Below are 47,999 nucleotides of genomic sequence, written 5' to 3'. Positions count from 1 at the left end.
CCGAGCTCCTCGCGATGGATATGGCAACCGCCGAAGGACTACTTGAGAAACGCTACGTCGGCCTCGATCTGCTGGAGAACAGCGACCACAAAGCCGCGACGGGTGGCGTCACACCCGTTGTGGTGGAATCATCGCCCTAACCCTGTGACACACACCGAATAGGACGAGCATCGGCACTGACCCGACGCTGTTGGACGCGGTGGCACGTGCCCTGCCGCCGCTGACGCCGCTGTCTGCCAGCTGCAGGAACCGGAAGCGATCCCCTGTTTCTAGGAGTGTAGTGAGTGGTCGTAACACGAACGGAGCGACCAGAGCAGTTCAGTCGTTCACAACGGGTGTGACGGCAAGTTTCAGCCATTCGTCTTTGGTGGGGTTCGTATCTTCGAAAGCCTCGACCAGCAATTGGGTGAGAGCTGATATATTTTCGAGTGAAACTACGGTTCCGCGTAGCTAACCAACACAACCGACAAGTTCCCGGGGAGTGTTGGTTAGTACATGTCTAACCACTCTCACGCCAGAACCGCACTCGAAGAACTCCAGGCCATCGACCGAGACACACTCCCAGCAGAACTGACTGAGGTATACGAGCGAGCACTCGAAGATATCGAGGCGCTCTGTACGAATCTCGAGACAGCGGCCGAACCTGACGACCAACCTACAGAGCAACCTGACACTCCAGAGGAGTGGGACGAAGACGAGTGGGACGACAAGCTCGATGCGGCTCGCGAGAAAGCAGCGATCCCGCCAACAAAGGGAACTCTCACGACCAAAACCATCGATGGACGTGACTACTACTACCTCCAGTGGCGAGAAGGCGACACGGTCACGAGCCAATATGTAGGACCCGTTGATCCAGCCTGACCCACGATTGGGACCACACACACCCCCCGTTTCGAGTGTTTTTCTCCGAGCGACCGTCTCCCCGGCAGAAGAGCGGTTCCATCCGAGTTACATATAAAGCCAGTCCGAATCACCCCCCGTTTCGGGTGTTTATCCTAGGAGTTAGCAGCTTACTACTACTACTAACGTTACCTAGTAGAAAAGAATATATATAACGTTTAAATCAGCTGCACTAGTCCACCCCCATTTCCAGATCGGTCAGATCTATGTTTCCCCTTCAGCAGGCTGCTATCGGTGGAACTAACGCCCTCTGATTCAGCGGGTTCTGTGGAAACGGGTGAGTCCGGCAGAACACTCGAAACGGGGGGTGTGTGTGGAACCGATTGTCTGACCACTGGAACGTGTCACAGAACCACTCTCACGAAATCTGTTTCATAGAAAAACGACTGTATCACTCGGTCAGTAAGTGTGCAAATCTAACATCTCAGTTAGTTCTGAAGAATCGCGCTGCAGTACAACAGGAGATTATCCCACAGGACAACAGGCTACTCTGTATCTGCAAAAATCGGCATACTATTTCGGGCAGCTGCAGAACTTTGGTACAGTTCGTCCGGAGTAGTCTTCTGAGGGATATCATCTCGGTCGCTGACACCTGCATAATTATCAGATATTGGGGCCATACCGGATGCAACTCCTACTAATACACTACTTCCGCCTTTCTTGGGATCAAATCCTTTCATTTCGGAGATGACTTCCAGCTCTGTAGCCTCCTTCGCCGCACTATCCAGATCCTGCAGAAAAGTTTCTACATCAGGATCATCTCTATTTTCAATATTATACTTATATGAGAGTTCGATATCTATAATCACCTGAACTGCCCGATCAATATATTGAATTTCGTCTTCAGATAGATCCTTTTCTTCTTGCAGTCGCTCTATCGCTTCAGAGAATAATAGAGAGGTTCCCTTACTTGATACACTGCTTAAAATCGCCTTGATTAGCACTGATTCGACACCAGACATGTCTGTCACCTCGTAACGGTCCTTTTATATTATTTGTGTGTCCTGAGCAGCATCGGTAGATACCCTCTCTGTCTGGTTCCTCGACATAGAACACTCACAGATGACCGGTAGGAGGCTGGGAAAATTCCGACGATACACTGTAATTCCCACCCGGTCTGAACGCTGAGTTTCGCTGGAGAATCCTGCCGCTCAGTGATGTCCCACTCAACCCCTCAGGGACAATCCGAAGCGCCACTGTAGACTCACCAGCACCGCCCACTCGGCCAAAACCGAAAGAACACTCGAAATGGGGGGTGGCGAACATTCATTGTCTCAACACAAACAGACAACCGCCCATAACACCCGATACAGCCCCTCTATATGATGGTTACACTCGAAACAGGGGGTGGAACGGCGCACGACCCACTGGAACAGGAGAAACACTCGAAACACTCGAACTAGGGATTTATTATCGATTGGTCTGAGAATACATCCAGCATGGATTCCCCGTTCGACGAGCCTGGGAAAATCTTCGCCGACAAGCGGCCCCTCGACGAAGACTACACTCCCGAGACGATTCTGTGCCGGGAGGACGAAGTCAGTCGCTATTCTGAAGCCCTGCAGGACGTCATCGAAGGGTTCGGACCGAACAACGTCTTCATTTACGGGCAGACGGGCAACGGCAAGACTGTCGTCACGAAGAAAATGATGGAGTTCCTCCGTGCCGAAGCCGCCCAGCACGATGTCCCGGTCACGATACTCGAAATCAACTGCAACAAGGACGACAGTATCTTCAACGTCCTCATCTCGCTCGTTAACCAACTCCGTCCCCCGGACGATCAGGTCCCTGAACAGGGGCCCACGAAGGGCTTCCTCTGGTCGACACTGTACGACGAGCTCGACGACCTCGAGGGCGACGTCGTTGTTGTCCTGGACGAGATCGATATGCTCGGCGCGGACAACGACAAACTCCTGTATGAATTCCCCCGGGCCCGCAAGATGGGCTCACTGGAGGACACCCGCGTCGGCGTCATCGGCATCTCGAACAACCACATGTTCAAAGACTCGCTGGACCCGCGGGTCAAGAGCACGCTCTGTGAGTACGAGATTTTCTTTTCACCGTATGATGCCACAGAACTCTCCGATATCCTCCAGCACTACGCCGATCTCGTGTTCCGGGATGGGATTATCGACGAGGGCGTGATCCAACTGTGCGCTGCCCGGGCCGCCCAGGAACAGGGCGACGCTCGCGAGGCGCTTGACCTGCTCGAAACGGCTGGGAATATCGCACGCAAACAGGATGCTGAGCAGGTCACCAAAGCTCACGTCGAAGAGGCTGGCAGCCGCGTCGAGGAACAGCGCGTCCTCACTATCGTTCGCGAACAGCTCACCTCGCAGATGAAACTCGCGTTGCTCGCGACGGCCTTCCTCAACATCGACGACGAAGCTTCCCCCCGTGCGAAGAACATCTACCAGGTCTACGAAAACATCTGTCAGGTGTGTGGCTACGAACCCCGCTCGAAGCGGCGGGTCAACGACTTCCTTGACTCGATTCGCCTCTATGGCTTGCTCGAACGCGATGAGCGGAACCTCGGTCGGGCTGGCGGCCGGTCGTACATCCATACGCTGGAGGTTTCACCGGAACTTGTTTTTGAGGGGCTCAAAGAGGACCAGGACGGGTCTGAATCGACACTGGAGCGCTACGACCTCGTTCCCGATCCCGATGAGGCTCAGCAGGCCCGCCTGATGTCCTACGTCTGAAATCCTTCTGCTAAGGACCTTCTAAACTCGTGACAGGCTTCAGCAACTCCGGTCAATACAGAGCACATAGCTCACGCGGCATTCCAGAGTCAACTGGGGATTATTGGCTCTGTTGAAACCCTCAGAGACTGATAGGTACTGGTTGCTGAATATAGAGTGTCCATTCATCAGCCTCTTTGATAGCTATCAGAAAAGTTGCAGAGAGTTGGAAGAAAGTTTGGACGAACTCTGGAGGAATCTCGAAAAATCGTCTTAGTACCCCTCTTCGTGGTAAATTCTGGAGGCCGAGAACGCCTTCGAACCACAATGACCGAACGCGAAAAACCCACACGGCGACAAGTTCTTCGAACAGGAGCAGCCATCGGCGTTGCAGGTGTTGGGCTGTCTCTAACCGGATCAACGGCAGCGAACCCAGGCAAAGGAGATGAAAACGGGGAGGGGAAAGAGTTCGGACGCGTCTACGCGAACGACGAGCTCTGGCGGACGAACGTCGTGAAAGTCCTCGACGACCGTCCCGACCCCGAGGACAAAATCTACTTCTTGCATGATGGGAGCGGGCCGATTGTGGCTAACGACGATGCGAGCGAGGACCAACTCTCACCGTTCGTCTCCGAGTCAGCACCCGGTGACCGAGACTGGAACGGTGGTCAATGGACGCACTTTTCGGCAGAAGTGACCGATATTGAAGCGTTCAACGACGACGCACCGCTGCGGACCGACGGCGAGATCTTAGATAAGGACTACATTGCTGTCAGTCTCGGTCGCCCTAGCTTCGGCCCACCCAACTACTTCATCTGCCCGCTGAACGGTCGCGCATAGCGACTCTCCGCGTAGTCGCTATCTCTGACTACGCGCGTTGTATCTTGCGCTCCCTGAATTAATCTATCCAGTAACTGCCAGATCCGGCGTGCGAGATACAGAGCGTGTATGCAGCATCATGAACCCGTGTAGGTAGACACGACGTTCAGATCCATCCGGTAAGAGCCTCCTGTGAATCCGAGAGCACTCGCCGAAAGCATATACACCGACACACGAAGCTGAATATATGCCCTCCCGCCGCAGCTATCTCACTGGACTCGCCACCGCTGGTGTAGTGGGTTTTGCCGGCTGTTCCGACGGATCCGACCGGGTGACGGGGACCGTATTCAGGAAAAGCGTTCACGCCGCCCATTCCACCCAACAGGAGGACACTGATTGGACGCTGATTGCGTTCATGGCCGGTGGTGTCCACGACCAAACGGTACTGATCAAGTACGACCCGACGTATCTGACCGTCGACACAGACGCCGTCGAGATGACGCTCACGGACGAACAGCAGAAGCTGTTGGAACGCGATTTCGGTGGCGTCGAGCTTTCGTTCGCTGTCGTTCCGGAAGGTGCCGATGGGGGACCGGTTCGCCAGGCACGTCGACCCGCTTTCAACGAAGTGCGTGTCGGTGGTGAGGCCACGGTGAGCGCGTTCACCGGTGACGACGGAGCGCGGTATCACCGACTCCACGAAACCGGTCCACGGCCGGCGGAGCTTTCGATTTCGCAACTCACTCGGATCCGGACCGACGAGGCTTCACAGTAGACCACGCTCTACTGCGTTCACGTCGCTCGGGCGCCACGTGACAAACGACAATCGACCGACTCGCGCCCTGTATTCAGCACGACTGCTGAAACCTATCATCTGCTGAGGGTTTCAACAGAGCCGGATTATTCTTTCTCGAGGGGAAGTGTCTCCTGCCCGGCTACCCGAACTGTCTCGCCGAGGAAACCAGGACGGGACGCTTGGACTGTAAACGCGCAATGCAACCGCTCAGGAAGCTGTGCTGCTCCCGGGTCAAATACGGCGGGAATTTGAATCGTCCCCTGTGTGTGGACGTTTCGGAGTTCGACGGTGGTCTGGCGGACAGAGCTTTGTATCTCGTAGTAGGTGGAGAACTCTTCCCATTGACCCGGTGGTGCAACCCGCATTTCGTGATTGATACGCCCTTCATATGCCGTCGGTGGCCAAATACGAAATCGGAACCAATCGGGTTGGTACCCGTCATACGGTGGACTGGACGCGATGCCACCGATAGTTGAGTTGAATGTGAGGTGCATCTGGGGACGCTGGCCGTCGCTCTGTATGATCCGGTCAACCTCAACCGCTGCGTATCCGATCCCATCCTCGTCATCTTCTCTCGGTGGATACTCCCACAAAACACGCGGGTCGGCGTCAGTCTCGACTGTCGTTTCAGCATCAAGCTGTGTTGGCGTGGTCCCGGGAAGCTGTCCGCTACAACCACTGAGGGCGCTGGTGGCTATTGTCCCAAAGCTTGCAAGGGTCTGCCGTCGAGTGGGATAGCTGCCGGTATCGAAGAATGTGGAGGGCATCGGGCCTCGCTACTGCCGCAACGGTCAAACATCCTCTGCTATTGAACAGGTTTTCACCCATGAACAGACAAACGGAGACGCCGCCTCAGCCACCGTCTAGGAGGCTGCTGACGAAGAAACGACAAGAGATAGGTGACGGTTTCGTCGCACATCTAGAGCCGTGGTGGGCGTCGACGTCACCAGTGAACAAGCCATATCACGAGGACACTCCGTACTCTAGGGCACCGGCCGGCCATCCATCACACGTCCTGCTGGGTTCAGTCTATGACTCCGGGCTGCTGGATATCCCGCCGGACGAATACGCCGAACTCGGATATCTCGACTACCAGGAGGTCCTCGACGAGCTGGGGCTCTCGCGATGGCGGCCCATCCTCGAGGCGTTCTGTAGCGATTGCCACGAGGGAACTACCCCATCGCATGTTACCGACTCTGGTCTGTCTTACTCGGACCACTCAGGGGTTCGCATCGGGCCGCCATCGGCGAATCACGACACCGCTCAGGCCTCGATCACCTAGACTGTCACCGACGACTAAACGGCCGCTTCCCGCAAAAGGGGCTGGGTAGCTCTGGTGAATTACTCAAACAGTGATACATCTCAGTAGCGATGCTGAATACAGGGCGCGAATCGGTCACGGCCTCAATAGTCCGATTCCTCCAAAACTACTTTTCAACAGGAAAGAACAATCGAATATGGTTCCCATGAAGACGGCGGTGAGTCTCTGATGGATTTGCTGACCGCGTACAATGACCACCTCATCCGCGCTGGGCTCTACTTGCTCATTTTCTGGCCCACCGTCGGGTACTATGTCTACTCAGATGCAGAGAAACGAGGGCTCAAGAATCCGCAACTACGCGGTATCTTGCTGGGATTCTTGGGCATATTGGGACTCCTGATCCACTTAGGAATGATTCAGAAGCAGGACTGACCAGTACGTCGCCCGCAGAAAATCGTCCGCTGAACTCATCCTCTATATCCAGCACGTACTTTTTATCACAGTCTGAAGGGTTCAACAGAACCTAACTGCCTGATATCCTCTCTTTCAGGCGACTCCGAAGTGGTTTCATTGGTTCCTTGACCTGCTCTTCAACCGCATCAGCCTGCTTTGCCTGTCCTTTCCACCAGTGCTTCTTTCCAACTATGACACACTCTCCTGTTCCCATCCGTGTCAGCTCACCGGCGGTGATCGGACGGCGATCTTCGGTCCGTATGGTGTGACTCTGTGTCGTCTGGTATGATCCGCTGCTCTTGTTTTTCGACCGCGAGCGTGACTGCGATACTGTCTGTTCTCGCTCTTTCCCGATTTCTGATTGGATGTACCGCGTCGTCTGGTCATCACCCGGTTGGAAGTACAGGCCCTGTGGGCAGTTTCCTAACACTCCTGCCGACTCCTTCCCATAGACGGACTCGAACTGGCCGACTGTCTGTGCCCCGATCATGACTCGTGCATCCTCACTTCGCCCCCGGGCTGCAAGGCCTGGTAACCCTTCTATCGGTGGAAGAGAGTCGATCTCGTCCAAGATGAAGTTCGTTGGTGTTGCCGAGGACCGCGCAATCCGAATCGTCCAATCCAGCATCACTTGATACATCGGAGCCGCTTTCCTCGCCATCGGTCCAGAGCGAATCAACAACACTCGGCCGTTGGGATTTTCGACATACTCTCGAATCGAAAAATCACCGTCAGTCTTGAATTGACCAGTAAATACATCCTCGACATTTTGTGTGAGTTCTGTATAGACGCTCTCTGGGCCGCCGTCATCTCCTGGCCTAATTTTCTGCGCTTCAGTCCCCAGGTCATCGTACTTATTCAGCAGTCTATGTATCTCGTCTTTGGGCTCGTGGACCAGATCGTAGATATCATCATGGCCGAGTTGGTCAATCGCATCTTGCCTTTCAGCTTCGCGATGGAGATATTTCAGACAGGCAGTAAACACGCTCTTTGCCTTGCGATGGAACGGATTCCTGCCATCAGGCTCTCCGAACACAGAGTTGGCTACCTCTTGATAATCCTCCTCTTTTTCAACATCTTGAAAGAGGCTCCAGCGGACATCCGTCTCTTCCACCCCGACTCGGAGCACCTCAAATCCACGTTCTCGATAGAATTGTTCGAAGTCCGTGCCGGATTCGTGTACGATGACTGCCGTCTCTTCATCGTGGGGATATTGTTGTGCAAGGAGTTGCATCCCGGTTGTCTTGCCACTCCCGGTCTCACCGAGGACCGCTGTCGAAATATCTTGCCGAAGTCTTGGTAGTATTGAGATATCGTCTCTGTCTGTATATTCATCTGACGTGGTCGTTATCTCTTCCATTGGAACGACAAACTCGTCGGACTCTCTGATGTACTTGGGTTCTTTCAGATCAAAGATGTTGTCGCCCCAGCGTCGGGTGAGTGGTAGGGCCGCTATCGCAACGCTGAATGCAGCATATGTCCCCAAAAAGAGGAAATCAGGAATGCCCGCGAAACCGACGCCAGAGATGGACGCCCCGGCAACCTCGCCAAGGAATACCAGCGGGGCCATCACGTGTGCAAATAGCATCACAAGGATCGGCCAGACTTCTCCTTGCAATAACGCACCGGCGAAGACGACACTCCCTAGCAGCGCATAACAGGGGTAGACCCACCACCAGAGCCGGAACCGGCGTAATTTCGGCTGGTCCCATTCGACATACCACCATGGAATCAGCAACCGTGGCAGCACCTTTGTAAACAGAACATCGATAGCTATCTCCCCAGGACTCTCCTGCCGTTTGCTAGTCCCAGTCCCAGTCCTAGTCTCAGATGTCATCGTAGTCCTCCTGCGCTCGAGTCACTTCGCGCTCTTCCTCCGCTGTTATACTCCGTTCTTGAACGCGTTCCCTGCTTCTGAGCCGTGTGCGTTCCCGAAACTGCTCTCGTGCCCGTTCTCGAAGGGCGGTTAGGTCGTCTGTCTCCATGTGTAGATCTCGCTTTTTGCCGATTGCTGCAGCGTGGGCGTGTGACTTCCCTGATTCTGGACGAGCGTGGACTCCATAGACGTACTCGACAGAGGGTTTCTCTGTTTTCCACTCGTTCAGTGTCGACCGAGTACACTGGTCAATTTCTGCTGCAGTGTAGCCCGCATCCGGATCAGGCGCAATGATGAACTGGCGCTGCATATCCGCCGTCTCGGACCGGCCGACGAACGCTTCAATTTCTTTTTCGCTCAGCTTGCGGCCAGTCGAATCTCGAATCTCGACTGTCCGCTCTGCATCTTCACTGATGTAGGTGATGAGATTGCCGGCGCTCCCTGTCTGGAAGTCCGATTTTACGATCATTCGAAATCCCAATCCCGGTCATCAGATTCTGCTGCAGCACTGTCAGTAGTCTCAGATGACGTGGTACTCTGTGTCCGGGCGCTCTCGATATCTCCGTCAAGTGCATCCATGTCTTCTCGGAGCCGTTCAGTGCCAACATCGAGGGCGTGCTGTCGGCGCGGGTCGTCATACTCGTCTTTGACGAGTTCCCAGACCGCTATCGAGTAGACGCCTGATTTTGCGACGAGGTCTTCAAGCCCCTCTGTCGCGTCACTGACCTCATCACGTGCCTCGGCGACGAGTTCCTGAATGCGTTGTTCAGCCCGGTGTTCACGAGCCTGTTCTTCGACAGCTTCGCCGTGGATGTGTTGATCGAGAACCTGTGCGATGTAGGTTGATGCAGAGACATCTTCAGCCTCGGCTCGCCGCTCGATTTCACGCGCCACCTCGGCGTCAACGTAGGTGGTGAGCTGCTCATTTCGTCCCATCGCGTTACCAGTTCCTGTCCTCTCGGAGGCTGTGGGTTTGACCGATGGGCAAGTTAAAGGTCTGCTGCACACCTCTTCTATTCGCTCTTAGTCTGGCGATTTTGCGTGCAGTAGAAAGGGGTAGTGCTGCAGATCGTGCAGTACGAGAATACAGTCCTTGGAGGGTTGTAATCCGTGGTCGATTCCACCGCATAATCCCGACTTTTGACCCTGATATAAAAAGCGTAATTAGACCACGGTGAAAGTGAACGACTCCTCGAGTGCGATGACTACTTACCCTCGGCTTCCGCCACCGGCACCGACCTGGACACCGGTCTCGGGCGTGTCGCCAGTGTACCAGGAATCGTCGACACAGGAGTCATCGAGCACAGAGATCCGCCACTCGCCGGGTCGCTCCATCTTGATGAGGAACTGAACCTCCGTATCTGGGTCGCCGTCCTCGTCCAGGAGGCCACACATCTCGAGTTCGTCTTTTGGAAGCGTTACCAGTCCAGAGCCGCTGCGGACAGAGAGCTTGTTAATGCTTGGCATTGTAGTTCACGGCCATCGCCAGTGGATAGCCACACTCCTGCTGTTCGGTGGAGACTAGGGTAAAAACCACTCCCATTTTGACACCAATTCGTTGACACCTGTCAAAATGGGCTGGTGCTTTACTAGCCGTGCCAGCCGATACCGTGCTATGGTGACATCCGTCTCCTGCCTGAATTGTGGCGAACCGGTCGATGCACAGTATGCACGCGTGTTTGGGAACGATGACGACGAGGTCCATGCCTGTCGGAACTGTGCGACACAGGGCGCTATCGCGAACGGCGCCGCCGTCGACGCCGATCGAGACGGAACGCCGCTGGTGCACCGTCCCGACGTCGACGAGCCCGTCGAAGCTATCTTCCACGAGACAGAATCCGAGGAAGACACCGAGGACCACGTCACGCTCGAGGAACTCCGCGAGCAGTCGGCCACCACACAGACGAGCTCACGCACCGACCATCACGACGACGAGGCGTTTGCTGCCTTGATCGCCGAATAGTCTTCAACTCGCTTCCCGGCCCTTCGACAGATTCTGGGCCACTGTCGCATCGTTTCAGTGATGAGAGATGCGTGCAGCGACGATGATCTCGCCCGCTGCCCGCTCAAAGAGGAGTTCATACCCCTCAGCCGTCTCTCGCAGCGGGCTGTCTGGGAACGATCCGTCCGGATATGGGCTCGACAGCGACTCGACAATCTCCGGTTCATCGCCACCGATATCGATGACCCCACTTCCGGGTGCGAGAACACGCAGTTCATGGACGGCGCCGTCGACTGCGGTATACTCTTCGACGATCGTGGGCTCCCCGGCCTCATCGGTCGCGACCTGGACGGCATCATCGCTCTCGTCGTCAGCAGCGGACTCGGGAACACTCAGCCGGAACTGGAACTCCGGTGTCTCGTGTGGATAGCCCAGGTCAGTGAACTGGAACTCGGAAAACCGACTTTCGGTGTAGCAGAGGCCATAGCCCGGTGGCCGGGACGCGAAGAGATTCTGATCTTGCTCGAGGCCTCGGAACGGCTTGGGTGTCTCTGCCTTCGTCGTTCGATTCGGGCGCTCGCGATTACTCAGCTCGACCCAGTAATCAAATTCTTTGAGCCAGTGATTGTGGACGTCTTCTTCGTGATGGACTGCGCCGACGAGCGACACCCCGGCCGACCGCATTTCCTTCGCGGTGTCAGACATGATCTCGACACATTCGTAGGTCCAATGGCCTGCCTCGCCACCACTCGTGGATTCGGGGGCGAGCATTCCGAATTCATCGAGATAGACGGTCATCCAATTCCGGTCACCATCGCTGTCAACCCGCGTTCCGCGGAAGGTCCGGGCGGCAAGGAACCCAAACCACCAGTGTACAACCGGCGTCGGCTTGTCTTCGCCCTGCGGCGTGAACTTCGGCTGTTCGGTCGTTGTATCCGGAATGGCCATTGCTCTTTCACAGCCCCGGAACAACGGGTCGGGATAGACCACATTGAACGTTCCTTTCGGATGGTCCTGGAGCTGCTCGATGAGATCGAACACGTCAGTGTAGTAGCGCACCGCCCGGACCAGCTCCGCTGGAGTGGGCGCGTCGCGGTCGACAGCCTCCATCCAGCGGCCGTCGACATCGACCCCTTCTGGTAACCAGAGCGTTGTCCAGTCGCGGAGTCGACGCCAGTCTGAACTTTGCTGACGACCGTTGCGGACGATTCGCTCGCCGTTGTGTTCCATCTGGTACGTGGCAAACTGGTCGATAGCAGTGGACTTTCCGGAGCCTTTCGGGGCCTCAATAAGCGTGAGACTGGCTTTCGGGCTGGTGACGGTATCTGGCCCATCAGCTGCATCTTCGATATGGATGAGCATGTCCGGATAGACACCAGAAAGGGCTGCCCCCGTTCGTCGATAGAAGGCGTCGGGATCGAAGGCGGGAATATTGAAGCGCTGTCGGATTTCGTGGGCATCAGATGGGTATTGACTCGGCGCTGGTCGACCGATGACGATGGGCTGGCCTTGTTGTGTTCGAACAGTGTAGCCGTCGCCGTCAGGGTCTTCGCCTATCAACATCAGTGGGTGTGCAGCTGTGGCTGGCTGGTACCGAAAGTTGCCTCGTGGCATTCTATTGCGGGCCCTCTCTCATCGGCGAGTGCCTTGCAGTAGTGCTCGAAGTTGGCTGCCGGCTCGTTCTTGTGGGCAGAGGCCGCAGTGCTGAGAGCCACAGTGGTCATCGCAGAATAGTTAACAGGCGACTAGAATAAATCCGTGGGCTCTCGTGCACGCGCTCGTCTGTGTGACGAACGTCGAGCGCGTACGCCGTGGACTTCACCGACATACCTTCGGTAGCAACTCGCGCGGATCTGCCCGCTGCCACAGCCCGTTGACCCGACTGTGAGCAGTAGTCAGAACCGGATATATACGAACCCTGTCAGGTACGGTCGATGGTGGCAGAAAGGGGAGATATTGGCTGGGTAGTGACATTGACGACACTGTTGTGACGTTTTTGCGGTGAGCGGTACGCGCGCGTTTCCGGAACTGGAACGGAAGGGGGGACCCCCCAACCGACAGTCTGTGTCTGTTGACTGACCTGCCGCGTCCCCTCACAGTACCCGTCGTGAGTACTACATATCAGAACGAGAGTATAGTTCTACCTGGGATGGTCTCAGCCCCAGTCATGCGGTGCCGGAATCTACTAGGATGTTCAACCGCTATCGTCTGGTACTGATGTTCATGTCGAGCCACCACTCTGCAGACCACTCACAATGCTGGGAACGCACGCGTCGCAATCGCATTGGAGAGAGTATTGATGAGTGAGTCACGACTAAGCGATGGCGAGGGCGCTGGGGCGCTGGAGGAGTGGGTTGAACTGACGGCAACTGAGCGACGCATCCTCGTCGAGATCAGTAAGATGGAACAGGAGGACTGGGCGATGTGGGGTGGAGCAGTGATTGATGCGGTGGGCGAACAGCACCTTTCGGTGTCAGACAAACAGGTGTATCGCGTCCTTAGCAAGCTGGTTGACCGGGGGTGGCTGGTCGATTTGATACCGGACAAGCGGACGAGCCGATACGCACTCACGCCAGCTGGGCGGGACGTGCTTGAGACAGGCCATGCAGAGCTGACGGCAGCTGTCGACGAACTCCCGGATGAACTGCTGAGTGAGCGTCGGAAGTAGCCTTTACCGACCACGCTTGCGTCACCCGTTCCTCCTGGACCTTCGAACCTGCAACTACTATCTGATGAGAGGTCTCACCGCTATCGGCTTGTCGTAGCACCCAAATGCTGATTTTGACAGACTGACAACGCTGGCAACAAGGATGTCACGTCAAGTCCGGCTCGAGGACGATGTCTACGAACGGATCAAGGCACACAAGCGTGACGACGAGTCGTTCAGTGACGCCGTGGCGCGGCTCATCGGTGGCCGGTCGCTCAGTGATCTACGCGGCGTGTTCGACGAGGAGCAGGTAGCTGAGATACAGGACGCCATCGAGCAGGCTGATCAGGACGACCGCGATGAGGTCCGGGATATCGCGGAACGATTCGACTGATGAGTTTGTTCTTGCAGATGACCATCACTTTCGGACCATCCGGTGTTACTCACGAACGCTATCGGTAGTGTGGGCTCTGCCAGCTGTGAAGTGGGTACTTGCAGTCGCCCGTTCACGCACTGGCCGGTGTGGTATCGACGTCGTCGACGAGCGGGTAATCGATGTGCATCTCGATTCGGTCGAATGGAACGACTGGCTGCATCGCGCCACCGGGGCCACCCTCTTCGAGTTCGAGTATTCCGAGGACCTCCAGATGTTTGAGATCAGAATGGACATCGGAGACGTCGCGATCAACGAGACGGGCGGCCTCGCGCATGCTCTGGGGGTTGTTCTCGGCGATGGCCTGGATAACCTCCAAGCGAAGGGGGGTGAGGCTGTCGACGAGGTCGTCGTAACTCCCGAACTGAATGACTGTCTTTTCATCATGCTCGCTGTGCTCGCCTGTCTCTGCCTCGTGAACGAATTGCAGTGCGTCTTCACGGAGCTGTTCTCGGTCGCCGACGGTGATGTGGAGTGTCGTCATGAGTGTCTGATGGGTCGTTGTGGTCAGTAGGGCCGATCCGGGCCGCCGTCGACGGCATCCCAGTACTCGTCTGCATTCGTCCAGAATTCGATGAGGCGTTCTTCCATTCCGGGGAACGCAACGTCATCGACATCGCCGGCTGCGGTATGATGTTCGTGCCCTTTGGTGTCTTCGTGTGCGTTGTCGTACCGGATGAGCGTCAGGTCTTCCAGTGTGCCCAGATGGAGCGTGTACTTCCAGCCCGAGGGGTACGTCTCGGTGTCGTCAGTCCGCCGGATGACGACGTTCTCGACGAGCCCGGCTTCGACATGGGTATACTGGAAGGTCTGCTCTGTGGGCATCCGCTACCTGTTGGTCTGTCGCCCAACACTGTAAGTGTGTTGGGCAGCGATCCAACATCACTGGTGACCGACTCAAGGTGTCAGAGGAAACATATGTTAATTGTACAGCCGAAAGTGGTTATTATCGCGAATCGGTCTCTGTCGACGCGTGACTTCTCGTGATCGTGTTCAAATGCCCCACCAGGATCCTTGTTGAATATCGAATCCTGTGGTTATTTTGTGACCTATGTCAGTCTGCCAACGGCCCTTACCACCGTTGAAACGTACGCTGTCACTCCGAAGACTGGTGGCAAGACCAACATCAGGGTTCCCAATAGAGAGAGTCCCAGCACGATGTACCCTACATAAAAGAAAACAAAGATCGACACGAGCCCCATATCGAGTACATACATAATATACGGAACACTGCAGAGACACACTGCGATGGCGCCGACCGTCGGCAGGAATGTTATTTTCTGCAAGAGTGGATATCGGATCTCGTCTGTTTCTCCGTATTGCCGAAGAGCAATGACTACGACGGCAGACCATTCAAATATCGAATTGAAACCTGTCTCTTTTCGTACCTTCCTGAGGGTCGACAGCACTCCAGTGCTGATGTCGATACTCGAGCCAACAGCGACCACACACATGGCCGCTACTACCCATCTCTGTGTGAACATCATCCGAAGTGCATTGAACATCATCTCGAGACTTAGTCCACCGGATTGCATCATCGATATCTCCCTCCCGGTGACTGACTACTCTTGAGAACCCACAGCGCTGCCGCGCCGATGTAGCCCGCAGTCATGACGATTCCACCCGCAGCAAGGAGGATGAGCTGGTCAGGGACCAGCTGAAAGCCATAGATGCCCGAGCCACCGACTAGGATTACCAGACCAGCAGTCATTCCGAGGGGCATCTCAGATGGGACTGAGCGGAGTCGCCACGCAATTCCTATCGTTCCGGTCAGGAGGAATACTACAGTCCACACAATCGTAACTTCGGTCTGGACTGACGACTCAACCGGTCCGAACAGCAGCAGCAACAGCGACGCTGTAGCCCCCATCACCATGATCAAACCCAGTAAGAGTCGGAGAGCCACTTTTTTGAGAAATCTCCCACCGCTCGGCAACTCTCGATTTCGAAGTTGGTTGATTGTCGAACGAAGGCGGAGGTACAGTGTCACGGTCCCGACCCCTTGAAACCACTTTCCGACAAGGAAGATAGCACCTACAAGATAGTCAGTCTGTGAGACGGCCCACGGATATGCTAATGCTGCATAGGCTCCAGCAAAGAACCACCAACCAAATAGACTCGTGAACTGTTGACTCCGGAACGAACGGGCGTAACTGAACGCGAACAGTACAGCACCACAGCCCATTACTGCTAAAGGAAGCCACTGTGGCCGCGGATTCAGGAACCACGGTAGCTGGAGAGGTACCTCAAGCATAATCTCCAACCAGTACGTGTGTGGCAGCAGCAGTCATCAGCCCAATACCCAGTAAGAACATTCCGATCCCAGCCGGGCCCAACAGCACTACGAACGGATACGCCAGTCCACCGGCTTCTTCGATGATTTCCGTTTGTCGAGTCGCAGTCCTGGTAAAATACCATCCGATACCACCTATCCCACCCAACAGTACGATGAGGCCGAGTGGGTTTGGCGGGTTCTCATCCTCTGGAACCATGAGCGTCCCGAGAATCCCAGAAAGAATCGTGAATACCGCGAATGTCACCGCACTTGCAACCTCACAAGTTGGGTCTGGCCATGGAAGGCACATCTGGATGTGGCAATGGAACAATCTAACATTATTATGGTGATTTCGCTCTACTGTTGTATACGAATCCAGAGGTTTGGTCTCCTATGGATTCTTTCTAATGGCCTGTGAGTTCGGTTGGCGATGCACCTTACCGGGCAGGCCTCATCTGTTCGTCGACGATGTGGTTAGAAAGGCGTTGCGCGGCGACGCAACATCTCGCGCAACACGGTGGTCGACAGAAACCGGACTCCGCTGAAAGGCGGACAAGCGATGCGTGGTGACGCAACACGATCGGCAATATGGCGGGGGCCGACGCAACGCGACGTAACACGTTCGCGCAACACGGCAGTCTGAAGGAAATGCCTCCTCCCGAAAACGAGGTCTGGTGTTGCGTGGCGACGCAACATGTCGGTTCCTACCAACCGGGGGCCGGTCGGTATCAGAAGTCGATGCTGACGGGGATCTGATCAATGTCGTCTTCAGTCATAGAGACTCGATCTCCTGGAAGGCCTCGTCGATGACGTCCTCGCTGGGAGCGTTCAGATACGGTTCAATCGCGGCGAAGGAGTCCCAGCCACCGACGGCCATCACCACTCGCGGATTCATCTGTTCGTCGACGAGGAGTCGCTGGGCGAACCGGCGGCGGAGGTCGTGCGTACTCACCTTCTCGAAGTCCTCGTCGCCAGTCGCCTCGGCAGCTCGTGCAGCTGTCCGTCGAACCACAGCACGGACGCCGGGCTGGGTCAGATCAATAAAGGAGTCCTTGGGTGCGATGTTGTGCTCGTTCTGGAAGCGCTGGAGGTCACGCTCGACGTCGGCGGGGAGGAAGGCATCGCGAGGCTTCCCGCCGTTGCCGCTGGTGTCTTTCCCGGCCTGGACGCGAAGTCGGTACTGACCGCTCTGAGTCTGCTTGATGTCAACGGGTCGGACCTGTGGAATCTCAAAGGCACGCAGGCCAACGAACGCACCGAGCTGAATGATGAGGTCGTCGCGCTGACTGGTGGTGGCTCGCCGGAGGTCCTCAATCTCCGCGTCTGTGAGCCAGACTTTGTGCTCGTTTCCGTCGGTCGCTTCAATGCGCATTACGATTACTTTAGTTTCCGTCACTAAAGAGGGTACTGGTCGGTCGGAGACACCATGGTTTCCGCTGTTATTCGGCGAATCTGTTACGACTAATATGACAAGTCGTTACTACCACGACTGTTAGCTTAGACCCTAACGTTCTTACTGTTAGGATACAAACTAACAATTATCGATGGGCGATGACGTTGTGGTGCTAGAAGACGAGATTCAAGCCTACGATGACGGGACTGTCGCTCGAGTACGCGTCCTCGAGGTCCCCGAGTCTGACCAGTACCCGGATGGCGTCAAGTACGCATTCCACTACGGAGAGGCTGGTGCTGCGGACCCCATCATCCGGTTCGACAACCACCACGGACCACACGAACTGCACATCGCGGGACAAGTCTTCGAACTCGAGTTCGATGGACTCCAGCCACTGTACCAAGCGTGGCGTGCTGCGCTCCCGCCCGAGAAACGCATCGACTGGTAGTACCCCTCACTCACACACGAACCCATGACCCGAACACTCCACATCACGATTGGGACGCGACCCGACCGTAGCGGCCTCGAAGATACCCTTGCAGCAATCGACGAGGGCGAAGATGTCGAAGCAAACCCGTCTCGACTGAGCATCGAAAGCCTCGCGACGTTTGGCCGCCTCTTCCGACCGACGAATCTGACACTCTTAGAGGCGATCGTCGACCACGAACCGGACAGCATCCGCGAACTCGCACGCATCGTGGACCGCCACCCGCCCGAAGTGACTGAGAATGTCCATGAACTTGCTGACTACGGGCTGATCGAGCTCAAGGACGAAGGCCGAGCGAAACGGCCCACCGTCTGGTACGACGAATTCGAGTTCTCTGGGGATGTCCCACTGCAGGGACTGGATACCGGCAATGATACCCCCGTTGCGCCGTAACCCCTACTCTTGCACTTGACCTAGCTTATCTCAGTAGTCGAATATATGGCCGGTCTCAGAATCGGTCGGTAGCGGCTTCGAACTGCTGACTCCCAATTGCGCCCCCTGCACGCGCGGGTATTAATTAAGGGGGGGGAGGGGATGGATGACTGCATTTCTTGCCGCTATTTTGCTGGTGCTCATTCAACCCGGCTTCGCCGAAACACTCTAGGAAATCCGGCTAGTCAACTTGACATATACGGCTATGACGACCCCCGATTCACAGCCCACGATGCACGACCGCCAGGCCGCCCTCGTCGCCGCACTCGACTTGGATGAATTCTCGCCAGATGCCTACACGTCGGCACCGTATCTCGAAGCGGCCCTCGAGGCTGGCTTCACCGTGGTCGACCTCGCCACCGCACACGACGTCTCGAAACGCTCCATCTACCGGGTGCTGGACCGCCACGACATCGACTACGAAACGCCACCGAAGAACGGCCCCGCCCGCCGGCTCTGGAACGCCCATCCCGACACGGTGCCCGGTGATGACTGATGGGCGCGACTGACGCAACTGCGCCCGTCGACGCTGGCGTGGACCCGGCGCTTGTGGACACACTCCAGCGCATCGAGGAAGGTGATGTCCTCGTCGTCAACGGTGACTCCCGAACCTGGGATGTCACGGATGTCGTCGACCGGTCCATCGACGACACGAGCGACGCTCGTGAGTCCAAGCGCGTGTGCCGACTGTCCTGTGGCGCGTCGGTGTTCGGCCTGGAACTCGTCGCGTATCCGGACCGCTACACAGCGTCGCTGCATGTGCTTGCGACGGAGGACTGGACCGAGGACGGCCAGGTGTTCGACGTTCACGACGTCGAGATACTCACACAGGACATCCCGTGGGTGGTCGTGACTGGTGGCGCAGACCGCTACCATTTCCCGGACCCACAGGCAGCTGCCTTCGGCGAAGCGCGGCCGGCCTGTGGCGGCGGCAACTGTGGGACTTCGTATCGGATTGTCCGCTCCAACACTGTCCGGCCCACATACTCGGGCTGCAAGGACTGTCTCCGCTACGAGAAACCCGTTGCGCTCGAGTCGGTCACGTGCCCGTCGTGTTCCAAAGCGATCTGTCACGGAACTGTCCAGGGCGCTTCGGTGGGTGCCGTCGACGGGCTGTCGATCACATGTCCACGGTGTGGCTTCGACGGTGTTGTGGAAGCCACTCTCGAACGCTGCCCCTGACAGACGGACCCCCGACCGAGTCGTGAGTGGGGTGCCCGAACCAGATTCCAGAGACGGTCCGGAAATCCTCAATGAGTGGCGTCAGTGAACGCTGGTCGTACAGTGGCGTCGAGTCGTAGGCCGGCCAGTCAAGATACTGTGTTGTCGCTATAGAACGGAAGATCTCCCGCCGAGAGACGGTAATCGGTGCCATCCGGGACATGTCTGCCGTTCTGGGCTTATTCTCTGAGGTTCTCTCCGACGCTCACGAGCGGGACTCAGGTCTCCTCAGCTTCGGGATCGTTTACAGACAGCAATCCCGTTGCCATCAGCCGTCGCGTGATTGCGACCAGCCCGTTGTCGAATCCGCGGCCGAAGACGCCTTGTTCGTGCTCACGGCTGTCTGCCCCCGTTTCGGTGAACGAACTCACCAGAATCGCCTCGCGGTCGGCCAGTAACAGGCGACTGATTTCGGTATCGTCACCTGGAAGGGGTGATCGGCTCAACCAATCCAATTCCGAGACGAACACTTTGACACTAGAGAGGGCATCTTGAACCGTGGCCTGGAGCTCTTCATCGACCGTCCCGATGATGACGTTCACACCTCGTTCCTGAGCCGACTGTAGTTGTTCGGCCAGCTGGTCGGTGAAAATACTCTTGTGGCCGACCACGAGGAGCAACTCCTCTGTCGCTCCCTCGATCAACTGCCGTGTCCGGCTCGTAATGCCCCGGTTCCCCGAGATAGACCACACCTCGTGGGTAGCCTCTGTCGAGTCTCCCTCGTCAGCTGGGTCGAGTCCGCTCAGGGCGCTCCGGAGTGACTCGGTCCGCTCGGCGTACTTCGACTGGAGAGTGTTGACAGCCTCGTCGATGGAGACCGCTCGAAACACCTGCGGGTTCGAGTGCTGGGTCTCGACTAGTCCCTTCGATTCCAGGACGCGAATCGCGTCGTAGACGCGGGTCCGGGGCACCTCGGAGGTCTCGCTGATGTCCTTGGCCGTCCCACGCTGGCGACGTGCGAGCGCCACGAACGACTTGGCCTCGTACTCTTTGAGCCCGAGTTGCTGGAGCAATTCGATCGCTTGGTCTTGGTTTGAAACATCGTCCATTGGTCCCAACCTCGATTGCTACCTTCTGGTTCGTGCCCTGGGTGTTTAGTACGTCGCACGAGAGATACCGATGTCACTCAGATCCTCACAGAGTACCCTCGTCTTTGAATGTTTTGAGCGTCTCAGAACCGGTACTATTCAGACATTCACTCAGTTAATCACAGTACTTCTTTGTGCGGGTAGCACGAGAGGTAGAGTGGCGTGTAGGCACAGATTTGGTCCCAACCTCTCTGTCGCTACACGTCAGAAACCACCATACCCGGTGGTTTTCACGTGATTGGTGACGAGCTAATGTCCGGCGACCCATCCGACCACGCACGATCCACGGCCGTCAAGCAGCTCAAAGCGCTTGGCCTCAGTACCTACGCCGCCCGGACATTCGTCGCCCTGGTCAGTCTGGGCGAAGGGACTGCACAGGACGTGAGCGACGTCGCTGACGTCCCCCGAACACGTGTCTACGACGCAGCTGACGAGCTTCATGACCGCGGTCTCGTCGACGTGAAACAGTCGAGTCCCAAGCGATATTGGGCCATTTCGACGGAGACGGCCGGCCGTCACTTCGAACAGGAATACGACCATCGAGTGATGGTCCTGACAGACGCGCTCGACCAGCTTGCATCAGCGAATCACAGCACTGAACAGCAGGGTGTCTGGACGGTAACCGGCCGGGATACCGTGACCGAACGCATCCTGGATTTCATCTCGTCCGCTGATGATGAGGTCGTGTATATGACTGCCGAGGAGCTACTGACCGACGAAATCACTGAGTGCCTCTCGACCGCCAGCGACCGTGAGGTCTCGATTCGGCTCGCAGAGATGTCACAATCCGTCGAATCCCGACTCGAAGGGAACGTACCTGACGCGCAACTGTTCGAATCGGTGTGGAACTGGTCGGATACGCCTGCTGGTCGCCTCCTCATGGTGGACCAGGAAAAGACGCTCGTAAGTGTGCTCGTCGACGGTAACGGTGAACACCCACCCGAACCGCGTGACGAAACTGCTATCTGGGGCGCAGGTCAGACGAATAGCCTCGTCATCGTGCTGAAGGCACTGTTCACCTGGCAACTCGACGACGACCGCGGGGCGGCCAATAGATAGTCACTCAGATTCTCACACCAATGTTATACGGACCCAGATAGTAGGGATGTAAACGGACGCCATAGCGGTTTCTCCGCTAATACTTCGTCCGACGACGACCGGTGACGGAAAATGCACGACAATACAGACGAGGGAGGTGACTCGGATCCGACCAACCACCCCGAAAGCACAGATACAAGCCCCACTACGGTTCGTCATAACTGGAGGAAATCGGGCTGCCCCAGTGTGGCGATTGTTGAAGCAGTTGCGGCGGCCACCAACCAGGAAACGACTGACCTGCCACCGTTACAGGAGGCGATCGAAGCCGATGCACTCGATACGCTGCTCGATGGCCGGTCGTCGTCGGTCGCAACCTCATTCCAGTACGCCGATACTGACGTCTCTGTGACCGGGGACGGCAGCATCGAAGTCCGAGTTGATGGACTCCCTCGGGAATCGGAGTGATACCCACAACTACCGAGTGATCGATTGGTGTGGTAATTTTGTAGAAACTACATTACATTAACTCGGCTATGATATCAAAACACCCACAACCCTATTCCTCTGGGGACCCTATCCATAGTACGGAACACAACATACACTGTGCGTTTAGCCCACTGTGAGGGCTACTTGAAACGGGAGTACCCGTCCACAGTTATCCATTTCTCTTCGCGGATCGGTTGCGCGGAACGCATCACCAAGTGAGGCGTTTCGCAACGAGAGCTATCAGTAAATGTCGAGCAAAAAAGAAGAGTCTGGCGGCACACTGAATGAACTGTTCGAAATACTCAGCCACGAGTACCGGCGTCGCATTCTCTTGGCCGTTGCCCAACAGAACCCGCGGGACGAGGACGACATCACATCGGAGACAGTCGCGGGAGAGCACGATGGCGACGCGCTCGAACATGTAAAGACGGGACTTCGATGGTCCCGACCAGCAACTCAAGAACACTCGAAATGGGGGGTGACACCTCGTCACCGAGGGCACTGACGAGCGACTGGAGGGCTTCGATGTCTGTTCTTGGCCGATGTCCATGCCGAGTTCGTCGATGAAGGCTATGTCGGTGCTGTGCTGTCGGTCTCGCTGTCGTCGGTGGGGTTCTCGTGGCATCGTGACTATAGCGTCTGTCCCCGGAATCGAGCCGGGCAGTGCTGACCACAGCACGGGCTATCGGCGACGTAATGAGAGCTATCTGGACGCGGTAGGTGGCTCGTGGCAACTCCGGGCCGTCCGGTGGCTTTGCCCCGTGGCAACAGACTGTATGGGACCATCAGCACTCTTCGGACACTGCTCCCGGGACCAGCGTGGTCAGGCTCTCACGGAGGCATCCTGTCCCAACCGACTGTCAGCTTCGCAGTCCTCCGGATTGACGCCGTAGGGGGTGCGTGGCCGGTCATCCTTTGACCACCGCTCGACGTTCGATGACAACGTCATGCGCGTAGTCACCGCGGCGGTACTGGTCGTAGTAGCTCTCGATGGTGGGGAACTCTGCCGTCCACTCGGTGTAATTCGTGGCAGTGAGAGACCAGCAACAGCGATTCGCTGTCGGTGGTCGTGATGGCGACGATCTCGCCGACTGCCGGGTGGGTAGTCATTGGTCCGCCTCCCTGCCAAACGGGCAATCGATGGAATGTTGATATTTACTTGGTAGTGTATCACCAGATAAATGACGGACAAAACGACTTTTACGGATACTTACCAATGGCTGTGATGAGTTCCAGAGGCCGGAGTGACTATCAGTGAGCCTACTCAGGGGCAGTAGTTGATCCGGACCCGGAACTCGATTTGAGATTGCCGATATCGGATGGTGGCGGAAGCGCTAACTGCAGCACGGCTGTCCCCCGGCTGGCCACCATTCTGTTGCCGGGCCGCCTGTGGCTGTGTCGTACCCGATGAGGGAACAAACCATGAGTCTAAGTCACAACTGTTTTTGATACTAAGTGTATACCGTTCGGTTGGGTTCTGGTCCCCGCTCCATCTCCCCCCAATCCACTCCGGATTCATCGATTGGTCTGGGTCCAGAACCCGTCGTCGTGGATGACGACTTCGGGTGGTGCGTTGCACACCACTTCCTACACCCCCAGCAGCCCACCACCTTTATACACCGACTCACACCCCCGGCGAGTCGGCTGTCTACGTGGCACTGAGACCGGTCGCTGTTGTTCTTGGGACTGGTCGAAGCACGATTCCAGCGCTTGCTTGCGGTTCGACGGAAACCGCAACCGATTTTATTCAGACTCCTGCTATCTTCAGCTGGGTTCTGGTCCCCGCTCAGCACCCCCATAGGACCGATCTGATTCAGCGAGTAGTTCGGGTCCAGAACCCGTCGTTGATTCAGTCGACGCTGGATGGGCTATGATACGTCGTTTCTCCGAGACCGTCCCTCATCTGTTCTCTGCGCTGACTGGGGTCTGTGTGTAGTCTGGGTCTCATCTGCAGAACTACGTCTGTGAGTGCGGTCATCGCTGGCGTCTGAGCGGGCAGCGAACCCGGTCGCTGGAGGCCTGAAACTGGATGACAGGGGCGAATGAAAATTAATTAGAGGGAATGCATAGCGTAGCCACGGGTTCTGATCCCCGCTACAGACTGGCGTCTAGGATGGTTTCGGTTGAGCCGTGCCGTGTGCGGGGTTCAGAACCCGCCCGTGCCTCTGACAGAGGAGTGGCAAGTTCTGTGCCCGTTGCCACCGACCTCCGCTTTCTGGCAAGCGGTCAAAAACCGCGTGGTATCTTGCTGACTTTGGGTGTCTGTAACGGCTGTCAGTGCCGTTGCCCTCCAGCAACGCGACGGTGGATTACACAGGCATGGGTCTGGCACCTTTCCCCAGCCTCTCCGTTGTTTCAGTCCTAGAGTCCGTTTTCTGAGGCACTTCGTGATATATTCTGCTTCTAACGTGAGTCGCAAATTACATTTACAATTACTGCATACAGAGTGAACGCCAGCACGAAGCAAACCGCTTTGTACTGGATACTTGTCAGAGGCACGAGAACTGGTCCGTCGTCGCATCCGGCGACGGGCCGTCTCGCGGCTCGGATGCCGGAATACCCTCGAACAGTAATGATTATTTATTGGGTCTACATATATTCCGATAGGGTACCAGTCGGTCATCACCTGCCCAGTGATCACGTGCCTCTGACTACACCGGCCGACTGGGTCCCCACTTCTGACCGCTGTTCGCCGTCGCTATGTGGGTTATAGGGGCATTATTGTGGACCCCCATCAGCACAGGTTGCGGTAGATCACACAGGCCTCTGAGCGTTCGGCCTGCCGTTGGAGGAGGTGTCTACCGGCGTCAGTTAGTGTATGCACGTTAATACGGGCGTCGATGGCTCGCTTGACGACATCTGTATATCCCAGGTTCGGGAGTCGCCGTTGACGACGAGGACGTCACCCACCTCGATGCGCTGGATCGTGTCGACAAGCGGTGGGTCAACGCCAGTGTCGACAGTCATCACAGCATTTCAGGGTGATATAACCAGCGCCACCAACGTTGCGCACCGGGCTGACCCGTGGGGAGAGAGCATGCCACTGAAACCGGCAGGCAATGACTCGCCCGGGATGGGAGAGCCTGTGACAGCACCACGACCTCGTGTGAGATGGCGGAGCCGTCTCGTGATCACGAGAGACGCGGCGCGTCTTTCGAACGACACCGTGAGACGAGCGAGAAACACTCGCAAATGACTCTTTCGGCGTTCCACGGGTCGGAACCCTCTACCAGCGATAGCCGCACTTAGCTGGTATTCCCCATGCGTGGGAAGCCGCGCCGTTCACGGCGCGGAGCATATCACTCGAGCGAAAGGTCCTTTGCCTGCCACCCTTCGACACAGGTGAAATCGTCCGTTATCTCGCCAGCAGGGAGTGCCAGCAACTCGTCCTGTGTGAACTGTACCGCTTCGGCGACGGCACCGGTAACCTCGAGTCGCCATCTCTCTGGATCAACGGTGTTTGGAACCGCATGCGATTCGAGTATGTCCATTGTTAGTAAGTCCCCGCTAGTACTTACTTAGCGGAGGGGAGACACGCCCAGCACTAAGCTTCTGTTGGGAACAGATTCGGCTCGGTAGCCCAAGTTCCCCGAACGCCTTCGACATAAGTCCCATCCGTCCAGTCAGGGACCATCAAGTATGGTGACGGAAACGGAACTCGACTTGCGGGCTTTGGCCGGAGACAGACTCCATGAGCACCTATTTGAGGCCCTAAACGATGCAGCAGCCGGTGACAAACTCGGTATCGTCACGGATCGAGATATCGATCCCGAGTTAGTTCGCTACCAGATTGCACAGGAACGGGTAATCGATTGGGAGTACGCGGATCCCGATGCAGTCCCCCGAGAGTTGACCCTGACTGTTGGTGGCCGATTCGACGATGAGGACTCCGCGACCATTGATGTGCGTGATTTGAAACCACAGCGCCGTCACGAGGTACTACTAACGATCTTCGAGGAATTGGACGCGGATGAAGGGTTCGTACTCGTAAACGACCACGATCCAAAGCCGCTGTATCACGAGCTACGATCGATGCACGGCGACATAATCGAATGGGAGTACGTGAGTCGCGGCGACGACGGGTGGCGCGTCGAGATTTACAAGACTGCGGACTCCGAGACCGTCGACGATGCCATCGTTACCCGGTACGATGTTCGCGAAATCCCGAAACAGGAACGCCACCCTACCATCCACCACCGCTACGGAATGATTCCCGACGGGGGAACGATGGAAATCATGCTCCCCACGAGCCTCAGCCGCTGCACCAGGAGTTCCGCCAGGAATATCGTGACTCCTTCGAATGGGAGGTTGTTGAATCAGCACCCGGGCGCTGTCGCGTGCACATTACGAAAGGCGGTAGCCACGACGGTGCAAAAGACGTGGGCCAGTCTGACGATGTGCAGGAGAATGCGACGTCGACGACAGTTGCTGAAGACAGAGAGATTACGCGAGAACTCGACGTTCGAGATTTGCCTCCTGCCCAGCGCCACGAGCAAATCTTCGAAGCCTACGCCAAACTCGACACTGGGGAAGCATTCATGCTCGTGAACGACCACGACCCCAAGCCGCTGTACCACCAGTTCGACGCTGAGGCGGGATCGGAGTTCCGCTGGGAGTACCGCCAGAAGGAGCCCGGCGAGTTCCGGGTACTGATCGGTAAGTCCGAGGCTGGCGACTCCAGCTTGGTTGTCGGACAGGGAGCCCCCGATGAGACGCCCGACGCGCCGTTCTGACTGACCCAGAGAGGCCATCGACTCCAACGTATGACTGACACTGATCCCGACCGAACACTTGCATCGCTCGTTGAGGAGGTGCCCACCTACGCCCGGGTGTTCGAGTCCCTCGGGCTGGACTACTGTTGTGACGGCGACCGGACGCTGGCGACGACTACGACTGGAGTGGACTTGCGGACCTAGCTGACCACGTCGTTGAGACCCACCACGACTATCTCCGTGAGGAATTGCCCGCGCTTGGGACCCTCGTAGCGAAGGTGAACCGGGTCCACGGGGAGAACCACCCCGAGCTGGCGGCGGTCGAATCGACGTTCCCCGACCTCGCGGCGGAGATGCACGAGCACACCGAAGAAGAGAAAGACGAGTTGTTCCCTGTCGTTGGGAAACTTGATCGCTCGGAGTCGCTTTCCGACGACGAAGCAGCCCGGCTCCGCGAAGCGATCCGGGGCTTCGAGGACGACCTCGCCGGAACGGCCGACCGCCTCGACCGGATCGCCGAGCTGACCGGCGGCTACGACGTTCCCGAAGACGCCTGTGCGAGCTACCGGAGCATCAAGCGATTCATAGCAGCGACAACATCGAAGAATTTGCTCCTTCGGTTCTTTTAGTTCGCATTCGCCCGTCTGCTGTACTCGATTTGGCGGGTCGATCTCTTAGTCTAGGTCGAGTTGACGGGTAAGTACGGGCATTCCCCGATCGTGACTGCGGATACTACGCTCACATTGTTGAAGAAGGAGACTGGGATCGGGTAGTCACGGTCCAAGACGACAGAGGTAGAGTGGTGGTGAGCGGCAGCACTGGCCTGATTTCTTTAAATACACAAATCGAGTTGGGTTCCTAACTTGAAGCGGTGTCCTGACCCGAGTGTGTCGAGTTCGGTGGTTCAGCTGATATCGTGCATCCTGGCGGTGCTATAGTCCTGTAGTTCATCTTCTGGGGACAAATTTAGTATAGCTATATGCAGTTTATATTATTTCCGTCTCCAGATCCCGGTATCTGTCTTGTTATGGGTTTCTCATGCAGAAAACAACACAAGACAAATTATTAGTACTGCGACTGAAATACGATACATACGAAATTCCGGCGGCTCAGAGTACCCAGTAGGGACAGCACACTGCCCACCCACTCAGACCAATGACCGAAGTTCGCTATTCAACGATGGACTTGGCCGATTGCAAATCATTCTATCGTGAGGCCGTTGTGCCGGCGATGAAAGAGGATGGCTTCAATCCAACAGCTGAAACCCCCACATACGCATGGCTAAACCGACAGTTTCCGGGATTCGTCAAGCACCTCCAGCGCCGGTTTGACCTATCTCCGGGGCAGTTCTACGATGAAATTGGGGTGCCGGAAGCACCGATTGAATCGGGGTCATTCGAGTTCCTGGCTGACAATACACAGCGAGCCGTCGAGGAATACCTCGCTGAACTTTCGACTCGACGAGGGCGCGCTGATGCGACAATCGAGACACGTCGGTCGATTTTGCGACGCTACATGAAAGTATATACCAATATCCACGATACAAAAGATCTGCTCGCACCGCTGGAGAATCCCGATGAACGTGTTGCAGAAATGGATAGGGTTGCAGCGACGTTTGACGCACTTGACCAACTGGATGAGGCTCTGACGACGCTCGCATCACGCCGTAAATACGTTCAGGACACACGGCAGTTCTACAAGCACCTGGTGATGTTCGGCACTGCCGCGTACAACCCGCTCGCTGACCTCGAAATCCGGTTTGGGTGGGATACGACTCCATCATGGGATAACCAAGCACTCGATAGAGATGCTGTCCAGCGCCTATATACAGCGGCGTCTGAGTTACGCGACCGATTCATTGTGGTTGCATGTTGCGGATGGGGGCTGCGGCCGAGTGAAGTCGCATCGCTCCACATCCGACAGCTCAACCTCGATCCGGATGATGACTCCCATCCGTACATAGAGTTCGGTGATGGCGAGCGGAAAAACGGCCCCGGGACGGTGGCTCTGCTGGCCGGTCTGGAGACCGTAGAGCGACGTATAGAGGCGCTTGCTGATCCAGAGTGGTCTGGATATCTTCTGCCCTCTCCATCCGCGGCTAGTGGTCATTTAACTGCTGAAACCGTCCGTCGTCGGTTCAAGTCAGTGGCTGAGGCCGCAGACATCACCGTTGATGGCGCCACGCCGACGCCGAAAACGGGTCGTCGATTCTGGTATACCACATACGGTGCTGCTGTCAGACGAGTTGCGGATCGGTTCGAAGATGTTGCGGCTGAGCAGGGGTCGGCATCCGCACAGGTCGTCCTTGATAACTATCTTTCCGAGTCTGAGGCCCGATCTCACCGGCGGGCAGAGATGCACGAGACACTCGCAGGGTTATTTACTGAGTAACCGCTCGCGGGAACGGAACAGTTGTGTGGAAGCGGAAAGGTACCTTCAGTAGCTATACCATATAGCTATACCGTCTGACTAATCTTTATATCTGTGCGGCGAATCCGATATAGTATGCTGACCTACACCGTGTACAGCGAGGCCGGCGGTGTCGGCAAGACAACGATGGCGGCGAACCTCGCTGTCGCCGACGCTCGCGCTGGTCACGACGTACTGGCAATAGATATGGATCCACAGGAGGGGAGCCTTTCATTCCTGTTCGATGTCGCGGACCGCCGAACGGACTCAGAGGCCGACAGTTTAGTTCGACACCTCGTCGAACGGCCACGGGGGCCGTTCGCTGATCTCATTGAAAGTTCCGAGGGCGTCGACGTCCTCCCTGCACACAACTCCCTGGAGGTCCTCTCAAAACATCTGCGGCGGCGCGAAGAAGAGGCAGCGGATTTCGGCGAAAACTGGAACCCGAACGTCCAACTGCTTCGTGTGCTAAAAGACGCGGGCGTTCCGTCCGAGTATGATACTGTTATTATCGACCCGCCTGCGACTGCGGATGTGAAACTGTACAACGCGTTGCACGCCACGCGGAATCTGGTCATCCCGTTCGAACCGAGCGGGAAGGGCCAGCAGTCTGTCGAGGGCCTTGCAGACCTCGTTACTGGACTCGAAGACACGTTAGATATCAACGTGGGCGTGCTAGCTGCTGTGCCAAATCGATTCAAAGGTACGAACGATCAGGAAGAGATGCTCAAACGGCTCCGGGCTGAGTCGTATGACATTCCGGTCGTGTTCCGCGAGCGGACGTCCCTGCTTGAGGGATGTTGGCGAAAACAGTGTTCGGCGTTCAAATACATCGAAGAACACCGGAGCCGGGAACGTGACTATGAAATCGAAACGTTAGAGCAGTTCGAAAAGCTGGCTGCACGCCTCCGACAGACCCGAGAGCAGGAGGCAACAGCATGAAATCCGGCTCAGGTGACGATCCGTTCGCAGAGGCGGACACAGATACAGAGCCGGAAGCGGATGACCAGCAGGATGAGGTGCCAGCTACCGAAACCGAATCTCCTGCCGTCGAAACTACGACCCAGCCAGACATCCCATACAAATTCCGGCGTGATTCAGTCAAGCAAGACCGCAAGCAACGGCCGATTTTTATTCGGCCTGAGGTCGAGGAGCGGGAGTCCACCTTCCTCCGGAATCTAGAAGATGCAGTCGGCGAGGATGTATACAAGACTGACGCGCTGGAGGCTGCCCTTGTCGTCGCTATGGACAATCCGGACCTTGTCGCGGAAAAGCTCCGCGAGTGGGGGTACGACTGGGAGCAGTCAGCCCCCTCTCGCTAATGTCTTATCCGTTCTTCTATACTGAGTAGAACTACGACCGCTCTTTGCCCTCTACAGGTGACCTGTTTGCTGTACTTGACTCTATCTCTGCGTGGGCAAACTATCGCACAGGGCCAGCACTAGTAGCTGCATCTACTGGCTATTCTTCCCCGCTGACTTATCCGAACTTCTTTGCTAGCTACAATTTCTAGCTATACTACTTAGATATGCTGTATAGCTGTTCCAACTGGATACATTACTTGACTATAAAAGGTAGCTATATTTAATAGATATGGTGTCGGATTAGCCTTCATAGCTGGTGTGGCGAGCTGGGACGGACTATCTCTATCTGTGCTACGCTGACTGCTCAGGCAGTCGCCGCTGATCAGTCGTGAGACAGATTATCACTCCTCAGACAGACAAGAGCAGAGTATCGGTAGCGAATAAGACTTACCTATAAATTAAGCGACGCTATGTACCAAGTCTCTACGCCTCCCGACCGAACACCGCTCTCTGGCCGACTGCGTGTCTAACAGTGATTGGTGGCTCTATATGAAGGTTCGAACAGCGCCCAGAATATCTGCTGGCTGCTGCGGTTCAAAGCTCTCCTGATACTCGATGTCCGACTTTGCCAACCGAGCTATTCCGTCTAACCCGATGGTGTGATGGATGGGTGAAGCCACACCAGTAACTGCTTTCGTCCAGAAGTTCTGGCACAACAACCTGCGTTTATACGAATTCCCTTGCACGAAGGACCGCACAGCAGCTCGGCCGGACTGTGCCGCATGTATCATTCCGAAGCCCGTCAGGCGGTTTGCCAATCCGATGGCGTCACCCGCGATATGCACTGTGCAGTCGTTGAGCTCGTACGAACAGTGTGAGAGACTCCGCAACCCGTTTGAGACATCAGTGCCGCCGTACAGGGCCTCACGCTCTGGGGGCTCGATTTCGATTTCTGCAAGCAACTGTCGCATATCTTCGTACAGTTCGGCAGGGGGCTTGTCCTCTCGACAGCCGAGGCCGACAGTTGCCTCCTCCGGTGACTGTGGCACGATCCAGAGGAAGTAATTCTCGTACGCAAGTGCTCTTGGCTCAGGATACAGATGGGAGAAGTCAGCCTCTATCCTCCCGCTCAGCGTCGGACACGCTACGTCATACGACAGGGACGTAAACCGGCGTGAGATCGGGAACTGACCAGTGGCATCAATCAGTAAATCCGACTCCGCAGATAGCCTCCGAAACTCTGCTTCGTCGACTTCTGCGTTCTCTACAATCTCTGTCCGTTCGAGCGTGCCTGCCCAGTGTTTCTCTAACTCTCCTCTGTTCAAAATAACGCCATCAGGAACAGTTACAGCTGTTTTCCCACTGGAACCGACAAATATCCCGGTATTAGCCTCTCTAACGTACCCTGGCACATGTCGATCTAGAGGGAGCCGCGAGTAGTCCCAGACCATCTCCCCCCAAGCCCCTCTTCGATCACCGCTGTATGCGCCCTTATCGTAGAGCTGTACGTCCGACGTAACCCCTTCAGCCAGTTGCGCTGCTGCCAGCCCTGCGAATCCCCCTCCGACGATAGAAATCCTCATACCGTACCCTTTGACGGTAACCATTTCAAATATACCCTATTGCTCGCCTGTGTTTGACGCGGCTCTGCGGTGGCTGTTCCAACCGAAGGAAAGTACCCATGTCACTGCTCTGTGGCTGGCAGGCAGACACCTGTAGCGCGTTCTCTGAGGAAAAGCGTATGAGATAGATCGAAAGAACATTCGAGCGGGCGAAACTGGTCGTAGCTTTTGCAGCCCCGCTCACAAACGTTACAGGTCACTGACTCAGTTGCCGCTGCCACCGATCAGACCACGACAACACGGTCGGTTTGCCAGCACCCTCGGAACTCACCGACGGACTGCACTGACAGACCGAACTCGTAGGTGGTTGTCCGTCCATCCGGTCCCGTAATCGTCACCCGCTGCTCAGCGTAGTTCTCGTCTTGCTCGATGGGGCCTCGCACGGCCTCCTCGAAGTCGATCATCGGGCGGTACTGCGGTGACTGGACCATGGCTATGAACCGGTCGAGGGGACCAGTCGAGCGGCGGTTAGCCGGGGAGGCGAAATTGTACGCCGTCATGATCCCCGCGTTGTCACATGGCTCGTCGTTCGTTTCCAGCGCATCGAGTTGGAGGGCAACAGCATCGCTGGGGCCGTATGTCTCGCTGGGTGTCGGGAGGCCGACCACCGGGTACTCGCGTTCAGACATTGTAGAGGCAAGCGCGTATCTGTAACAGGTGCTGCATCAGCATGAATGGCAGGTCCGAGCAGCCATTGGCAGGATACCGACGGGAGTTTGTGCCCCCGAAAGCTAGAACTGGCAACTGCGAACATGGCCCCAGTCAGGGACGCACTTATCGAAACCATGCTGCTCGACGAGGAGCAGTTTCGCCGGCGGCTTCCGGACCTTGTCGAAACACACCAGCTCCGGACTGTCGGTCCGGACCACGCCGAGGACTCGCCGGCAGACATCATTCGGTCCCTCGATGGGTTCGAGACTAGCTCTGTGACGTCTTTCGAGCGAGAATACATCGCGAAAATGGTTCGACTCGGGACGGGTCCTCTTGGGCTGACGCTCACTGGCCCGGCGTATCAGGACAATCCAGTCCGATATGCGACACAGACGTTCCAGGAGATGACCGGGTACTCGCTGGCAACGCTTCGCGGCGAGAACCTTCGATTGCTGCAGGGACCAGCGACGGATCCCGAGGCGGTCGCAACGCTTCAGGAGGGGGTCGACATCTGGGAACGGCGAACCGTCGAACTATGGAACTATCGCGCGGACGGCACACGCTTCAGAAACCGGGTGACGATAGTGCCACTCAGTGGTCCCGACGGCTCTATCACGAACTGGCTCGGTGTGCAGAAAGCCATTGACACAGCAGATGGCTCATTGCTGGTGGCACAATCGGCCGATACGTCCTAGGCCGGGACTCGGTTAGCTTGCAGTAAAGAGTATATATGCCAGTGTCGCCGCCATCCCGACAGCAACCAGCACTGCCCATCCAGTCAGCCGGATACGCTGTCCGTACTCGCTCAAACCGCCGTCTTCGGTTCCGAGTATCGTGACGAGCCGACTCGGATGCCTGAACGGACGTGGCGGCTTCGGGTTCGGGAGTCGCCGCCGGAGCTGCTGGTACTCGGTGAACGACCAGACGGCGTACAGACACAGTGAGAGGATCATTCCGATCCAGAAGCAGACCCCTGCGATCATCGGGAGGCCGACCGGACCCAGAAGGTCTACCTGCACCTCCTGTGGCGGCCCTCCAAATTCACCGGGGGTGTTGAGAAGGCCGAACACCAGCGTGACCATCGAGAGCCAGAACCCGACGAAGCAGGCCCCGAGAAGCTGTTTCGATAGCCGGTGGAGAGCCTTGCCGTGGCGGACAACCCATGACTCGCGAGGCGCTGGCTGGCTCTCACTCGCCGGACGTAGCTCCTGTTGACCCGGGTTCTTGGCTCCCAGTCCGGACAGCACGCCGATGGCAGCGAGAACGCCGCCTGCAGCGATGGCTCGCAGTGGGAACGGCGTCCGCTCTCGAATGAGGAACGCGCCGTCTGGATCGGCCGGTGACACGTACGCGCGGGTGGTTGTACCCGGCTCGTATGAGTCGACCACCGACTCCGCCCTCGATCGGTCGGAGTACGTCCGTACGCCCGTACTCGGGAACACCTGCTCGCTGGTGTATGTCTCGCCCTGATACTGGTACGTGTAGTGAATCTCCGGCTCGTAGTCGATTCCTCGTCCGCCGTCCATTCGATCGACACGAGCGTCGGTGATGGTCGCCTGGACGGCTACAGCGTTGCCGACCGCCTGTGACTGCTGGACGTAGTCGTACCCGCCGAACCCGAGAAGGCCGGTGGCAAGGAGCAACAGAAGCGCACTCCTCTGTGAGAGGTGGAGGGTCGTGATTCCGACCGGGACCTTCATTTCAGTACACAGTATCGTGTTGCCCTCGTATGAGAGTCACGCTCGAAACAAAACGCTTCGTGGCTCGGTCGCACTTTATCTGGGACAACTGAACCCGCACGTCACCGGTCGGCTACCTTTCCATCGCGTCGGTCACGTTCCCTGGCTTCCGGGTCACGCTCTGCTGGGTTGCCGTGTCCGCCGCCGCCGGGTGTTCTGACGGAGATGGTCGACCCGGCCTCGACATCAACGGACGCCTTCGCGGGCACTGGCTCGCCGTCGACAAGATTCTCTCCTGTCGCGCCGTCTTTGCCGCCGTCGATTCCATCGGGGGCCGTTCGTCGGCGCTCAGTCAGCAGTGACACGGTTGCGTCGGTCTCGACGGTGACCGTGCGTTCGAGGCCCAGTCCGCCACGGTATCGGCCGTCGCCGCCACTCGACGGACGCAGCGCGTACCGCTCGACCCGGAGCGGATACTCGGTCTCCATCGCTTCGACAGGCGTGTTGAGCGTGTTCGTCATACCGACCTGCACGCCGTCCATCCCGTCCTTTTCGGGCCGGGCACCGAACCCGCCGCCGATCGTCTCGTAATACGTGAAATCGCCGGTTCGGTCGCCGATGATGAGGTTGTTCATCGTCCCCTGTCCACCGGCGGGAACCCTGTCGGGGACGGCCGTGGCGAGCGCCGCCAGCGTGACATCCATGACGCGCTGGCTCGTCTCGACGTTGCCGCCGACGACCGCTGCTGGCGCGTCCGGGTTGAGCACTGACCCTTCGGGTGCGGACACGGACACCGGCTCGTAACAGCCGTGGTTCGGGGGAATCTCCGGGTCGGTTATGGCCCGGACGACGAAGTAAACCGCACTCTTTGCGACCGAGAGTGGCGCGTTCAGGTTGCCCGCCACCTGCTCGGCAGTCCCGGCGAAGTCGACGGAAATCGAGGCCTCATCGATCGTGACGGCCACCTCGACCGGGATGTCATCGTCGGTCACGCCGTCGCCTTCGAGGATATCCTGCGCTCGATACGTCCCGTCCGGGAGCGCGTCGAGTTCCGCCTCGACCCGCTCTCGGGAGTACTCGATGACGGCATCGAACGCATCAAGCAGGATCGACCCGTGTTCTTCGAGAAGTTCACCGATGCGCTCCTCGGCTCGTTCGTTCGCAGCGCGCTGAGCACGGAGGTCCGCCTCGCGCTCGTCAGGCGTTCGGACGTTGGCACGGATGAGGTCGTGAACCGCCGCGTTGGGTTCGCCGCCGTCGACGAGTCGGACGGCAGGCAGGCGGAGCCCTTCCTCGTAAATCTCCTGTGCGCCCGGCGGCATGCTCCCCGGCGAACTCCCGCCAACGTCGGCGTGATGGGCTCGCGAGACGGCATACCCGATCACCTCGTCGTTGGGTGCTATCGTCGAGACGAGCGTGATATCCGGCAGGTGTGTCCCGCCGGCGAACGGGTCGTTGACGATGAACACGTCACCCGGCTTCGGGTCCTTCTGGAGGACAACATCCACCGCATCGGGCATTGCGCCGAGATGTACCGGGATGTGTTCCGCCTGTGCGACCATCCGACCCGACGCGTCGAAAAGCGCCGTCGAGCAGTCCTGGCGCTCCTTGATGTTCGGCGAGTACGCACCGCGGATGAGCACGTGACCCATCTCGGTTGCAACACTCTCAAGCTGGTTCCTGAGTATTTCCAGCGTTACAGGGTCGATTGCTTCCTGTTCGTCACTCGGTGTTGTGGCTTCGTCGTTCATGTGTCGCTCACCGCCGCAATCAGCGTCCCGTCATCGCGGACCCGGACGTTCCAGGCCGGCGGGACGACAATTGTACTCTCATCGCCCTCGATAATCGCGGGACCGTCGATTCTATCCTGAGGTGGCAGTTGCGCCCGCCCGTAGACCGGCGTTTCGCGGACCTCGTCGGCGAACACCGCCTCTCGGGACCCCTTCTGTGGGTCGCCCTCGGCGGCGTACTCGACCGGCGGCGCGCTTCGTTCGACGGTCGTCGTCACGCGACAGTTCACCAGTTCGACCGACTCGTCCGCTCGATACCCGTACGCGGACTCGTGGGCTGTGCCGAACCGCTCGCGTGCGTCCGCGGTGGCGAACGGCCGGTCGACATCCACGGTCAGTTCGAAACTCTGGCCGGCGTATCGGAGGTCGGCGGAGTAACGCACTGTCGCCGCCTCGCGGTCGCTGACCTCGGCTAACAGTTCTTCGGCCAGCGCCTCGTAGACTGCATCGACATCGTCGGGGTCGACAGCGTCGAGCGAGCGCTGATACGTCCGTACGGCGTCGCGCTTCTCGTCGGCGGCGAGCAGGCCGTACGCTGATAGCACGCCGGAGGCGCGTGGAATCACCACCCGATCCATATCGAGGCTAGCTGCGATGGAGGCCGCGTGCATCGGCCCAGCACCTCCGAACGCAGCCAGCCCGAACTTCCGCGGGTCGTACCCGCGCTCGACGGTCACGGAGCGAATGGCTCTGGTCATGTTCGCATTGGCAACGCGATAGACGCCACGAGCGGCGTCGAGGGGACCGTCGAGGCCCGCTTCGTCGGCGAGGTCGGTAAGCGCGTCATGGGCGGCATCGGCATCGAGTGATAGTTCGCCACCCAGACTAGTGCTTTCGCCGATGTAGCCCAGCACGAGGTTCGCGTCGGTGACGGTCGGCTCAGTCCCGCCCTTCCCGTAGCAGGCGGGGCCGGGGTCTGCCCCAGCGGAACGTGGTCCAATCCGGAGTGCCCCCCCGGCGTCAACCCAGGCAATGGACCCGCCGCCGGCTCCGACTGTTTCGACGTCGACCATTGGCGTCTTGATCGGCCGCTCGTTGATGACGCCCTCCGTCGTCCGTTCCGCTTCGCCATCACGGACGAGACTCACGTCGCTAGAGGTCCCACCCATATCGAACGTGACCAGCCCGTCCTGTTCGTCGGCCGCCATCGAACCTGCCCCTACGACGCCGGCGGCAGGGCCCGAGAGAACAGTCGTCACAGCGTTCCGCCGGACGGTATCAGCGTCGGTGATGCCGCCGTTGGCCTGCATGATCCGTGGCTGTGGGACCCCGAGGTCCCGAGCACGGTCGGTGAGGTGACTGACGTAGTGGTCAATCGCCGGTCGTACGTACGCGTCGACGGCCGTCGTCGAGGTGCGTTCGTACTCGCGGAACTCGGCGAGGACTTCGTGTGAGGCTGAGACGGGCACGTCGAGCTCATCCCGCAGGATGTCTGCGACGCGCGTTTCGTTTTCGGGATGCGCGTACGCGTGCAGCAGTGAGACGGCAACGGACTCGACAGCCATCTCGCGCAACTGCTCGGCGATTGCCCGCACTTCGCTCTCGTCGACGGGCTGTTCGATACCGTCGGTGGTCGTTCGTTCGGCCACTTCGAAGCGTCGGCGTCTGGGAACCAGCGGTGTCGGCTTTTCGGCGGACAGGTCGTACAGCGACGGGCGATCCTGGCGGCCGATTTCCAGAACGTCTCGGAACCCGTCGGTCGTGACGAGCGCGGTCTTTGCGCCGTCCTCTTCGAGCAGCGCGTTGACCGAGACGGTCATCGCATGAGAGAACTCGCTTACGGTCTCAGGGTCGATTGCAGCCGCTTCGCAGGCCTTCTCGATCCCGGCGATGACGCCCTCGCTCTGGTCTTCGGTACTCGGGACTTTTGCGGTCACGAGTTCGCCGTCGAGCGACAGCGTCACGTCAGTGAAAGTGCCACCGACGTCGACACCGATCCGCCGGCCGCCCATCTACAGCACCCCCGCGACGCTGAGCAGCGTCCGAACCCCGAGCCACACGACGATGAGCGTCACAATCGCGCCGAGGGCGTTCGCTATCGACCCGTTCGTGTACTCGCCGAGGAGGTCCCGCTGGTTCATCGCGTATATCAAGAACACCGCGACAATGGGCAATAAAATCCCGTTAACAACCTGTGCGAACACGATAATCTGGACGGGACTGCCACCCAGCAACACCGAAAGCACCCCGACACTGAGGATGGTCCCCCAGACAGCGCGGAACTGTGTGCTCTGCATGTCTGAATCCCAGCCGAGTGCACCTGTGGTCGCCCACGCACCCGCAAGCGGCGCTGTCGTCGCGCTCGTGAATCCGGCGGCGAAGATGCCGATGCTGAAGAACAGTTCGGCGTACGGTCCCGCGATGGGTCGCAGTTGTTCGGCCATCTGACCGATATCGCTGATCTGGGTGCCGGGCTCGAATGCTGCGGCCGCGGTCACCATGATCGTAATCGTGATCACGCCGCCCGCAACGATTGACAGCACTGTGTCGATGCGCGAGTGACCGATATCGTCGGGACCGCTCCACCGCTCCTGGACGTTACTCGCGTGCAGGAACAGGTTGTACCCGACGATGGTTGTTCCGATGAGGCCGGTGATGAGATACAGCGACCCCGAGGGGATACCGGGGACGAACCCCATCGCAATCGCACCCGGGTCAGGACCAATAAGGATGGCCGATGCTACGAACGAGAACGCCATCACGGCGACCAGCCCGATGAGCGCTCGCTCGATCAGTTTGTAGCGCCCAGTGTAGAGCAGGAGTCCGGCCACGAGTCCCATCACGACTCCCCACACTGTCGAGTCGATACCTGTGATCGTCGCGAGCCCTGCGGCACCGCCGAGGATATTCCCGGCCTCGTAGGCGGCGGTTCCGACGCCGATGGCGCCGACAACGAGGAATATACTCACGTACTCGACGATTTGATTGTCGAACCGCTCTCGAAGTGCTTCGCCGAGCCCCTCCCCCGAGACAAGGCCCAGCCGCGCGCTCATTTCCTGGAGAACAATCGTTGCAGCGATTGAGAAGACCATTGTCCACAGGAGCGCGTAGCCAAACTCTGCCCCGGTGACGCTCGCAGTCGTGACCGTGCCTGGGCCGATGAACGCGGCGGCGACCATCGCTCCCGGGCCGACGGCTTTGAGTCGTTTTGTAATGCTCATGATTGTTGGTTTTGATAGCCACTGTCACGGTCCCGGCAGGTAAGCAAAAACATTGTTAAGACCTGTGTGTGTCCGGAACATCGGTCGTATGAACTCTGTAGCACCCGGTGAGAAACTAGTACGAAACATTCACTCCCCGGATACGAGTCTATCCGGGTCCAGAGCGGGGGTACTCACGGCTTCCGTTCTCTTAACAGTACTTTGGAAACACTCTCTTCGATTTCAATTTCGAACGGGAGGGCAGTAATGCTACCACGGATGAACCGGATTATCAACCACCGCACCGACTCAGATGGGAACACCACGTGGAAACTTCCCTTTTCGTCGCGGCGAACGGTCAGGAACCCACACAGTGAGAGCCATTCCAGAACGTCTTCGAGCGAATCGAACCGCTCGGCGTACTCCTGTGCGTGGTACTGCGCCACCTGATCGACCATGTCCAGAACCTCCTCATCACGTTCGTCCGGGTCGGTAAACTGACTCAGGAGTGCGTGCAGCAAGTCGATGTCCAGCAGGACGTGCTCGCCCGTCGAAAGCATCTCGTAGTACGTCTGAAGGTGGTCGCTGTCACTCGCATGGGCTGAGTCGAAGTTTGCCGCGTAGAACGCGATCGACTCGCGGATCAGTTGGCTCTGGCTCTCCCCAGTTCGGTCGGTGAGACTTTCTAACGTCTCTTTGGTCTCCTCGTCGAGAGAGACTGTGACCCGGTCGGTTGGCATAGTTGCCTTCGTCACTGGATGGCCTTAATATCGTGTCGTTTGGTGACAGAGCGCTCCCAAATACAGTAACGGGCGCGGCGGCCAGATGTGGTCCGGAACCCGTTACGGCCAGGTTCCGTTCTGCTCGCTGGCGTTCATGACCCGTTGGAGTGCGACGACGTATGCGCCGGTTCGGAGGGACGGGAGGTTTCGCTCCTCGTAGGCATCGACGAGGTTCTCGAACTGCTCAACGATAATCGAATCTAGTTCCTCGTTCACGCGCTCTTCGGACCAGTAGAAGCGCTGCCTGTTCTGGACCCACTCGAAGTACGAGACGATGACGCCGCCCGCGTTCGCGAGGATATCTGGAATGACCAGCGTCTCGCGGTCGCTGAGAACGTCGTCTGCTGCGGGAGTAATCGGACCGTTCGCGGCCTCAGAGATAACGTCCGCGGATATCTCACGTGCCAGAGACTCGTCGATGGCGTTCTCAAGGGCGGCCGGGATCAACAGATCGACATCGAGTGTGAGCAATTCATCGTTCGTTAATTCCGCCGCTGCGTCCGGATAGCCGATGACACTCCCGGTTTCGCGTTTGTAGTCCTTGACTGCGACGGGGTCGAACGACGATTCGCTGTAGATCGCCCCGCTCGAATCGGACACGGCGACGACATTGGCCCCCATCTCGTAGATGAGTTTCGCCGCGATCCAGCCGGCGTTCCCGTAGCCCTGGACCGCCACCGTCGCGCCTTCGAGGTCCTTGCCGAGATACTCGAAGGCTTCACGCGCCGCGACGACTGTCGACCGTCCGGTCGCTTCGACGCGGCCTTCGCTGCCGCCGCTTGCGAGGTCCTTTCCGGTGATGACGCCGGGCTCGGTCGTGTGTTCCAGTGTCTCGTAGGTGTCCTTGATCCAGTTCATCTCGCGCTGGCCCGTGTTAACGTCAGGGGCAGGCACGTCGCGGTCGGCTCCAATCAGTGGCGTCAGCTCCTTCGCGAACGAGCGCGTGACCCGTTCGAGTTCGCTCTCGGAATAGTTGCTCGGATCGATGACGATGCCGCCTTTCCCACCGCCGAGCGGGATGTCGCTCGTCGCCGTCTTGTACACCATCCACCCCGAAAGCGCCTTGACCTCGTCGCGGTCTACTTGCGGGTGATAGCGGATTCCGCCCTTGTACGGGCCACGGTCACCATTGAACTGCGACCGATACGCACGGAACACCTCGACTGACCCGTCGTCCATCTCGACAGAGAGGTTCGTTTCCAGTATACGCTCGGGTGCTTTCAGCCGTTCCAGTTGTCCCTCTGAGATGTCCACGTATTGTGCTGCTGCATCGATCTGCGTCCGCAGGCTCTGGTACGGATTTACATCAGACATGTGTCCATGAGACCCATCGAGATACCAAAAGCTATCCATTTTTACCAGAAAATAATCATATGTATGGTTACAGATAAAGCTAACAGAGCGGCTTACGTCGGCGCTTTAGCTCAGGAAATATTATCCTATATTCAAATTACTATCAAATTTTGTTACTACTAGATTGCCTGTTCTATCTGCTATCCGAACAGTGGTGTCCGTATCGAGTGCCACAGCATCCGCAACCTGTTCCGTTCCGCGCACTGGAACATCGACCCGGTCGACGTCCGGAATCAGGCAGTCACGATGCCCGGTACGTTCGAGCAGAGCGTCTCCGCTGGGGAAGTGCCAGATCCGGGTCACGGATTGGAACACTGGTACCGACATCGGTGCCTCGATGTGCCTGATAGCTCTCTTTTCCATCAAGCGACGTTGTACGTCCATCATAGCTGATCTGGGACGGGAGCCGCTGGACCTCTGGACGACGAGCGAGGACCGCCTGTGTTAGTCCATGTGCTGTCCGTCATGTCTCTCCGTGCGGTCCGGTCGTTGACCCATGGCACTCTATCGGAACGACCGCAGGAATGAGGAAATAATAAATTGTTTAGCAACGAAGTATATCGGACATCAGGTGTTTATTATTGAACCCCACATCCACATTCCGGCGACTGAACCCCTTCGTTTCCGACAGGTGGCGGCATCACGAACGAGTGTCCACTCACCGCGACAGTGGTCTCAGTGATAGCTCCGTGCCCGGGAGAGGCAGATGAGTGACGCCGGGAATCCGCTCGACACGGCACAGGTACTCGTGGTCGGTTCTACGAACTGGTGCGAGCAGTTCTCGGATGCGCTTGCATCGAGTACTGGGGCCACTATCCTCACCGCCGGGACAACACCGGCCGCTCTGGACATAGCACGTCAGCGCTCAGTCGACTGCATGGTCACGGCAGCGACACTTAGCGACGGGAGTGGCACTGATTTGGTCCGACAGCTCCGGGACTCGGCTCCGGACCCTCCAGTCGTTCTCGGGGCAACGGACGGCAGTGAGGCCCTGGCGAGTGAGGCAATCGAGGCCGGCGTTTCCGACTACGTACCCCTTGCGGAGACAGACGGCCTGCAAATAGACGACTTGGTCGAACGAACCGAGAAGGTGCTCCGATCCACGCGGCGAGCGACCATGCAGCGCGAACGGGCACGGCAGTTCGACGCCGTCTTTCACGACACACAGACGGCCACGTGGGTCCTTGACCCGGATGGCTCGCTCGCCCGTGTGAATCAGACGGGACGGGCGATGATTGACGAGGACGTGGACGCGGTCATCGGTGACCCGTTCTGGACGCTGCCGTGGTGGTCCAGATCCGAGGCAACTGAACGCGACATCCGGCAACTCGTAGAAGCCGCACGCGACGGGCAGTTCGGGAACGTGGTCGTCCACCAGCCGACCACAGCCACAGACCGCGTTATCGAGCTCTCAGTTCGGCCGGTCGAGAACGACTTCGGTGACGTAACCTCGATTGTGATCGAAGGAATCGACATCACGGAGCAGGTCACCCTCGACCGCGACCTCCGCCAGTCCGAGGAGCTCCACCGAGTTACGCTCAGCAATATGACCGACACCGTTCTCATGACGAACGAGGACGGAGAGTACACCTACGTCTGCCCGAACGTCCACTTCATCTTCGGCTACACCGACGACGAGATCCGCGAGCAGGAAACGATCGATACGCTCCTCGGTGAGGACCTGTTCGACCGAGCGGAACTCGCCGAGAAGGGCGTTCTCAAGAACATCGAGTGTACCGTCACCGACAAAGCGGGTCACGAGCACACGCTGCTGGTCAACGTCCGCGAAGTCTCGATTCAGGACGGAACGCTACTGTATAGCTGCCGGGACATCACGAAACGGAAACAGCGCGAGGAAGCACTGACGACGCTGCAGGAGACCGCACGGAAGTTCCTCTACACAGAGACCAATCAGGAAATCGCCCAGCATATCGTCGATGACGTGCTCAGTGTGTTCGATGTCTCTGCGAGTGCAATCTATCTGCACGACGCCGAGACGAACGAACTCCAGCCAGTGGCACAGTCCCAGGCGATGACCGAACACCACGGGCCGCTGCCGGCCGTCCGCACGAACGACGACACGCTCCCGAGCCACAGCTTCGTCAACGACGAGACACTCGTGTTCGACGACGTCCATACGTCGGATCGGCTGGAAAACCGGGCGACCGACCTCCGGAGCGTGATGTTCATTCCGCTCGGCAATCACGGCGTGTTCGTCACCGGGTCGACTGCGGTCGGGGTGTTCGACGACGTGACACAGGAACTCACCGACCTGCTCGCAGCGACCGCCGAAGCCGCCCTTGACCGGGTCGTCCGGGAATCCCAGCTCCGGGAACAGGACCGCGAACTCCAGCGGCAAAACGAGCAACTGACTGCCCTGAATCACATCAACAACACGATTCGGGAGATAGACCAGACAATCGTCAGCGCCGAAACGCAGGACGAGATCAACCACACTGTCTGTGAACGGCTGACTGACACGGACCGATTCAAGTTTGCGTGGATCGGGAGTGTCGACCCGGGCGGTAGTACCGTCGAACCGCGAGCGTGGGCCGGCACCGAACAGGGGTATCTCGACAGTCAGCAAGTCACCGTTGCGCCCTCTGAGACCGAGCCCGCAGGCCAGACGGCTGCGACCGGCGACGTGACGATGATTCCCAACGTCGCCGCCGACCTCCGAAACGCGCCGTGGCGGTCGGACGCACTCACGCGCGATTTCCTCTCTGTGTTGAGTATCCCACTCGTGTACAACGACCTCAGGCACGGGATTCTCACCATCTATGCGGACACGAAAGACGCGTTCGACGAGACAACGCGCACTGTGTTGCACGAACTCGGCGAAACGATTGCCTCGGCACTCAGCGCCATCGAACGGAAACACGCCCTGCTCACGACCTCGGTGACCCGCGTCGAGTTCGCCATCGATGACGAGCGGTTCCTCCTGTCGCGACTGGCCCGGTCTGTGGGGTGTACGCTTTCCTACGAGGGTGGCATCCAACACGCGCCGGCCGGCAACAGCGTGTTCGTTACAGTCGAAGATGCTGACGTGCAAACAGTCGCGGCAGCCGCGGCCGATATGACGACGATTGACGACGTGACAGAGATAAGCGACGATGACACTGACACCGGCGTCCTGCGACTGGAGCTGTCACAGCCGTTCCTCGCAATAGAACTCGCCGACCACGGCGCTATCTTCCGGGAAGCGACCGCAGACTCGGCGGGAACGACACTCGTCGTTGATGTGCCACAGAGCGTCGACGTTCGAAATATCGCGCAACTGGTCGATAGTACCTTCTCTGGCGTCGAACTCAAGCGCAAGGAGACGCTCGAACGGGGTGTCGAGCAGGACCGGGGTTCGGAGTTCCTCACGGACCTCACGGAGCGGCAACTCGAAGTGATCCAGACCGCCTACTACAGCGGCTACTTCGAGTCACCGCGCACGAAGTCCGGCGAAGACATCGCGACGATGCTCGAAATCTCCCCACCGGCGTTCTACCAGCATGTCCGGACTGCCCAGCGGAAACTGTTCACCACACTGTTCGAAGAGCGGAGCGTCTCGGGTCTTGAGTCGTGAAGGGGGTTCAATAATAAACAAGCCAATCTCACCCTACTTCTTTGTTTAACCTCTGAATATTCCTTTGATGTCCTTCTATTCCTTAGTCGAGTGCTGGCGGTCGGACACAGTCACTCGTGAATACACATGAGAGATGTAGAGCAAGACCACGACGAGAAGACACCGTACGAGTGCTTTGCGTGTGGCACAGTCATCACTGCAGAGAGCCAACCGGAGAACTGTCGGGACTGCGGCGGCGAAATGCGCAACCGACTGACACCGCTGGAATAACGATGGGACCGGAACTGACCTCCGCCTCTCCGTCGGGTGAGTCGTCGTCAGGGTCGGAAACGGCGCTCGAAACAGCCCGGCTGCAGCTCCACAAAGCCGCGGACCACCTCGATATCGACCCGAACATCGTCGAACGGCTGAACCACCCGAAAAACGTCCACGAGGTCACCGTCCCGATTGAGCGGGACGATGGCACGGTGGAAGTGTTCACCGGGTTTCGAGCACAGCACGATAGCGTCCGAGGGCCGTACAAAGGTGGCCTCCGCTATCATCCCGACGTGACGAGGGATGAGTGCGTCGGACTCGGGATCTGGATGACCTGGAAGTGCGCGGTGATGGACCTCCCCTTCGGCGGCGCGAAAGGCGGTATCGCGGTCAATCCGAAAACGCTGAGCCGAGACGAGAAAGAACGGCTCACCCGCCGGTTCGCACAGGAACTCCGCGAGGTCATCGGTCCGAACCGAGACATACCAGCCCCGGACATGGGAACGGACCCACAGACGATGGCCTGGCTAATGGACGCTTACTCCATGCAAGAGGGCGAGACGATACCGGGCGTCGTCACCGGCAAGCCGCCTATCGTCGGTGGGAGCAAGGGGCGTGAAGACGCGCCCGGCCGGAGCGTCGCGATTATCACACAGCAGGTCTGTGAGTACTACGACCAGCCACTGTCGGACACCACTGTTGCGGTACAGGGTTACGGCAGCGTCGGTGCGAACGCAGCACGGTTACTCGACGAACAGGGTGCGACTGTCGTCGCGATCAGCGACGTGAACGGGGCGATGTACGACCCCGGCGGAATCGATACCGCGACAGTCCCGTCACACGACGAGGAACCGGAAGCGGTCACCGAGTACGCCGACACCGTGATTTCGAACGACGAACTGCTGACGCTGGACGTCGACGTTCTCATTCCGGCAGCACTCGGCAACGTCATCACCGAGGCGAACGCGGACGACATCGCCGCGGATTTCGTCGTTGAGGGGGCGAACGGGCCGACTACGTCCACTGCTGACTCAATTCTCGCTGACCGCGATGTCGTCGTGATTCCGGATATTCTGGCGAACGCTGGCGGCGTCACGGTGAGCTACTTCGAGTGGCTACAGGACATCAACCGTCGGTCATGGTCGCTTGAGCGCGTAAACGATGAACTCGACGAAGAGATGCGAGCGGCCTGGGACGCCGTTCGGACGGAGTTCGAAAAGCGCGACATCACGTGGCGTGATGCGGCATACATCGTCGCCCTTTCACGCATCGCTGAGGCCCACGAAGCGCGCGGGCTCTGGCCGTAGTTCTGTTTCTGCCGGTCCCGGAACGGGTTCCACGCCTGCGTCCCAGCGCCGAGAAGTCGCTACTGTGCTTCTCTCAGTAGCAGAACTCGAACCGCGCCCCGCCAGCAGCGCCGTCTGTCACACGGACGCTCCAGCCGTGCGCATTGGCGATGTCTTCGACGATTGAGAGTCCGAAGCCAGTACCCCCTTTGGTAGACGTGACGCCGTGTTCTAGCACCTCCTCACGCTTCTCCGGAGGAATCCCGTCACCGTCGTCTTCGACGTAAAACCCGTCGCCGCCGTCTAACTGCCCGACAGTGACGGTGACGGTGTCTCCGCCGTGCTCGGTAGCGTTTCTGAAGAGGTTCTCGAATAGCTGCGTCAACCGCCCGGCGTCACCAGCCACTGTCGGGACCGTGTCAGCAACCGTCAGCGTCGCTTCAGCGGTGTCGACGTATCCCCAGGCCTCCGTCGTCACAGCCTTGAGGTCGATCTGTTTCGCATCCGTAACTGTGGTCTCACCGCGCGATAGCGTCAGGAGGTCGTCGATCAGCCGCTCCATGCGATCATGTGCCGCCTCGATCCGGTCTACGTGACTGAGGTCGCCTGTCTCCTCGACGATGTCGAGAAACCCGATGGCGATGGATAGCGGATTCCGGAGGTCGTGGGCGACGACACTGGCGAACTCATCGAGCCGTTCGTTCTGCCGCTGGAGTTCGGCCTCGCGGCTTGCACGGGTGAATGCCGCCTCGACAGTCGCACCCAGTATCTGGAACAGATCCACGTCTGTATCAGAGAACGTCTGTTCCTGTGTCGTTCCGACGCCGATAAGCCCAAACTCGCCCAGCGGAACGAACAGACCGCTTCTGAGAGCCGTGCCGGTTTCGCCGAACGATGTCACGGACTGGATGTCATCGTATCGACGCACTTCTGAGGCCTGGAACGCCTCCCAGACAAACGCCGAATCGGACTGCACACGTGGCAGCTCACCGAACCGATCCCTCGTGGCTGCACTCGCCGACAGCGGAACAAGCTCGTCGGTCCGGTCGGCGTACTCCCAGATACCGGTGAGTTCGAACCCGAGAATCTCGACGGCAGCCTCGATCGCGATGTCTCCGATCTCGTCATTCGACCGTGCGCCACTGAGCCGCTGTGCTGTTTCCTGCAGCGACCGGAGTTTCGCCTCTAACTGTTTCTGCTCAGTGATGTCCTCT

48 protein-coding genes and 2 pseudogenes (1 of these 50 cut by a window edge) are annotated in these 47,999 nt (G+C 58.0%); 25 read left to right on the top strand and 25 right to left on the bottom strand.

What is annotated here, in order from left to right:
• The first annotated feature begins 495 nt into the window (after window positions 1-495).
• Window positions 496-861: a hypothetical protein gene (locus DVK01_RS14515; protein ID WP_121537303.1), complete on the top strand. Its 366-nt coding sequence runs from the start codon at window positions 496-498 to the stop codon at window positions 859-861.
• A 524-nt stretch (window positions 862-1,385) separates the two neighbouring features.
• Here the strand turns inward: DVK01_RS14515 and DVK01_RS14510 are convergent.
• On the bottom strand, window positions 1,386-1,862 hold the full coding sequence (locus DVK01_RS14510) for a hypothetical protein (protein ID WP_121537301.1): 477 nt from the start codon (window positions 1,860-1,862) through the stop codon (window positions 1,386-1,388).
• 477 nt (window positions 1,863-2,339) lie between these two features.
• Here DVK01_RS14510 and DVK01_RS14505 point away from each other — a divergent pair, with 477 nt between their 5' ends.
• From DVK01_RS14505 to DVK01_RS14485, 4 genes are all read left to right on the top strand, one after another.
• Window positions 2,340-3,602 carry a Cdc6/Cdc18 family protein gene (locus DVK01_RS14505; protein ID WP_121537299.1) on the top strand — a complete coding sequence of 421 codons (1,263 nt, stop codon included), beginning with the start codon at window positions 2,340-2,342 and terminating at the stop codon, window positions 3,600-3,602.
• Between the two features lie 306 nt (window positions 3,603-3,908).
• Complete coding sequence (locus DVK01_RS14500; protein WP_121537297.1) at window positions 3,909-4,421, top strand: hypothetical protein; 513 nt, start codon at window positions 3,909-3,911, stop codon at window positions 4,419-4,421.
• 226 nt (window positions 4,422-4,647) lie between these two features.
• Complete coding sequence (locus tag DVK01_RS14495) at window positions 4,648-5,175, top strand: hypothetical protein (RefSeq protein WP_121537295.1); 528 nt, start codon at window positions 4,648-4,650, stop codon at window positions 5,173-5,175.
• Window positions 5,176-6,145: 970 nt separating this feature from the next.
• On the top strand, window positions 6,146-6,478 hold the full coding sequence (locus DVK01_RS14485; protein ID WP_233562785.1) for a hypothetical protein: 333 nt from the start codon (window positions 6,146-6,148) through the stop codon (window positions 6,476-6,478).
• Between the two features lie 502 nt (window positions 6,479-6,980).
• Here DVK01_RS14485 and DVK01_RS14475 read toward each other — a convergent pair.
• The 4 genes from DVK01_RS14475 to DVK01_RS14460 all read right to left on the bottom strand — a co-directional run bounded on the left by DVK01_RS14475 (window position 6,981) and on the right by DVK01_RS14460 (window position 10,253).
• Window positions 6,981-8,747 (bottom strand): type IV secretion system DNA-binding domain-containing protein, encoded by a 1,767-nt coding sequence (locus DVK01_RS14475; RefSeq protein WP_121537289.1) that lies wholly within the window; start codon window positions 8,745-8,747, stop codon window positions 6,981-6,983.
• A complete protein-coding gene (locus DVK01_RS14470) occupies window positions 8,737-9,255 on the bottom strand; it encodes a hypothetical protein (RefSeq protein WP_121537287.1) in 519 nt (172 codons plus the stop codon). The genes DVK01_RS14475 and DVK01_RS14470 overlap by 11 nt, the downstream gene beginning before the upstream one ends.
• On the bottom strand, window positions 9,252-9,722 hold the full coding sequence (locus tag DVK01_RS14465; RefSeq protein WP_121537285.1) for a hypothetical protein: 471 nt from the start codon (window positions 9,720-9,722) through the stop codon (window positions 9,252-9,254). The genes DVK01_RS14470 and DVK01_RS14465 overlap by 4 nt, the downstream gene beginning before the upstream one ends.
• Before the next feature lie 273 nt (window positions 9,723-9,995).
• Window positions 9,996-10,253 (bottom strand): hypothetical protein, encoded by a 258-nt coding sequence (locus tag DVK01_RS14460; protein WP_121537283.1) that lies wholly within the window; start codon window positions 10,251-10,253, stop codon window positions 9,996-9,998.
• 148 nt (window positions 10,254-10,401) lie between these two features.
• Between DVK01_RS14460 and DVK01_RS14455 the strand changes: the two genes are divergently transcribed.
• A complete protein-coding gene (locus tag DVK01_RS14455) occupies window positions 10,402-10,749 on the top strand; it encodes a hypothetical protein (RefSeq protein WP_121537281.1) in 348 nt (115 codons plus the stop codon).
• 54 nt (window positions 10,750-10,803) lie between these two features.
• On the opposite strand, the gene DVK01_RS14450 is transcribed toward DVK01_RS14455, so the two are convergent.
• A complete protein-coding gene (locus tag DVK01_RS14450) occupies window positions 10,804-12,291 on the bottom strand; it encodes a hypothetical protein (RefSeq protein ID WP_233562784.1) in 1,488 nt (495 codons plus the stop codon).
• A 736-nt stretch (window positions 12,292-13,027) separates the two neighbouring features.
• Between DVK01_RS14450 and DVK01_RS14445 the strand changes: the two genes are divergently transcribed.
• Together DVK01_RS14445 and DVK01_RS14440 are read left to right on the top strand one after the other, a co-directional pair.
• Window positions 13,028-13,396, top strand: a complete 369-nt coding sequence (locus DVK01_RS14445; RefSeq protein ID WP_121537277.1) for a helix-turn-helix transcriptional regulator — start codon at window positions 13,028-13,030, stop codon at window positions 13,394-13,396.
• Between the two features lie 142 nt (window positions 13,397-13,538).
• Window positions 13,539-13,769 (top strand): antitoxin VapB family protein, encoded by a 231-nt coding sequence (locus DVK01_RS14440; RefSeq protein ID WP_121537275.1) that lies wholly within the window; start codon window positions 13,539-13,541, stop codon window positions 13,767-13,769.
• Window positions 13,770-13,881: 112 nt separating this feature from the next.
• Here DVK01_RS14440 and DVK01_RS14435 read toward each other — a convergent pair whose 3' ends face one another.
• The 6 genes from DVK01_RS14435 to DVK01_RS14410 all read right to left on the bottom strand — a co-directional run bounded on the left by DVK01_RS14435 (window position 13,882) and on the right by DVK01_RS14410 (window position 17,455).
• Complete coding sequence (locus DVK01_RS14435; RefSeq protein ID WP_121537273.1) at window positions 13,882-14,292, bottom strand: transcriptional regulator; 411 nt, start codon at window positions 14,290-14,292, stop codon at window positions 13,882-13,884.
• Between the two features lie 23 nt (window positions 14,293-14,315).
• Entirely contained in the window at window positions 14,316-14,633 is a 318-nt protein-coding gene (locus DVK01_RS14430; RefSeq protein WP_121537271.1) for a DUF6516 family protein, read from the bottom strand.
• A 224-nt stretch (window positions 14,634-14,857) separates the two neighbouring features.
• Entirely contained in the window at window positions 14,858-15,346 is a 489-nt protein-coding gene (locus DVK01_RS14425) for a hypothetical protein (RefSeq protein WP_121537269.1), read from the bottom strand.
• Complete coding sequence (locus DVK01_RS21620) at window positions 15,343-15,684, bottom strand: hypothetical protein (RefSeq protein ID WP_158598770.1); 342 nt, start codon at window positions 15,682-15,684, stop codon at window positions 15,343-15,345. Before DVK01_RS21620 ends, DVK01_RS14425 begins: the two co-directional genes overlap by 4 nt.
• Before the next feature lie 370 nt (window positions 15,685-16,054).
• Entirely contained in the window at window positions 16,055-16,348 is a 294-nt protein-coding gene (locus DVK01_RS14415) for a hypothetical protein (protein WP_147435169.1), read from the bottom strand.
• Between the two features lie 507 nt (window positions 16,349-16,855).
• Entirely contained in the window at window positions 16,856-17,455 is a 600-nt protein-coding gene (locus DVK01_RS14410) for a site-specific integrase (RefSeq protein ID WP_121537263.1), read from the bottom strand.
• Window positions 17,456-17,627: 172 nt separating this feature from the next.
• On the opposite strand from DVK01_RS14410, the gene DVK01_RS14405 reads away from it, so the two are divergent.
• From DVK01_RS14405 to DVK01_RS14390, 4 genes are all read left to right on the top strand, one after another.
• Window positions 17,628-17,924 (top strand): DUF6516 family protein, encoded by a 297-nt coding sequence (locus DVK01_RS14405; protein ID WP_121537261.1) that lies wholly within the window; start codon window positions 17,628-17,630, stop codon window positions 17,922-17,924.
• Window positions 17,925-17,948: 24 nt separating this feature from the next.
• A complete protein-coding gene (locus DVK01_RS14400) occupies window positions 17,949-18,356 on the top strand; it encodes a hypothetical protein (protein WP_121537259.1) in 408 nt (135 codons plus the stop codon).
• A 271-nt stretch (window positions 18,357-18,627) separates the two neighbouring features.
• A complete protein-coding gene (locus DVK01_RS14395; protein ID WP_233562783.1) occupies window positions 18,628-18,891 on the top strand; it encodes a hypothetical protein in 264 nt (87 codons plus the stop codon).
• Entirely contained in the window at window positions 18,891-19,577 is a 687-nt protein-coding gene (locus DVK01_RS14390; protein WP_121537255.1) for a hypothetical protein, read from the top strand. The genes DVK01_RS14395 and DVK01_RS14390 overlap by 1 nt, the downstream gene beginning before the upstream one ends.
• Window positions 19,578-19,834: 257 nt before the next feature.
• On the opposite strand, the gene DVK01_RS14380 is transcribed toward DVK01_RS14390, so the two are convergent.
• The gene (locus tag DVK01_RS14380) at window positions 19,835-20,665 is read right to left on the bottom strand and encodes a TrmB family transcriptional regulator (protein ID WP_199722352.1); all 831 of its coding nucleotides are present in this window, start codon (window positions 20,663-20,665) and stop codon (window positions 19,835-19,837) included.
• A 291-nt stretch (window positions 20,666-20,956) separates the two neighbouring features.
• On the opposite strand from DVK01_RS14380, the gene DVK01_RS14375 reads away from it, so the two are divergent.
• Both DVK01_RS14375 and DVK01_RS14370 read left to right on the top strand, forming a co-directional pair.
• Window positions 20,957-21,763: a TrmB family transcriptional regulator gene (locus DVK01_RS14375; protein WP_101351619.1), complete on the top strand. Its 807-nt coding sequence runs from the start codon at window positions 20,957-20,959 to the stop codon at window positions 21,761-21,763.
• Between the two features lie 225 nt (window positions 21,764-21,988).
• Complete coding sequence (locus tag DVK01_RS14370) at window positions 21,989-22,207, top strand: HalOD1 output domain-containing protein (RefSeq protein WP_233560804.1); 219 nt, start codon at window positions 21,989-21,991, stop codon at window positions 22,205-22,207.
• Window positions 22,208-23,185: 978 nt separating this feature from the next.
• On the opposite strand, the gene DVK01_RS21875 is transcribed toward DVK01_RS14370, so the two are convergent.
• From DVK01_RS21875 to DVK01_RS14355, 3 genes are all read right to left on the bottom strand, one after another.
• The gene (locus tag DVK01_RS21875; RefSeq protein ID WP_157829447.1) at window positions 23,186-23,338 is read right to left on the bottom strand and encodes a hypothetical protein; all 153 of its coding nucleotides are present in this window, start codon (window positions 23,336-23,338) and stop codon (window positions 23,186-23,188) included.
• A 1,701-nt stretch (window positions 23,339-25,039) separates the two neighbouring features.
• On the bottom strand, window positions 25,040-25,195 hold the full coding sequence (locus DVK01_RS21870) for a hypothetical protein (protein WP_158598769.1): 156 nt from the start codon (window positions 25,193-25,195) through the stop codon (window positions 25,040-25,042).
• 332 nt (window positions 25,196-25,527) lie between these two features.
• Window positions 25,528-25,719, bottom strand: a complete 192-nt coding sequence (locus tag DVK01_RS14355) for a molybdopterin-dependent oxidoreductase (protein ID WP_121537251.1) — start codon at window positions 25,717-25,719, stop codon at window positions 25,528-25,530.
• A gap of 148 nt (window positions 25,720-25,867) precedes the next feature.
• On the opposite strand from DVK01_RS14355, the pseudogene DVK01_RS23015 reads away from it, so the two are divergent.
• The 7 genes and pseudogenes from DVK01_RS23015 to DVK01_RS14325 all read left to right on the top strand — a co-directional run.
• Window positions 25,868-26,272, top strand: a pseudogene (locus DVK01_RS23015) (DUF2249 domain-containing protein); the annotation flags it as partial.
• 8 nt (window positions 26,273-26,280) lie between these two features.
• Window positions 26,281-26,961 (top strand): DUF2249 domain-containing protein, encoded by a 681-nt coding sequence (locus tag DVK01_RS23010; RefSeq protein WP_394337674.1) that lies wholly within the window; start codon window positions 26,281-26,283, stop codon window positions 26,959-26,961.
• A 30-nt stretch (window positions 26,962-26,991) separates the two neighbouring features.
• Complete coding sequence (locus DVK01_RS14345) at window positions 26,992-27,144, top strand: DUF542 domain-containing protein (RefSeq protein ID WP_121537249.1); 153 nt, start codon at window positions 26,992-26,994, stop codon at window positions 27,142-27,144.
• Window positions 27,145-27,158: 14 nt separating this feature from the next.
• Window positions 27,159-27,713 (top strand): annotated as a pseudogene (locus tag DVK01_RS22855) (hemerythrin domain-containing protein); the annotation flags it as partial.
• Between the two features lie 382 nt (window positions 27,714-28,095).
• The gene (locus tag DVK01_RS14335; protein ID WP_121537245.1) at window positions 28,096-29,331 is read left to right on the top strand and encodes a tyrosine-type recombinase/integrase; all 1,236 of its coding nucleotides are present in this window, start codon (window positions 28,096-28,098) and stop codon (window positions 29,329-29,331) included.
• 114 nt (window positions 29,332-29,445) lie between these two features.
• On the top strand, window positions 29,446-30,291 hold the full coding sequence (locus DVK01_RS14330) for a ParA family protein (protein WP_101351613.1): 846 nt from the start codon (window positions 29,446-29,448) through the stop codon (window positions 30,289-30,291).
• Complete coding sequence (locus tag DVK01_RS14325) at window positions 30,288-30,671, top strand: hypothetical protein (RefSeq protein WP_101351612.1); 384 nt, start codon at window positions 30,288-30,290, stop codon at window positions 30,669-30,671. The genes DVK01_RS14330 and DVK01_RS14325 overlap by 4 nt, the downstream gene beginning before the upstream one ends.
• A gap of 527 nt (window positions 30,672-31,198) precedes the next feature.
• Here the strand turns inward: DVK01_RS14325 and DVK01_RS14320 are convergent.
• Both DVK01_RS14320 and DVK01_RS14315 read right to left on the bottom strand, forming a co-directional pair.
• Window positions 31,199-32,236 carry a hypothetical protein gene (locus DVK01_RS14320; RefSeq protein ID WP_232794578.1) on the bottom strand — a complete coding sequence of 346 codons (1,038 nt, stop codon included), beginning with the start codon at window positions 32,234-32,236 and terminating at the stop codon, window positions 31,199-31,201.
• 263 nt (window positions 32,237-32,499) lie between these two features.
• Window positions 32,500-32,904, bottom strand: a complete 405-nt coding sequence (locus DVK01_RS14315) for a DUF4864 domain-containing protein (RefSeq protein ID WP_121513165.1) — start codon at window positions 32,902-32,904, stop codon at window positions 32,500-32,502.
• Window positions 32,905-33,027: 123 nt separating this feature from the next.
• Here DVK01_RS14315 and DVK01_RS14310 point away from each other — a divergent pair, with 123 nt between their 5' ends.
• Window positions 33,028-33,621 (top strand): PAS domain-containing protein, encoded by a 594-nt coding sequence (locus DVK01_RS14310; protein WP_121537243.1) that lies wholly within the window; start codon window positions 33,028-33,030, stop codon window positions 33,619-33,621.
• 12 nt (window positions 33,622-33,633) lie between these two features.
• On the opposite strand, the gene DVK01_RS14305 is transcribed toward DVK01_RS14310, so the two are convergent.
• From DVK01_RS14305 to DVK01_RS14280, 6 genes are all read right to left on the bottom strand, one after another.
• A complete protein-coding gene (locus DVK01_RS14305) occupies window positions 33,634-34,626 on the bottom strand; it encodes a DUF3592 domain-containing protein (protein ID WP_101351608.1) in 993 nt (330 codons plus the stop codon).
• 101 nt (window positions 34,627-34,727) lie between these two features.
• Complete coding sequence (locus DVK01_RS14300; RefSeq protein ID WP_101351607.1) at window positions 34,728-36,356, bottom strand: hydantoinase B/oxoprolinase family protein; 1,629 nt, start codon at window positions 36,354-36,356, stop codon at window positions 34,728-34,730.
• A complete protein-coding gene (locus DVK01_RS14295; protein WP_121537241.1) occupies window positions 36,353-38,347 on the bottom strand; it encodes a hydantoinase/oxoprolinase family protein in 1,995 nt (664 codons plus the stop codon). The genes DVK01_RS14300 and DVK01_RS14295 overlap by 4 nt, the downstream gene beginning before the upstream one ends.
• Window positions 38,348-39,556, bottom strand: a complete 1,209-nt coding sequence (locus DVK01_RS14290; protein ID WP_101351605.1) for an Nramp family divalent metal transporter — start codon at window positions 39,554-39,556, stop codon at window positions 38,348-38,350.
• 173 nt (window positions 39,557-39,729) lie between these two features.
• Window positions 39,730-40,275 carry a ribbon-helix-helix protein, CopG family gene (locus DVK01_RS14285; RefSeq protein WP_121537239.1) on the bottom strand — a complete coding sequence of 182 codons (546 nt, stop codon included), beginning with the start codon at window positions 40,273-40,275 and terminating at the stop codon, window positions 39,730-39,732.
• A gap of 102 nt (window positions 40,276-40,377) precedes the next feature.
• The gene (locus DVK01_RS14280; protein ID WP_121537237.1) at window positions 40,378-41,631 is read right to left on the bottom strand and encodes a Glu/Leu/Phe/Val dehydrogenase; all 1,254 of its coding nucleotides are present in this window, start codon (window positions 41,629-41,631) and stop codon (window positions 40,378-40,380) included.
• Between the two features lie 745 nt (window positions 41,632-42,376).
• Here DVK01_RS14280 and DVK01_RS14270 point away from each other — a divergent pair.
• The 3 genes from DVK01_RS14270 to gdhB all read left to right on the top strand — a co-directional run bounded on the left by DVK01_RS14270 (window position 42,377) and on the right by gdhB (window position 46,806).
• Window positions 42,377-45,244 carry a bacterio-opsin activator domain-containing protein gene (locus DVK01_RS14270; RefSeq protein ID WP_101351601.1) on the top strand — a complete coding sequence of 956 codons (2,868 nt, stop codon included), beginning with the start codon at window positions 42,377-42,379 and terminating at the stop codon, window positions 45,242-45,244.
• Window positions 45,245-45,370: 126 nt separating this feature from the next.
• Window positions 45,371-45,514, top strand: a complete 144-nt coding sequence (locus DVK01_RS14265; protein WP_121513159.1) for a rubrerythrin-like domain-containing protein — start codon at window positions 45,371-45,373, stop codon at window positions 45,512-45,514.
• A 2-nt stretch (window positions 45,515-45,516) separates the two neighbouring features.
• On the top strand, window positions 45,517-46,806 hold the full coding sequence (gene gdhB / locus DVK01_RS14260) for a glutamate dehydrogenase GdhB (RefSeq protein ID WP_121537235.1): 1,290 nt from the start codon (window positions 45,517-45,519) through the stop codon (window positions 46,804-46,806).
• 73 nt (window positions 46,807-46,879) lie between these two features.
• Here gdhB and DVK01_RS14255 read toward each other — a convergent pair whose 3' ends face one another.
• A protein-coding gene (locus DVK01_RS14255) for a PAS domain-containing protein (RefSeq protein WP_121537233.1) crosses the window boundary here: on the bottom strand, window positions 46,880-47,999 show its final stretch. 2,780 nt of this gene lie beyond the right edge of the window; 1,120 of the gene's 3,900 nt are visible here — the last part of the coding sequence; its start codon lies off the right edge, out of view — the gene reads right to left on this strand; its stop codon occupies window positions 46,880-46,882.

Origin of the sequence: Haloarcula sp. Atlit-120R (genome assembly GCF_003665885.1) — an archaeon.
Classification (GTDB): Archaea; Halobacteriota; Halobacteria; order Halobacteriales; family Haloarculaceae; genus Haloarcula; species Haloarcula taiwanensis.
The sequence above is the reverse complement of the archived record's forward strand: the minus strand, read 5'-3'. Positions and strand labels throughout refer to the sequence as shown.

Bases quoted from the DNA above. Each gene is read 5' to 3' on its own strand.
- DVK01_RS14265 (WP_121513159.1), top strand. From the start codon at position 45,371: ATGAGAGATGTAGAGCAAGACCACGACGAGAAGACACCGTACGAGTGC.
- DVK01_RS14390 (WP_121537255.1), top strand. From the start codon at position 18,891: ATGGGCGCGACTGACGCAACTGCGCCCGTCGACGCTGGCGTGGACCCG.
- DVK01_RS14460 (WP_121537283.1), bottom strand. From the start codon at position 10,253: ATGCCAAGCATTAACAAGCTCTCTGTCCGCAGCGGCTCTGGACTGGTA.
- DVK01_RS14400 (WP_121537259.1), top strand. From the start codon at position 17,949: ATGACCCGAACACTCCACATCACGATTGGGACGCGACCCGACCGTAGC.
- DVK01_RS14395 (WP_233562783.1), top strand. From the start codon at position 18,628: ATGCACGACCGCCAGGCCGCCCTCGTCGCCGCACTCGACTTGGATGAA.
- DVK01_RS14510 (WP_121537301.1), bottom strand. From the start codon at position 1,862: ATGTCTGGTGTCGAATCAGTGCTAATCAAGGCGATTTTAAGCAGTGTA.
- DVK01_RS14330 (WP_101351613.1), top strand. From the start codon at position 29,446: ATGCTGACCTACACCGTGTACAGCGAGGCCGGCGGTGTCGGCAAGACA.
- DVK01_RS21875 (WP_157829447.1), bottom strand. From the start codon at position 23,338: ATGACTACCCACCCGGCAGTCGGCGAGATCGTCGCCATCACGACCACC.
- DVK01_RS14305 (WP_101351608.1), bottom strand. From the start codon at position 34,626: ATGAAGGTCCCGGTCGGAATCACGACCCTCCACCTCTCACAGAGGAGT.
- DVK01_RS14270 (WP_101351601.1), top strand. From the start codon at position 42,377: ATGAGTGACGCCGGGAATCCGCTCGACACGGCACAGGTACTCGTGGTC.
- DVK01_RS14515 (WP_121537303.1), top strand. From the start codon at position 496: ATGTCTAACCACTCTCACGCCAGAACCGCACTCGAAGAACTCCAGGCC.
- DVK01_RS23010 (WP_394337674.1), top strand. From the start codon at position 26,281: ATGGGAGTACGTGAGTCGCGGCGACGACGGGTGGCGCGTCGAGATTTA.
- DVK01_RS14425 (WP_121537269.1), bottom strand. From the start codon at position 15,346: ATGATGCAATCCGGTGGACTAAGTCTCGAGATGATGTTCAATGCACTT.
- DVK01_RS14280 (WP_121537237.1), bottom strand. From the start codon at position 41,631: ATGTCTGATGTAAATCCGTACCAGAGCCTGCGGACGCAGATCGATGCA.
- DVK01_RS14495 (WP_121537295.1), top strand. From the start codon at position 4,648: ATGCCCTCCCGCCGCAGCTATCTCACTGGACTCGCCACCGCTGGTGTA.
- DVK01_RS14455 (WP_121537281.1), top strand. From the start codon at position 10,402: ATGGTGACATCCGTCTCCTGCCTGAATTGTGGCGAACCGGTCGATGCA.
- DVK01_RS21620 (WP_158598770.1), bottom strand. From the start codon at position 15,684: ATGGTGATGGGGGCTACAGCGTCGCTGTTGCTGCTGCTGTTCGGACCG.
- DVK01_RS14375 (WP_101351619.1), top strand. From the start codon at position 20,957: ATGTCCGGCGACCCATCCGACCACGCACGATCCACGGCCGTCAAGCAG.
- DVK01_RS14310 (WP_121537243.1), top strand. From the start codon at position 33,028: ATGGCCCCAGTCAGGGACGCACTTATCGAAACCATGCTGCTCGACGAG.
- DVK01_RS14355 (WP_121537251.1), bottom strand. From the start codon at position 25,719: ATGGACATACTCGAATCGCATGCGGTTCCAAACACCGTTGATCCAGAG.
- DVK01_RS14470 (WP_121537287.1), bottom strand. From the start codon at position 9,255: ATGATCGTAAAATCGGACTTCCAGACAGGGAGCGCCGGCAATCTCATC.
- DVK01_RS14335 (WP_121537245.1), top strand. From the start codon at position 28,096: ATGACCGAAGTTCGCTATTCAACGATGGACTTGGCCGATTGCAAATCA.
- DVK01_RS14295 (WP_121537241.1), bottom strand. From the start codon at position 38,347: ATGGGCGGCCGGCGGATCGGTGTCGACGTCGGTGGCACTTTCACTGAC.
- DVK01_RS14450 (WP_233562784.1), bottom strand. From the start codon at position 12,291: ATGTTGATAGGCGAAGACCCTGACGGCGACGGCTACACTGTTCGAACA.
- DVK01_RS14300 (WP_101351607.1), bottom strand. From the start codon at position 36,356: ATGAACGACGAAGCCACAACACCGAGTGACGAACAGGAAGCAATCGAC.
- DVK01_RS14410 (WP_121537263.1), bottom strand. From the start codon at position 17,455: ATGCGCATTGAAGCGACCGACGGAAACGAGCACAAAGTCTGGCTCACA.
- DVK01_RS14435 (WP_121537273.1), bottom strand. From the start codon at position 14,292: ATGACGACACTCCACATCACCGTCGGCGACCGAGAACAGCTCCGTGAA.
- DVK01_RS21870 (WP_158598769.1), bottom strand. From the start codon at position 25,195: ATGACTGTCGACACTGGCGTTGACCCACCGCTTGTCGACACGATCCAG.
- DVK01_RS14430 (WP_121537271.1), bottom strand. From the start codon at position 14,633: ATGCCCACAGAGCAGACCTTCCAGTATACCCATGTCGAAGCCGGGCTC.
- DVK01_RS14345 (WP_121537249.1), top strand. From the start codon at position 26,992: ATGACTGACACTGATCCCGACCGAACACTTGCATCGCTCGTTGAGGAG.
- DVK01_RS14475 (WP_121537289.1), bottom strand. From the start codon at position 8,747: ATGACATCTGAGACTAGGACTGGGACTGGGACTAGCAAACGGCAGGAG.
- DVK01_RS14505 (WP_121537299.1), top strand. From the start codon at position 2,340: ATGGATTCCCCGTTCGACGAGCCTGGGAAAATCTTCGCCGACAAGCGG.
- DVK01_RS14285 (WP_121537239.1), bottom strand. From the start codon at position 40,275: ATGCCAACCGACCGGGTCACAGTCTCTCTCGACGAGGAGACCAAAGAG.
- DVK01_RS14445 (WP_121537277.1), top strand. From the start codon at position 13,028: ATGAGTGAGTCACGACTAAGCGATGGCGAGGGCGCTGGGGCGCTGGAG.
- DVK01_RS14380 (WP_199722352.1), bottom strand. From the start codon at position 20,665: ATGGACGATGTTTCAAACCAAGACCAAGCGATCGAATTGCTCCAGCAA.
- DVK01_RS14465 (WP_121537285.1), bottom strand. From the start codon at position 9,722: ATGGGACGAAATGAGCAGCTCACCACCTACGTTGACGCCGAGGTGGCG.
- DVK01_RS14290 (WP_101351605.1), bottom strand. From the start codon at position 39,556: ATGAGCATTACAAAACGACTCAAAGCCGTCGGCCCGGGAGCGATGGTC.
- DVK01_RS14405 (WP_121537261.1), top strand. From the start codon at position 17,628: ATGGGCGATGACGTTGTGGTGCTAGAAGACGAGATTCAAGCCTACGAT.
- DVK01_RS14320 (WP_232794578.1), bottom strand. From the start codon at position 32,236: ATGAGGATTTCTATCGTCGGAGGGGGATTCGCAGGGCTGGCAGCAGCG.
- gdhB (WP_121537235.1), top strand. From the start codon at position 45,517: ATGGGACCGGAACTGACCTCCGCCTCTCCGTCGGGTGAGTCGTCGTCA.
- DVK01_RS14440 (WP_121537275.1), top strand. From the start codon at position 13,539: ATGTCACGTCAAGTCCGGCTCGAGGACGATGTCTACGAACGGATCAAG.
- DVK01_RS14315 (WP_121513165.1), bottom strand. From the start codon at position 32,904: ATGTCTGAACGCGAGTACCCGGTGGTCGGCCTCCCGACACCCAGCGAG.
- DVK01_RS14500 (WP_121537297.1), top strand. From the start codon at position 3,909: ATGACCGAACGCGAAAAACCCACACGGCGACAAGTTCTTCGAACAGGA.
- DVK01_RS14325 (WP_101351612.1), top strand. From the start codon at position 30,288: ATGAAATCCGGCTCAGGTGACGATCCGTTCGCAGAGGCGGACACAGAT.